This window comes from Colwellia demingiae (assembly GCF_007954275.1).
Classification (GTDB): domain Bacteria; phylum Pseudomonadota; class Gammaproteobacteria; order Enterobacterales; family Alteromonadaceae; genus Colwellia; species Colwellia demingiae.
This window is the reverse complement of sequence record NZ_VOLT01000012.1, coordinates 57,672-115,342: the sequence shown is the minus strand read 5'-3', so window position 1 is coordinate 115,342 and position 57,671 is coordinate 57,672. Positions and strand designations below refer to the sequence as shown.

The window sequence follows — 57,671 nt, the reverse complement described above, 5'->3', positions numbered from 1 at the left end:
TGATAACATAATGTAGCGCTTTACCATTACTTGCACTAACTTTAGTTATGCCATAACCACCATCAAAAACAGGTGATTCAACCAAACTGCGAAAACTATCGAAAGTGACTTTCTTCTCGCTTGGTGCCGTTCTTGTCATCTTATAAGCTGAGTCGCGTTTCATGCGATTTTGGTCTAGCTGTAGCCATAAGTAACGTAAAGTATCAGGAGAGTTGTTTTGATAATCCATGACTTGCGCGCCAGTTAAACGCTGAGTTTTGTCATCAAGAGCAATGGAAATGTCATAATCAACTTGTTGCTGCCAATACTTATGACCTGGCGTGCCAGAGGCGGCACGATAAATGTTTGGCGTAGGTAAAACCTCACCTAATTGACGAAATTTATCGTCGAAGTCAGTTTTACTTGCTTGGCTATCGACTGATAGTAAGCCAGAAAAAACCAGTACTAGGCCAATTAAGGCTGTAGAGGTTGAATATTTCATAATTTTCCAAGGTAGAGGAGGAATACGTTTTTTATAGAAGGTATACAATATTTAATACTGATCGTGGATTTATACCACAATCAGAAACACCTTGTTATTTGCAAGGTGAAAATTTGCGATAGAAAGCAGTATTAATGAGATTAACGGTAGGCTAGCTTAAGTGAAATTAAACGGTGTTACAGTTTTTGCAGCGACCGTGTGCTTCAACTATTTGGTGACTGATAGTGAAGCCATTAGCATCGGCCATTGTGCGTAATGCTAAATCAAAATTATTAGATTGTATTTCTTCAACATGACCACACTCATCGCAAATTAATAGCTGTACAGGGTGATCACACTCACCGAAATGGTGACACATAATAAAAGCATTAATAGATTCTATTTTGTGGACAAAACCCTGTTTAGATAAAAAGTCTAAAGCACGGTAAATAGTAGCGGGTTTAGCAGCAGCATCTAATTCTTTTAGTTCAGCTAATAAATCATAAGCGCCAACGGCTCCTTGACGGTTAGCTAATAATAAAAAAACTTGCTCTCTTACTTTAGTAAAACGAGCGCCTTTTTTTTTGCAAACGAATTGTGCTTGTTGTAATAAAGATTCTGCCGTCATGGTGCTATTCGGTTATGTTTTGTCTAAGAATGGATGAGTTTGCAGTGTATCATAGCTATATATCAGCGCGTAAGTATTTTTAGTTAAGTCAATGGCTCTAGCTGATCAGGAAACTTATATAGGTGAGTAAGATACGTCGATAGTCGTCGCCTTGCAAAGTCATGCTAGACCATTTTCAAACATGATTGATAACAGGTATGCATTTCTGCTTATAAGTAATTTAGTATTTATCCACCTCACATTAAAATGAGGTCTTCTTGTAAAAGACAGCGCTGTCTTTTACAATGATTAACTACAAATTCTGCTAGGAAATTAACATGACTCGTTATCTCGCGCTCGATGCTTTTAGAGGCATTACTATAGCTTTAATGATTTTAGTAAACACGCCAGGAACATGGTCACATGTATATGCCCCTTTATTACATGCAAAGTGGGATGGCGCAACGCCTACCGATTTAGTGTTCCCATTCTTCTTATTTATTATTGGCTCAGCCATGTTTTTCTCTTTCAAGAAAAGTAATTTCTCTGCTAGCCCTGAACAATTTAGGAAAATAATTAAACGTGGTTTTATCATGTTTTTTATTGGCTTTATGCTAAATGTTATTCCATTTACCGTTAATGCTGAAGATTGGCGAATTATGGGCATTTTACAACGTATAGGTATTGCTTACACTGTGGCCGCTTGTTTAGTACTAACGCTTAATAGAACAGGTGTTTTTATTGCGTCAGCAGTAATTTTAATAGCTTATTGGGCATTACTGCTTAGCGTGGGAGAGGGGGCTTTAACCATTGAGGGCAATGTTATTCGTCAGCTTGATTTAGCTGTATTTGGTGCTAATCACATGTATACCATGCGTGGTGTTGCTTTCGAGCCTGAGGGGCTTTTAAGTACTATTCCAGCAATAGTAAATATGCTACTGGGTTTTGAATTAACGCGTTATTTAACCAGTATTGAAGATAAAAGAAGTAGTGTTATCAAATTAACGCTTATTGGTGGCTTAGCCGTAGGGTTTGGTGCGCTATGGGGTTTAGTCTTACCTATTAATAAGTCGTTATGGACACCATCTTATGTCATTTACAGCACTGGTTTTGCTTGTCTATTACTTGCCGCCTTCATTTGGTTAATTGACATAATGAAACAAGTTAAATTGGCAGAGCCTTTACTGGTTTATGGTACTAATCCACTATTTGTCTATGTATTGTCATTTTTAGTAGTAACCATGTACTTAAACATTAATGTTGGAGATGTTTCCATGTACGCTTGGTTATATAAACAGCTTAGTGGCGTGTTTACACCGAAATTAGCCTCCTTTATTTTTGCTTTTTCACACGTAGCACTTTTCTGGTATGTTTCGCTAAAGCTATATCAACGAAAAATATTTATCAAAATATAAAAGTAATGTTTCAGGCCTTAACTTTAATGTTATGTTAAAATTAAGGCCTGAAAAACCTGCCAAAAAGTCCTTGTTTTTGCTATGCTTAGCTTATGGTTTTCAACCATGAACCATCATAAAATAAGGAATCTTTTTTACGAGTGAATAAAACTAAACTCAGCCAAGATGAAAACTTGTCCTTTAAGATTAGCCATCAGTTATTACCGCAAGATTATCAACGTATTGATCTGTATTTCTCACTGCCGGTTGAAATGGGTATTAACCCTAGTACTCTTAATGAGGAAGAGTTTTTCTATTCTAATATCAAAAACCATAGTGCTTACTATGCGGATCAATTGCATCTGCCATTAGTGAGAAGTCGCTTTGTCAGCCAAAAAAAAGGTGAGCAAAGTGATTATCGATTAAATCTTAATTTGTACTCCTATCAAGTTAAAAAAGCACTCGATGCTGATATCAAGCAAACATTAAAGTTAAAAGCGGCAGAAGAGTTTTATCCCGCAGCGGTTGAATTGGCAGAGCAAACTCTCTCACTGACTAAAAAACTAAGACGTTATACGCCTTCAGATAATAAACTAAATTCCTTTTTTGAAAATGCGGATAACTATTTAAGTTGGCATATAGAACAATCTTTCTTAAAGTTACTGTCAAGGGGCCCGAAAAGCTCAGAATTCACGGTTGAAAGAGAGCTACTCTTAAGTTTATGTCGAAGTGAAAATGAATATCGCATTGAAAATAAATATAACTCACAAGTTACCCTAGATGATGCTAACCGTATTACTAACAAAATGCGGTTATTACAAAGGTTAATAGAATACGGCGTGGTCTTTCAGCGAAAAACTCGATATTTAAATGTTAACTTAAAACGTTTTGTGCGTGGCGTTGTTACTGCTGTTATTATGGCTTTTGTTATGTTGTTAGTGCTTAATGCCCGTACTAACTTTACTGAAGTAACCGTTGCTTTAGTGGCTTTTTTGGGGCTTATTTACGGTTTACGAGAAACCTTTAAAGAAGACTTAACCAGTCTTATATGGCGTAAAATTCAAAAAGGTCGACCCAAATGGCAAAACTTATTTACTCATAGTGTGACTAAAAAGCGTATTTTGAGCCAAATTCTGTGGTTAGAGTACATAAGTAATAAAGACCTGCCTAAATCTGTTAATTCATTGTTTCAGCAACGTAGGCAACAAAATAAGCAAGCTGCACAATTATTGCATTTTCGCTGTGACAATAAGGTTATGGCCAAAGAATTCTTACCTGGCTACGATGAAATTCAGCAGCAAACATTTTTCAATTTAACACCTTTTGTCCGTTTTTTGAAAAAAGGGGCGGGTCGACTATACAGTTTAGAAGGGCAAAAAATTTCAAGCCAAGGTGTCGAGCAGCGTTATCAAATCAATCTTATTTTACGCCATTTCTGTAAAGGTGAAGAATCTTTACAGCGTTTTAAAATAACCTTGAATCGCTCAGAAATTGTCAATATTGAATCAATAAAGTAGCTGTACTTTTAGTTCAAAAGGTAAGTACAGCCTACTGTTCTCTATGTATGTAGACATCACGTCGTTATTGCTTGCTTTTACAGGTTGTTTTCCCTACAATACGCCTCCTTAATTCAGCCTGAACTTTTGTTCCTTGTCTCAACTGGTGTTGGCTGTGCCAGATTATGAGACTACAACCGTAAGGAGCTCGTAATGCGTCATTACGAAATCGTATTTATGGTTCACCCTGATCAGAGTGAACAAGTGTCTGGTATGATCCAGCGCTACACAGACTTGATCAATGCTGCTGAAGGCAAAATCCACCGTCTAGAAGACTGGGGCCGTCGTCAATTAGCATACCCAATCAACAAACTACATAAAGCACACTATGTTCTTATGAACATTGAAGCGCCACAAGTAGTTATTGATGAGCTTGAAACTGCTTTCCGTTATAACGATGTTGTTATTCGTAACATGATTATGCGTACTAAAGACGCGGTAACTGAAGCATCGCCAATGGCTGCTGCTAAAGAAGAGCGTCGTGACGATCGCCGCGAAGTTAAGAAAGATGTTGCTGCTGCGCCAGTTGAAGCTAAAGAAGACTCTGTTGAAGAGAAATCTGAAGAAGCTGCTAGCGAAGAATAAGTAATCTGTGATTGTCTCGCAAGAGAATTGCCTAGTGTTGATCGGTGAGGTGGTGAGAACCCCCAAACAGTCAACCAGCCCTGCAGGTATTAGTCATAGTCAGTTTTCAATAGACCATAAGTCTATACAAAATGAAGCTGGTATGAATCGACAAGCATTTGTCCGAATACAAGTAGTTGCTACAGGTGATTTATCACACTTAACTCGTGAATTAATTGCAGGGAATGTAATAAAAGTGACCGGTTTTATAAATCGCCACGAATCTAGAAACGGTAACCCGCTTTTAGCATTACATGCTCAGCAAATTGAAATGATTAATTAGGCTTTATTTACTAACAAAATAGTTAACTAAATAAAACCATATTGGAGAACTCCATGTCTCGTTTTTTTAGACGTCGTAAGTTTTGCCGCTTCACAGCGGAAGGCGCAACATCTATCGATTATAAAGATATTGCAACTTTAAAAAATTATATCACTGAAAGTGGTAAAATTGTTCCTAGCCGTATCACTGGTACTGCTGCTAAATATCAACGTCAATTAACTCGTGCGATTAAACGCGCTCGTTACTTGTCATTGTTACCATACACCGACTTACATAAGTAAGCTAATAGGGGTTTAAAATGGAAGTAATACTTCTTGATAAAATCGCCAAATTAGGCGGCCTTGGTGACAAGGTATCTGTTAAATCAGGTTATGCACGTAACTACTTATTACCACAAGGTAAAGCAGTATTTGCATCAGAAGCTAACGTTGAGCACTTTGAAGCTCGTCGTGCTGACATCGAAGCTAAATTAGCTGAAGTATTAGCAACAGCTGAAGCTCGTGCAGCTAAAATTGTTGAACTAGCTGAAGTTACTATCGCATCAAAATCTGGTGACGAAGGTAAATTATTTGGCTCTATTGGTACTCGTGATATCGCTGATGCGATCACTGAAGCTGGCGTTGAAGTAACGAAAGCTGAAGTACGTTTACCATTAGGTGCTATCCGCGAAACAGGTGAATTCGAAATCGCTATTCACTTACATCACGATGTTGATACTAGCATCAAAGTTGTAGTTATCGCTGAAGCATAATTTATAACTGAGCATTTACTTAGGTTAATGCTCAGATTATAAAACAAAATACCGCATTCTCATTGAGACTGCGGTATTTTTTTATCTGCGTATATTGCAAAATAGCGCGTATGGACAATGTTGTTATTGTTTGTTTTAATCAGTAATTTACCAAGCAGAGCCAGCTTGGATGTAAAACACCGTATCCTCAGGGCCTTTGGCAATATCTATACCCATATTAAAATCGTAACGCCTAGCAATTAGGTAGCGAAATCCCGCTCCTTTACTAACACGACTGTCGCTGTCTGAAAAATCAGAAAAACTATCGCTGGCTTTTCCTATACCGGCAAATGCACTCAGCTCCCAACGTAAATTGATTCTATATGCCACTTCAAGTTCTGATAAGGCAACTGATTGCCCTTGGTACCTAGCTGCTGGAATACCACGCATCGAAATATAGGGAGTCGCATAAGGAGGTAAAATTTGCTCAGAGTCGACATAATTAGCTTCAACTCTAATTGCCGTACGCCAATGATCAGTGATCTTGAAGTAATTTAGTGCAGTTAATTCAGTTAAGGTGTAATCAACATCCGAGCCTATAACATCATCGAACCAAAGGTAATTAAGCTCATACTTTAGCCCGTCAGTTGGTGAAAAGAAATTATCTCTTGAGTCGTATTCCAATGTTAGTCCTGCACCAGAAGTGACTATGTTAGTAGAAAGTGCCGGTCGTAAATCACTTGGGATTTTACTCATAATATTACCAGAGTTGACTATGCTAACCTGCGCATCAACGTATCGATGCATAGGACCAAAATAAAAAGCACTATCACCCAGCTTAAACTTTAGCGTTTGCATTATTGCAGTCGCTTGTGTATTGATTTTTAAGGGGCTAGGTAAGGCTAGATCACCAAAGCCGTAGAAGTTTAGGTTTATATCGCCATAACCACCGCCGCCCATATAGCGAATGCTGCCTTTATTGAAAAAACCAAGATGACCACCTCCAATAAAATAAGAGTCGTTACCTGTATAGGCACCAAAAGCGGCAGAAATGCTTGGCGGCATTAAGCTGTGTGATGCTTTATCATTACTTTCATCCTGCATTGTTTTTAATCGAGCGGCTTGTTCTTCTTCTGACTCATGAAAAAACAAACCCATCATGCCTAAGCCCCCATCTACAGCAGGGTCAGTAATGATGATAGGTACAGGTAAAAAACCATAAGCATTTTCTGAAAGATAACGTGAAGCATCAAGATTGCCATCGAGTTTATCGGTAAAAATTCCTGAAGCTGCAAAAGCACTGGATGATAACAAGGGGAGCAAAATAAGCGCGACGATTTTTTTTAAAAGGGTCATGAGCTACTCTTTGAAAGTATTAGCGAAAATCCTAACTTTGAAGTAGGGCTATACGCTTATTATTACAGCAATATTCTACTAGAAGCTAATGATTAGCAAGGGATGAATTATAAAGCATGCTGTAATACTTTATCTCTTAGCCATTGATGTGCAGTACTATTTACCGTGCGCTGATGCTGTAGTAGAAATAACTCCACCATATTACTCTCAGTCTGTTCAAACTGATAAACACTGACCAGCTCTTCTTTATATGTGGAAGAATGTATAAAGAAACTGGGTGCTATAAGTAAGGTGTCTGATGATTTTAATAACTCAACCAGAATACTCAATTGACTCGTTTTTAATTGTATATCACGTTTGAAGCCCTGCTTGAGTAGAATACTATCAATAGGATTGGTAAAAATAGCGCCAGAGTCTTCATTTACATTTAATTCAAGAAAACGGTAAGTTAGGCAGTCAGCTAGTTCAACTTTATGTTGTGCCGAGAGAGGATGAGTCTTTCTCGCGAAAATCGATAATGATAACTTTCCTAAAGAAGTCGCGATAAAGGCGGTATCGGTTGGTTTTTCAACATGAATAGCGAAATCTAGAAAACCTGATTCAAGTGATTTATTTGAGCTCATCTTTGCCGAGTATTCAGATAATTGCACCCCGGGTGCCTCATTATTTATAGCCTGTACTAAGGGTAAAAAAATAGCATGACTTGTCAGCGATGGTAGCGAGATAGAGAAATTTTTATCACAAGTCTGAGGTGAAAAATCATCATCATGCAGAATTGATTCAAGTTTTTGCAATAAGTCAGGCAATAAAGCCTCAATGCTATGCGCTTTTTCTGTTGGCACTATACCTGATGCTGTGCGATGAAAGAGAGGGTCATCGAAAAGATCTCTCAAGCGTTGTAAGGTTCTGCTCATGGCAGATTGTGATAAATAAAGACGCTCAGCAGCTCGACTGACATTTTTTTCTTTTAATAACACACTAAGTGATACTAATAAGTTAAGGTCAACTCGTGCTAACTTCTGCTCTAATAAAGCCATCTTTTACCTACTCATTACCCTGTGATGATTGGAGTATACATCACTATATAAATTATGCGTATTGCGCATATCTATCAAAGTAGTTAGTTATTCAACACATAACTTAATGGGCACACGTTTTTTGATTAGTAGTTTGTAGGTCGATTTAAAGAGTAAAATAAGCGACAGAGAATGAGCTTTAAGTGTTCTGTTTTTTGAGTATTAACTATATTTAAATCAATATTTAAATCAATATTTAATTCAACGTAATAGATGACAAAAAACAGTTCAGGGTATGAACTGATTAGTTGATTATCTTTAGTTTAAATAATATCACCTATAAGAGGTTTCGTAATAATTGTCTAAGGACTTTAAATACCTCCAAGTTGCTGTGTCGTTGATGTTGAACCACATCAACATTAGCCTGCCATCCCATTTCTTCAAACTCAAGTGGTAGCTTAACTAACTGACCACTTTCAACGGATTCATTAGCGATATGATTAGGCAGCAAGCACCATCCATTCCCTTGTAATGCCAGTTCAAGCAATAGAAAGTAATTATCTGCATACCAAACATTAGGGCTCAGCTTTAATTGGAAACTACTTGATTGTGTATTGCGAGAGCGAATAAGTAACTGACGATGCAGTCTTAAGCTATCGATATTTTTACATACTTGGTTTGCCAATGGATGAGATTTAGCAACGTATAAGTCAAACTTGATTGAACCAATACATTCAAAGTCTAAATAACTAGGAATGGTTATTTCACTAAAAACAATCCCCGTTAAAGCTTTTACATTTTTTAACATATCGATTATATCGGGACTTGAGGCACTTAAGAATTCTAGGGTGATATTTGGAAATTCATCTTGTAGTTTGCTAATAATGCCTGCAATAAGTTTAAACGAGATCCCTTCGTCTAACGCTATTGTTATTTCTTTTGGGGTGTTATCTGTTAATGATAAAGCCGAGTTTTTTAAACGCTGATGCTGATCAATCACTGCCTGTGCATGTGGTAATAACTTCTCACCTGCTTCTGTAAGTGTCGGATATCGTCCTGAACGGTCAAACAATGTGGTATTACAATCTATCTCTAAATTAATAACATGTTGACTCACCACAGATTGAACTTTATTTAAACGACGGGCGGCAGCAGAAAAAGAACCTGTTTCTACTGTTGTGATAAAGGCTTGTAGTTGTTCAACACTAAACATATCGTTTTAACCGATGGTATGTAGTTATTTTGTATCTTTATTTTAGATTAAAATAGTCAAATCGTCACTAAATAGAGAAATGAAAAATGAATACAATTGAGCGAATTTATCAGGCCATTCTATTTGAGGTTCTTGCACTAATGATAGTTGTACCAACGACAGTTTTAATTGCCGGTTACGAAACGGATAAAATGGCAATTGCAGGTATCGCTCTATCTATTTTCGCTATGTTTTGGAATTATATCTACAATATCGTTTTCGATAAATTAGCAGGCTATAACCGTGTAGAGCGAGGTTTAACGATACGTATTATTCATGCAATAGCATTTGAGTTTGGGATGATTTTAATTACCTTACCGGTATTAGCATGGTATTTAAATATTACTTGGCTTGAAGCAACCTTTTTAGAGGCTGGCTTTTTAGTTTTTATTTTAATTTATACTTTTATATTTAATTGGCTATACGATAGATACCAACCTTATAAAAGGTGGATTAGTCATGAACAATATAGTTAATGTTTAGTTCGCCAATGCTTTGCTCGCTAATTATGTGAACGGGCAATACCCATTGACACTATTTTAAGTACTATTAAAACCGTGTCAATGAAGAGTCATATAATGCTATGTATTTTTGTTGGCAGCTAATTACTGGTGCCGTTGATCAATTCTTTACTCAACTGTGCTGTTAATAGATCAAAGTTGGTAATAGCGGGGAAATCAGTAATGACATTCGCTGATTTTTTACTATCAGGGTTAGCAACAGCAAGTAAATGTTTAATACCGAATTGTTGGGCAGACTGAAGTATTTCTATACTGTCATCAATAAAGAGTGTTGAGTCACAATCAAAGCCATGTTTTTCTTGCAGACGTTGCCACAATAATTGTGACTCTTTGGTAACACCAAAGTCATGAGTTGAGTAAAGCACATCAAAGTATTGGTCTAATTGAGTACGTTCAATTTTCAATGATAATGATTCGGGGTGCGCATTTGTCACTAACACCACATCTCTGCCACTTGCTTTTAGTGCTATTAAAAAATCTCTTGCGTCAGTACGTAATTGAATCAAATGTTGTATTTCTCGTTTGAGCTCCTTAATTGGCATTTGTGTTTGTTCAGCCCAGTAGTCGAGGCAATACCATTTAATCGTACCAACAACAGATAAATAATCAGCTTTGAGCTTTGCTTTGGCATCATCAAGTGAAATCGACATTTTTTCACTGTAACGCGCAGGCAGATGTTCTAACCAAAAGTGGTTATCATAATGTAAATCTAAAATAGTACCGTCCATATCAATTAAAACAGTAGAAATTTCTGACCAATTAATGCTCGCCATTTTAGCCAATCCTCAAAAAAACATTCAGTGTAATAAATAATACCATTTTGCTATTCCAAAAGTATGGATTATCGTGTCATTATAGTGATATCTAAGGAAAAGCAATTAACCAATGTGGCTAGAATTATGGCAGATGAAAACCAATTACCTATCATTACTCATCGCCAACAAGTGGCTAAAAGTGCACTATTTGGCATTGAACAAATCGACCTGACTTTCAGTAATGGCGAACAAAGGCAATATGAGCGCATGATGGGCTCAGGGCGTGGTGCTGTGATGATAGTGCCAATGATTGATGATGAGACATTATTATTGGTACGTGAATATTGTGCAGGTACGCACAGTTATTTATTAGGTTTCCCCAAAGGGCTGATTGATGAAGGTGAGCTTGCAGAACAGGCTGCCAACCGAGAACTTCAAGAAGAAATTGGTTATGGTAGTGATAAAATGCATCAGATAACTGAAATGATGATGGCCCCCGCTTTTTTTAATGCAAAAATGACCATATTCTTAGCTAAGAACCTTTACAGTGCTGAACTTGAAGGGGATGAACCCGAACCATTACAGGTGGTGTCTTGGCCAATTAAAGACTATAAAGAACTATTACAGCAAACAGATTTTACTGAAGCACGCAGTATTGCAGCATTAATGTTAGTACGTGATCTTCTTGACGTTTAACTTTTAGTCAATTGAAAAGTGACCTAGTACTAAAGCACGAAGACAGAGGTATAACGATGAGCCAAGATAAATTACTGAACATTGCTTTAGAAAGCGCAAAGAAAGCTGGCGTAGAAGTAATGAAATATTATCGTCAGGGAAACTATACTGCAGAAACCAAAGCTGATGAAAGCCCAGTAACCAGTGCTGATTTAGCAGCAAATGACATCTTAATGGACCAGCTCAAAACACTCACACCAGATATCCCTATTATTTCTGAAGAAGTGGGTACTGTGCAGTTAAATGAGCGAAAAGATTGGTCTCGTTACTGGTTGCTCGATCCTATTGATGGAACGGGTGAATTCATCATAGGTAGCGGCGATTTTGCAGTAAATATCGCGCTCGTTGAAAATGGTTGGCCAACACTGGGTGTTATTCACGCGCCGGATCACTGCCTAACCTATTATGGTCAAAAAAACCTTGGTGCTTTCAAAGATAATAACCAAGCCAGTCATGCCATTCGTGTGGCAGAATATCAAGAAAACCGTCGTATTAAAGTCGCCATTAGTCGTCGTCATCAACTTGAACTCATGGGACAATATTTAAATAGTGAATATGATTATGACTATGTTGCTTTAGGTAGTTGTTCATTAAAAAACTGCCTTATTGCTGAAGGGGGAGCCGATTGTTATTTACGTGTAGGAGTCACTGGCGAATGGGATACGGGGGCTAGTCAATGTATTTTAGAACAAGCCGGCGGTGATATTATCGATAGTGAATTTAATCCTTTAAGTTACAATAAACGAGAAAGCTTACTTAATCCTGATTTTGTCAGTTTAGGCGCGAGAGACTTTCCATGGCAAAAAATAATTAAAGCACATAGAAAAGTTTATGAATAACAAGCAACTAAATTTAATTATTAAGTGCCTATTCTCGGAGTAATATCGTCTTTTATTACTGATATTATGAAGAGGTTCGTTTTGCTTACGATTTGTGCTAAATTAGCGCTATTCATCGAAGTGTGCTTACTGGCAACTTCCCGTACTATCGTGATCAGGTAATTTTGTTTTAGCTATGTTATCAAGCGTATTAAAAAAACATATATCTCACCATCAAGCAGGACGTCGTCCTTGCTTCTTTAAAAGTATCGATCAAATCTAAATTTTTGGTAGATGGCCCATGCTGTCAACCAAAATATCATTTTGCTATTTTCCCGACCGTTTTGCTATCTGCTATTATTTCAGCTATTAATTTTACCTGTATCAATACTTTTATCTGTAAAGTTAATTGTCTGAGTTATAACCACTAATATTTAATTAATACCCTTAAATTAATATCAATAAAATATAACCACTCAATAAGTAAGAGGAAAAACCATGGCAGCGCAAGTAACCGCACTTTTTAATGAGATCTGGGAACAATATCTCAGCGTGACTCCGTCAGCAAAAAAAATTCACCAATTACTAGGTAATGGTAATGATGTAATTAACGATCATGTTGCTTACCGTACCTTTAACCATCCTAAAATTAATTTAGCACAATTAGCTAAAGGGCTGTTGGCTTTGGGTTACACCGAATGTGGCCAATATGACTTTTCTTCCAAAAAATTGGATGCTAAACATTTTGAACATACAGATAGCACTATGCCTAAGGTGTTTATTAGTGAATTACGTGTTGAAGAATTCTCTAGTGAAGTACAAGACATTATTGCGGGTTTAATCGCACAGTTACCAGAAGATGTTAGTGACCGAGCTGACTTTCTTTACGCTGGTCGTTTGTGGGAAATTAGTTCAAAAGATTATGATACTCTGCTAAATGTTAGTGAGTATGCTGCATGGTTAGCCGCATGGGGTTACCGTGCAAATCACTTTACCGTGAGCATTAATCACTTAGCTAACTACGAAGATATAGAAGTAGTAAATGCTACCCTTAAAGATGCTGGCTATGTACTCAATGCGAATGGCGGTGAAATAAAAGGTGATGAAGCGGTGAAATTAGAGCAATCATCGACACTTGCGGATAAAGCACCGGTAGATTTTTCTGATAAAACAATGGAAATTCCAAGTTGTTTCTATGAATTTGCTAAACGCTATCCTCTAGCGAGTGGTGAACTTTATACTGGTTTTGTTGCAGCATCCGCAGATAAAATTTTCGACAGTACAAATGCTAAAGGCTAGATCGCGCTATTATTCCCTAAGCTTTTAATAGTAGTGTGAAAAGGTATTAAATTATTAAGCCAGTGCTAAGTCTCTGGCTTTTTTAATGGGTATGTTTTGCTCTGCATACTTTTAGAGAGACGTTATATTCGGATAGCTTTATGGGGAAATCATCAGTCCTATTTAATAACAGGCATCAATTACATTTCTTCTTCCATTCCTGCCTTAAATTGCTCGCTAGGTAATATGTTGATACTTTCGTGCAGCTCAGAATAAACTAATACCGCACTACCTTGTTCAAGTTGCTTTTTCACTTGAGATATTTTAGCTTCTTTACTCACATCTTCAGCGCCATATTCAGTACCTTCACGTAAGATGAATCCTTCAATAATAGCAGTTAATGTTTCATGTGATAGTTGATCTAGGGGAATAATCATAAGGGGGACTTCAGGCTTTTAGATAATGAATAGTTATTGTACCGCTGAATCACTTTATCCCAAACGGATTAATTTACTGCATAATAAAATGCGTCAATCGAGAGCTCAAAGCAATGATGTAAACAGAATGAATTTCTATTTTAGGGGTGGTGTTATCAGCTTGTTTACGACATTCGAAGGGCATTTACCTAATAACAAAGTAAAAGGCTTAAATTAGCTGTTGAAAGACTTGTCGTCAACATAATGATATTTTAACAGACTTAATTAAAACATTGTTACTTACTAGTATAACTAGTTGAGCTCTAATTAGCCTGTATAAGGAGAATCAATGAAGTTGATACAATACTTAGTGCTTTTTACTATCGTCTTGAATATGCTTAATAAAGTAATAAACATAAAAGGCACAAATACCGAGCATAATGGCTATACCGCCAAAAGAGAACATCACTACAGGGTCATTGGTTAACATTGATAATAAATTCATATTGAGCTCCATAATTTTCTAAGTCATTGTTGATATACCTAGTGTAATTAAGTCGCTCAATGATTAAGCTGATTTAGATCAATAGAAGCGCTGCTTTTCTGCCATTTTTGCTTTCATTTCCTGCTGATCCCTTATTTTCTGATAGATATCATTAGCTTTATCAATGCCATTTTCAATTTTAAGTTTAGATAAATCTCTTTCATCCATTAAACGACTTTTTTCAGCATTAGGGTAGCCGTTCCATGATGCGATGGTATTCCAGACATAGGACAGTTCAGTACTTTTTTCTACGCCTTTACCTTCACTATAAAGTAACGCTAAATTATACTGCGCTAGGGCATAATTTTGATTAGCAGCATTTTTATACCAACGCGATGCTTTGAAATCATCTTGTTTAATTCCTGTGCCATTTGCATACATTACTGCTAAATTAAACTGCGCACTGGGTAAGTCTTTGTTGGCCGCTTTCTGAGTAAGTTCAAATGCTTTTTTAAGACTTTGTTTTACTAACTTACCGTCTGAGTAAATTAAGGCCAGTTCAAATTGTGCGTCTGGGTAGTTTTGTGCTGCAGAAAGTTCAAATAACTCCAGTGCTTTCATACTATCTTTAGGAACAGAGTAACCGTGAAGATAAACCAAGGCCATTTGATATTGGGCTGGAGCATAACCTTCATTAACCAATGGACGAAACTGCTCGATAGCTGCTTTAAATTCCCCTCGGTTTAATTCATACATTCCCTGCTCAATGTCATTACCCTGGCTCAATACTGAGAAACTGCTTAGCAGTGTGAAGGTAAGCAGTAATATTTTAGTACGCATAATATTTCCTCTTCTAGCGGTAACTATCGATTGTATACTCGCTCCACTTGAAAATGCTCGTTTCAGGAAATCTGAGTGAATCATAATCAAGGCACATTTTTTTGTTAAGGGTCACTCCCTTAAAAATAAATGTAACGACGAGTATGGTTTGCTCAGCTTCCCTCGAAGGACTGTTTTATAAACTCTTTATGCTACGTTATTGATTTCGAGAATAGAATAATATTCCCTTCAATCAATGCCTTGCTTAAAGGCGTTTATAATTCCAGCTGAATCCTGCATCTTCAAGTAGAACGGATATAGATTAAGTGTAGATGAAAAAATCAATCGGTGACTGACATCATCTCTTCAATCTGCTCTGCTAGTTCAAGCCAAAGCATTTCATTTTCTTCAATATCGCTTTTCAAATTACCTTGTTTTTTCAGTAAGTCTGTTAGTTCAGCTTTACGCTCTGATTGATAAATCTCGCTATCACTTAATAAAGCTTCAACCTTGGTTAGCTCTTCTTGCCACTGATGAACTTTTTTCTCTAATTTATCAGCTTCTTTACGTATAGGGGCTGATTTTTTTCTTAGCTCCGCTTGCTGCTGACGAAGTTGTTTTTTGTCTAAACCTTTATCACCGCTTTGTTGATCGGTTTTGATTGATTTTATTGCTTGTTTTTTATCATCATTTAACCACTGCTGGTAATCATCGATATCGCCACTAAAATCACTCACTCGGCCGTTTGCAACAAGATAAAATTCATCAACACATGATTCTAATAAGAACCTATCATGAGCAATCAAAATAATCGCGCCGCCAAAGTCTTGTAATGCCATCACTAATGCTTGGCGCATTTCTAAATCTAAATGGTTGGTTGGTTCATCAAGTAGTAATAACTGTGGCTTTTCTAAAACAATCAAAGCCAGTACTAAACGTGCTTTTTCACCACCCGACATAGTCGAAACTTGTGATAACGCTTGGTCGCCACTAAAGCCGAACTTTCCTAAAAAGGTACGGGCTTGTGGTTCACCTAAAGCAGGTTTAGCACGCAAAATATGATCAACAGGGCTTGACGGTGCATGCAATTGCTCTAATTGATGCTGAGAAAAATAACCCACGGTTAAATCTTGTGCGCAGTAACGTTTACCACCAAGTAGGGCAAGTTCACCAGCAAGGGATTTAATTAGGGTTGATTTACCTGCGCCATTTCTACCTAATAAACCAATGCGACTACCAGGTATTAACGTTAAACCAACGTGATCTAGAATAATCGCCTGCTCACCATGATCAGATTTAGGATAACCACACTGACTTTCATCAAGTGATAAAAGTGGATAAGGCAAACTTTCAGGCTCTGCAAAGCTGAAAGTAAATTGGCTATCCACATGCGCAGGTGCTAAATCAGGTAACTTTTCTAAACGTTTTAATCGACTTTGCGCTTGTTTTGCTTTACTTGCTTTCGCGCGAAAACGATCAACAAAAGCGGTTAGATGCGCAGCTTCTTTTTGCTGCTTTTGATATTGTGCGTCTTGTTGCGCTAAATGTTCGCGGCGTTGGCGTTCAAAAGCAGTATAGTTGCCGCTGTATAATTTAGCCCGCTGATGTTCAATATGAAGTATTTGACCAATAACCGTATCCAGAAAATCACGGTCATGTGAAATGAGGACTAAGGTGCCAGTAAAGCGCTTTAACCATCGTTGTAGCCAGATAACTGCATCTAAATCTAAATGGTTGGTCGGTTCATCGAGTAATAACAAGTCAGCTCGAGATATTAGCGCCTGGGCTAAGTTTAATCGCATGCGCCAACCACCAGAAAAATCTTTCACTGGATTATCAAGTTGTGATTGTAAAAAACCTAAACCATGCAACAACTCACCAGCGCGAGCAGGTAAACTGTATCCGCTGATGGTATCTATTTTATTGATAATGGTGGCTTCAAGGTTACCGTTATCATCAATACGTGCCTGCTCAAGCTGTTGCTCTAACTGGCGAAACTCTTTATCGCCATCCATCACGTAATCAAGGGCAGTTTGTTCTAACGAAGGGGTTTCTTGTCTTACGGTGGCAATATCCCAGCTTGTCGGTAAAGCTAAATCGCCAGAGTCAGGTGATAAATCACCTAATAGAGCGGCGAAAAGAGACGATTTTCCACAGCCATTACTGCCTACTAAGCCAACCTTGTGGTTAGGGTGTATGGTAAAGCTAGATGATTTTATTAGGTTTTTAGCCCCTCTATCTAAACTTAAGTCTGTGGCGATAATCAATGGTATTTCCTCGGAAAAATGGCATAGTGAGGCAGAGATAACACCCACTAAAAAAATGCTGATGCATTGTCGCTTTTCCTATGACCACTATTCAAGGTAAAATAGCGCTAATTCTGGATTAAATGTCGAGCCTGTTGAACTTACATGTTGAAAAAACTATCAACAAAGAACAGCAGAGCCTAATAATAAGTAGTAGATAACTATGAGCAAAGCCCTAAAAAAGAGATTTATCGCCGGCGCTGTCTGTCCTAAATGTAAAGCAATGGACACCATGGCATTGACCAAAGAAAACGGTGTTGAAAAAGTGACTTGTGTGAGTTGTGGTGAACAAATGGTGCAAACGGAAGAACAAGTTGAGAAGGTTGTTCGTGAAAACGAGCAAGTGATTGGTGTATTTAAACCTTGATAACATGAGTTTTTTTGCGGTATTGCGCTAAGGCGTTGTGATTAAACAATAGTTAGCGCATCAAAAGTACTCATTGATAGCCATCAACTCTGTGCTCTTTACTTCTAATGAAAGGTTTCTAATTAAACCAGCCCTTTGAGGAAGGCTGAGTAAATCATACTCAGCGTTACATTTCTTTTTAAGGGAATATCCCTTAATAAAAAAATGTGCCTTAATTATTAATTGCTCTGACTTCTTGAAACGAGCATATTCAAGTGGAGCGGGTATAGGTTTAGTAATGCGGTGGTGGTGGCTCAATTTCTTCATTGTCACACGATAAGCTACCGGCATCTTTTAAACGGTTAGCGACTAATTGAATTTGATGTTTCAGCTCTGAAATTTCATGCTGATGGGCAGCTAACTCTTCGCTTAACTGATCAATGACATCATCTTGAAAGACATTACGTGATTCTAAAGAGTCAACACGCTCTTCTAATTGCTGAATGTAGTTGGCGTTTGTGCTGTGCGCACTTAAAGTTATTTCGTGATTGGCCATGATTCAACATATCCTGATGAGCTTATCGTTAATAGATCGTTATTATCGCCAAATGCGACACTATACACAACCGCTCCTGTAGGTCTTTTTGCCTCTTTTGGCGTAACAAACCAATGTGACAGGCGTTTACCTGTGGCAATATCCCAAACACTGACCTTTTTGGTGGCTGCTCCGGTGATTAGTGTTTTACCGTCAGGAGAAAAACGTACAGTGCTAAATACTTCGTGGCGTTTTGTTCCTTGCAGGCTACTAACACGTTTACCGGTTTTTAAATCCCAAATATAGGCACCTTTCATACTGTCAGCAGAAAAGGCATAACGCCCTTTAGCATCTAATGCTACTTTTGATACCCGTGAACTATGGTTAAATTGATAAACCACTTGCCCTGATTGTGTATCCCAAACATATGCGGTGAAATCATTACCACCAGATATAGCCACACGACCATTGGGCAGCATATCTACCGAATTTATTTTCTCTTTATGGCCTAAAAACTCTAACCGTCTTCCGGTATCAACGGCAACATGAACCACGGTACCGTTACTTTTTCCAATAAGTAAGTAATCACCACCATTACTGATATCTATATCTCTGATATGAGATTCTCGCACTTGCCAATAACCTTCCGATTTACCCGATTTTAAATTCCACAGGGCAAAGTTTTTTCTATTTGCAGTCAGTACATGGCTAGCGTTGTCGCTAATATCAATGGAGAGGACTAAATTGTCACTGGTATTTTGTTCTTGTGCCCAGTTATAAATACGCTCATTTTTAGTTAAATCCCACACACTCAAACCATGATGAATAGATGAGACTACCGAGAACTTGGCATCACTAGAAATCTGGCCAGCATAGGCACCTTCAACAGACTGTTGCCAGCGTTGCAATGGTTCTTGCGTTAGAGGCTTACAAGCCGTGAGTGTAGTCAATAAGATGACTGGAAAAATCCAATTACAATTTAACAATATATTAATACTTTTTTATTTGCGCATTTATCGTTAGTATAAGTTCTTTTTTGAAATTGTTTAGTGTTATCTTTACTTAAATAGGAAGTTTAATTTAAAGTTAAATTTTACAAGTTAACATCGCGGTTTTAAGTTTTTAATTGGGGGAATTCTCCAATTGTATTGTATAAATGGAGATATGAATGAAATTGTTTAAGCCTACCCTAGTCGCCCTTGCGTTATTTGCCGTTGTTGGTTGTAACGAAAAAGCAGTTGAAGAAGTAAAAGCACCGGTATTAGATACTGAAGTGCAAAAACAAGCCTACGGCTTAGGTGCCTCAATTGGTATGTACATGCAACGTAACTTAGAAGAGCATAACAAACTAGGTTTAGCGTTAGATAAAGAGCTTATCATACGCGGATTTGTAGACAGTATTGATGGTAAATCTGTTATCGAAAAAGAAGAAATTCAAGCATTATTGACAAACCTTGATACTAGCATGAAAGAAAAACAGCAAGCAGCTGCAATCTCTGCTTCTGAATCTAGCCTAGCTGATGGTGCTAAATTTCTTGCAGACAATGCTAAAAAAGAAGGCGTTCAAGTCACTGAATCAGGTATTCAATACGTAGTATTAACTGCTGGCGAAGGTGATAAGCCTGTAGCAACTGATACGGTTAAAGTACATTACAAAGGTACTTTCTTAAACGGTGAAACGTTTGATAGTTCATACGATCGCGGCGAACCAGCAGTATTCCCACTTAACCGTGTAATTAAGGGGTGGACTGAAGGCGTACAATTAATGCCTTTAGGCGCTAAATACAAATTCACTATTCCTTCAGATTTAGCGTATGGTCCAAACGGTAATCCACCACGTATTCCGGGTAACTCAGTACTAGAATTTGAAATCGAATTATTAGAAATTCAAAAAGCAGAAGAAGCTCCAAAGGCTGATGAACACGCTGCTCACTAGTTAATGATTTCTAGGTAAGCCTTTCAGCTTAGTTATCGTGAATGCTAGATAAAATTATAAAGCCACCAGTAATTATTTACCGGTGGCTTTTTTATTGAGGCGTTGTTTAAACTGACGTTGACCTACGTTAGGTCGATAGAAGATTAGTATTTTTAACGGATGTTAATTACTCAGTCTTAATTCTTCACGATAAATAGTAGCCATAACTATTGGCTTTATTAGTAAGCTTTCAAGTAAAATGTCTCGATGAAAAAACTTCTTATTATTGGCTATGTATGGCCTGAGCCTAACTCTTCAGCGGCAGGTAGCCGTATGATGCAGTTAATCCACTTTTTCCAATCGCAAAACTATCACATTACCTTTGCCAGCCCAGCACAACAAACTGAGCACATGGTTGATTTACGCGCTTTAAATATTGACGTTGAAAATATTAGCCTCAACTGCACTAGTTTTGATTACTTTATTAAAAACCTACAACCAACTACGGTGATGTACGATCGCTTTATGATGGAAGAGCAGTTTGGTTGGCGTGTTAGTGAACAATGTCCACAAGCGCTAAGACTATTAGATACCGAAGATTTATTTTGTCTGCGTAATGCTCGTCATCAAGCCTATAAATTAAAACGTGATATCACGGATGAAGATTTACTCACCAGTGATATGGCTAAGCGTGAAGTTGCCTCCATATTTCGTTCTGATATCAGCTTAATGATTTCAAGTATTGAAGTGGAATTACTACAACGCTTATTTAAAGTCGATGCCAGCTCAATTCACTATTGTCCCTTTATGTTAAACCAAGCACGGTTAACACAAGAAAACCCGAGTTATCAACAGCGAGAAGATTTCATGGCGATAGGAAATTTCCGCCATGCGCCCAACTGGGACGCAGTATTGTGGCTAAAACAGCAAGTATGGCCACTTATTCGTAAACAATTACCAAGCGCTAAGCTCAATATTTATGGCGCGTATCCACCACCCAAAGCCACCGACTTACATGATGAAAAATCTGGCTTCTTGGTGAAAGGCTGGGTTGATGATGCAGTATTTGCCATGAAAAGTGCAAAAGTGTGTTTAGCACCACTGCGCTTTGGCGCAGGTATTAAAGGCAAGTTAGCCGAAGCTATGTATTGTTCGACCCCGTCAGTGACCACAGATATTGGCGCAGAAAGCATGCAAACTAATTTACCTTGGGCTGGCGCAATAGCCAATGATCCACAAGCCATAGCTGATGCCGCGGTTAAACTGTATCAAGATGAACAAACTTGGCAAGTTGCCAGCGACTTAGGGCAACAAAATGCCACGTTAATGTATCAGCAAGATAATATCTTAACCGAGTTAGCTGATTGTTTATCAAAGCTAGAAGCTAACCTTAATCAGCGTAGACAGGCTAATTTTATTGGCAGTATGTTGAATCATCATCATCATAAAAGTACCCAATATATGTCACAATGGATCGATGTGAAGACACAACTGAAAGTAGCTGAATCCCAGCAGAGCGAAGAATAAGGTAGCGCTTGAATTTCAGGTTTTAAAGAATTTTCAAGTATTCGGGTAAGGCGCTGTGTTGTTTTACCAAAGCGAAATGAGCAAAGGAAAGCTGACAAACAATTTTATGACCGAACTTTACTAACGCAAAGTTCGGTTGGCTAAAGAGTATAATGCCGCCAACGTATAACGACCAGAGCCGTCTTTCAACATGGCGATATAAATACTAATCGACAAATATTTGCATTTCTTCACCAATTTGCTTGCGCATTTCCATCAGTTTTACTGCAGAAGCATGTTGTTTCTTGTCTGCTTCTGTTTCAGGTTTCCATTGCGGTACGCGTTCAGATTGACCATTTTGATCAACGGCGACCATGATAACAATGCAGTGGGTAGTTAAACGACGGTTTAATGATTTAGGGTCGCACGCGTTTACTTCAAGGGCGATATGTATTGATGAGTTACCGGTATAAATAACTTTGGCTTCTACTTCGACTAAACTACCGACATGAATAGGTGCAACAAAACGAATACCACCCGCATAGGCGGTAACACAATAACGACCACTCCAGCCAGCAGCACAAGCATAAGCGGCTAAATCTATCCATTTCATCACAGCGCCACCATGCACTTTACCGCCAAAATTTACATCTTGTGGTTCGGCTAAAAATCGTAAAGTAATGTCGCGTTGTGGTGCATTCATGAGTGTGCTCTTTATCGTTAATGTATTTAATTTTGGGGATCTTAAGAAGATTGCTCAAAATATATTGTTAGTTGTTAATTAGCAAATAATATCTGTCAGAAATTTTTACAAAATCAGTCTATACCTCAATATATAAATTTTAATTTACTGAAAAATAGCGCTATTTTAATATGGTTCGTTTATTGCTTACTTGTATATATATTTAATTTTATGATGGACTACTTAATGAACAAATTACAAAACATTTTAATTGCGTTACCATTATCAGTTGCTTTTACTAGCTCAGCTATTGCTGGTTTAATTTCTGAAGACTTTAATTCAGGCTCACCTGCGGGTGTGAGCTTTTACGGACCATCTTCTGTAGTTAACCAAGAAGCGCAATTAACTCCATCTAGCAATAGCTTACTAGGTGGAATGTCATTTACTGATCAGGATAATGGTCAATTGATTGAAGCTTGGGATGCAAATTTTGATTTCCGCATTGATCAAAATAACGGTGGTGGAGCGGATGGTATTTCATTAACGTTTAGCCGTTTAGGTGATGTTGGTCCGGCAAGTGAAGAAGGTTTATTTTCAGGTTTAGCTATTGGGTTTGATACTTGGAAGAATGGAGAAGTATCAGGTAACCATATTAGCTTACGTTATGATGGTGTCTCATTAGTAGAGCAGCATATCTCGACTACTATATTAGAAAATGGTGCTGTTCATAATACTTCAATTTCCATGATTGATGGTTTAGTTAGTGTTTCATTAGACGGTGCGTCAATTTTTACTCACGATGTTGCCAATTGGGCTGCTTATAGTGGTCAATTTAATTTTGGAGCTAGAACCGGTGGTGCCAGAAGTCGTCAAGTTGTTGATAACTTCATTGGTAGTACTGTTGCCGTACCAGAGCCTTCAATGGTTGCTGTTTTTGGTTTAGCGTTGTTTGGTTTAGCACGAAGAAAAATAGTTAAAAAGTAATTTTTTTTGAAGAGTTTCATACGTTAATGATCCTTGCTACTTAGTAAGGATTTTTTTTGTCCATCATTATCTTATTTGACTTTCGAACCCTTTCACTTCTGAATCCCCTTCAAATAGTTTTGGCAGACTAATCAACGAATCCATTAAATAACAAAGAAAATAATTACTTTACAGAATAGAATAAACTTATTAGAATGCGAACCATTATCATTTACAATGGTGGGTTATGGAAGTTTGGCAATCGCTACTATTAAAAGGTAACGATAGTTTTAACAAACTATCTTTACCTTTAGCTGAAGAATATTATCATCAAGCCATTGAGTGCCTAGAGCATGAATGGCATGCCGATATTGAAAATAGTAACTTACTCATGGCATGGATTAGCGTTTTTCATAATTTGGCAGTTCTGTATGAAGAGCAAGGTCAGCCAAAAATGGCCTTTCGGTATTTACAAATTCCCCATCAACGCATGACAGAATTATCACAGCAGTCTCAATACAGCGATGATCTTAAATTTGTTGCGTTACGTACATTAAAAATAACATTAATGCCCTTGCTGGCGTTTAGTAAAAAATACCCTGCGTGTGATGGATGTTTATCATCGCTTAAAAAAATGGAAGTTGCCGTCAATGCTAGCCAACCAGTAATGCATTAGGTTACTTACTCTTAGGATATCACGATGAAGAAAGTTGTTATTATTTTTACTGGATTGGGAGTATTACTAAGTAACCCATCATTTGCACATCCAGGACATGGACATAGTGATTCTGGCTCAGGCTTAGTGCACTTACTTTGGTTAGTGCCTGTTATTGTTGCTGCCGTTGTTGTGGTGTTTAAAGAAATCACTGCCCCAAAAAGGTGAGCAGCTAATTTAGAAGGAGAGAATGATGCTTTACGATATTATTGCCAAATTTGATAAAAAACTTCACTTTCCAGTCGTTATGGCACACTGCGATATTCCTTGCATAGTTTATGATCCTATCGGAGCACAAATTTCGGTACTGACTATCATTCGCATGGTGGATTTACTCAATGAATTAAAAGCTAAACCATCACTTACTTTAGATGAACAAGCAGAATTTTTAAGACTGGTAAATCAAAAAGAAAACCATGGTATAAAAGTGAAAGAAGAAATAAGCGTAATTTGGGGCGATTACATTAAAGCGCCGCAGTTAGCGCAATATCCAGAGTTACATGAATTAGTGCATAACATTATGTTGGCAAGTTCACAGGCAAAGCAGCATATCAGTAGAGAGGCTGCGCAAATATTACTGCAGCAAGTAAACCGCTTTGCTGAGATATTTTGGGCAACTAAGCAAATCGCTACATTTAGTGCAATTTGTCCCTATCCACCTGAAGAATCCCTGATATATCCGAACTTACAGGGTTAACCGTTTTTATACGAGAGTAAATTATGTTTGGTTTTCATTTTTGTAAAGTGACAGGAGTGAGCATGTCACCTCTTATTCCAGAGAACAGTTATATTTTTGTTGTGCCTTGGTTTAAAATATTTAACTTAAAAGAAGGTAATTTACTCAAGGTGTTTCACCCTCGCTATGGCTACATTGTTAAGTCATTGGCGCAAATAGATAGAAATGGCTTGTTTTGGTTAAAGGGGCATCATAAAAGTAGCATACCTATTGAGAAGTTAGGCCCGGTGGGGAAGTCACAAATACAAGGAAAGGTGTTGTGGGTATTTCCACCTAAATAGATAAAAGCTACTGTGAAGGGAGTTATAGCCAGCGATTTTACAATCGTGGCTATAAATCTACAAAACCATTATAGGAAGCTTAAGCCCTTCTTTAATGCTGAAGCAGCTCCTTCATAACCACTCTTGTCTAAATAGCTGCTAAAGCTATTGATTAGGCCGGGTACTTGCTCACTAGAAACGCCTAATTTTTCAAAGGCTGAATTTAAGTAATCTAAACTCTCTGCTTTTTTACCGGCTTCGCCTGCACTTGAAAATAAAGAACTCATTGAAGACTTAGTAACTTTTGGCGCTTTGTCTACATAGCTTTGTGCATCAGGTACCGCTTTGCTGATGAGAGAAAAGTTCTCTGGGGATAAATTATCTTGAGCTACTTTAAGAAGTGAGCCAAAGCTCGCTGCTACTGTACCTTCAGATAAATTTAATTGCTTCGCGGCATATCCGATCATAGCGTTTGTTTCTAATGGTACGCCTATATCTTTAGCGGCTGTTTTAAGCTGCTCAGATGAAGATTTAGTAATAGTGCCTAAGTCGATAGCAGTGGCTGAGAATGAGGTTAAGCCAGCTAAGCTAGTTAGGGCAACTGAGGCAGATAGGCATATAATTGATAATTTCACGATTAACTCCATGTTAAAATTTTGTAATAGATTACTTTAACATGCTTACTTAAATTTTTTACAGGAATTGTTTATTGAAAGTATATGGCGTTGTACAAATAAAAAGGCCCTTCTCGAAGAGAAAGGCCTGAAATGCTCGCATATTGGTCTTGTTACCAAGCTTCTTATTATTAATTTTTTGTAGCTACTATTTTTTATTATTTTTAGTTTGAGCTACTTTTGTTTTCTTTCTGTCTTTGTTTTTATTTTTTTGTTTTTATTATTGTTTTTCTTTAGCGCAGGCATTTTATACCAAAGCCTTTTTACCACCGCAACAACTTTAGTAGAGCATAAACTCGACGACATCCTTCGTAGAAGCCTTGTTCAGCAAGCATAAACGGCTAACCTATTGATTCAAAATTCATTGATGAAAATCAAGTGTAATTTAACGTGTTAAAAAAAAAGTTATATAAATTGAACTTTTATAATTCAATGGGCTTTTATTATTGATTCAGCGGTAGTTTATTTTTCAGGAGTGTTGATTTAGCGCATAGATCAAATGGCTGGTCGATGCTAAACTGCGCAGCATAAAAACCATTAACGAGATGCTTTTCAAGTAGCAGCCGTTAAATCACTAAATTAAATGAATCATGGTGACATTATTACGAATAAGTAATTTGTCTAAGTGACTACCAAGCATAAGATAAGAGGAACTATTGGTGACAGAATTAAAAAATGATACCTATTTACGTGCGCTATTAAAGCAACCAGTAGATTACACACCGGTATGGATGATGCGTCAAGCGGGTCGTTATTTACCAGAGTATCGTGAAGTACGTAAAAGTGCCGGCGACTTTATGTCGGTATGTAAAAATGCGGAACTGGCTTGTGAAGTAACTATTCAGCCATTACGTCGTTTCCCGTTAGATGCTGCCATTTTGTTTAGTGATATTTTAACTATTCCTGATGCCATGGGTTTAGGTTTATATTTTGAAACAGGTGAAGGACCAAAATTTGAACGTCCTATTACCTGTAAAGCGGATGTTGATAAAATTGCCGTACCTGATCCAGAAGATGAATTAGGTTATGTAATGAATGCTGTGCGTACTATTCGCAAAGAACTTAAAGGCGAAGTACCGCTTATTGGTTTTTCAGGTAGTCCTTGGACATTAGCAACCTACATGATTGAAGGTGGTAGTTCTAAAGCTTTCACTAAAATCAAAAAGATGATGTTTGCTGAGCCACAAACCTTACATTTGTTACTGGATAAGCTAGCTGATTCAGTAATTAGTTATTTAAATGCCCAAATTACTGCAGGCGCGCAATCTGTGATGGTATTCGATACTTGGGGCGGCGTATTATCTCCACGTGATTATAATGAGTTCTCATTACAATATATGGCGAAAATTGTTGATGGTTTAACGCGTCATAATGAAGGCCGTAAAGTACCAGTGACATTATTCACTAAAAATGCGGGTATGTGGTTAGAGTCTATCGCAGCAACAGGTTGTGATGCAGTTGGCCTAGATTGGACCATTGATATTGAAAATGCAAAAGCACGTATTGGCGATAAAGTTGCGCTACAAGGCAATATGGACCCATCCATGTTATATGCCCCATTGCCACGTATTGAACAAGAAGTTTCAAAAATACTAGCAGGTTTTGGTGAAGGCGGTACAGGTCACGTATTCAACTTAGGCCACGGTATTCATCCAGATGTGAATCCTGATCATGCAGGTCACTTCATTGAATCAGTACACCGTTTAAGTAAGCCTTATCATAAATAAGATGTTTTAATTATCGCTGGACTATAAGCCCAGCTTTATATTGAAGACAATAAAGCCGTTGTTAACTGCCTTACTTTTAGTAAGTTAAGTAAACAGCGGTTTTTTATTGAGCAATTTTAAGCAGTAACTTTAATCATTTTTTTGTAACCCTCTATTCGATTTTTCTCTTCTTAGTACCAATGACACTAACTAAGTGATTATTTTCAAATGCTCTAAATATCCAATAACGTCGTTACTTTCAATCGTAATTGCCAGCTATTGGTCAATCAAGTGCCTTGTTTGAAAATTTACTCTCATCGAACTCTATAACTTTTATTAATTTAATTGGTATAACTCAGTATTTTATAAATTAAGACTTAAAACATACTCTGTTACATTGCAATTTTCATCGCAATAAAAATAAAATAATCTTATTAATTATCAATGTCCTGAATGATTTTATTTTACTGTTAATGGCTTGTGGAGCGACAGTTAATTAAAATTAATTTTGAACTGTACTTGTGTTATGGTGTGCTGGTGATGTATAACACTACTATGTTTTTGGTATTATTCAAGGAATAGGGCATGACACCGCAATGGGATCCAGAAAAACCAATTTATCTACAACTTTATCAGCAAGTAGTCACTCGTATATTAGATGGCTATATCAAAGAAGGGGAAGCTTTACCTTCTGTTAGAAAAGTAGCTGCTGAATATCAGTTGAATCCAATGACTATTTCAAAGGCGTATCAGATGTTACAGGATGAAGACGTTGTGGAAAAACAACGTGGCAAAGGTTTGTTTGTTATGCCTGGAGCACAAGTTTTGATGCTAGACAGAGAGCGTGAAAGCTTCTTATCACACCAGTGGCCAGAAGTATTAAAGCAAATCACTCGACTTAAACTCTCGCCAGAACAACTATTAACCAGCAGCTTGGAGGGTTAATTATGAACTCATTAATTTCAGTAAATAATGTAAGTAAGTCATTCGGTAAAAAGCAGGTGCTTTCGTCGGTGAACTTCTCTGTTAGCGCAGGACAAATTGTTGGCTTGGTTGGGCCTAACGGTGCAGGTAAAACTACCTGTTTACAAGCTATATTGGGCTTGACCGACTATGAAGGTGATATCAGTGTGCTCGGACATCATCCAAGAAAAGATCGCGTTAATATGTTAAATGATGTCGCTTATATTGCCGATGTAGCTATATTGCCTAAATGGTTAAAAGTCTCACAAGCATTAAGCTATATGCAAGATGTCCACAAGAATTTTAATCTAGAAAAAGCGCATGAATTTTTAGCAAAAACCAATATTGCTTTAAGTGATAAAGTTAAAGCGTTATCTAAAGGTATGGTGGCGCAATTACATTTAGCATTGATTCTAGCCATTGATGCCAAGGTGTTGATTTTAGATGAACCAACCCTAGGTTTAGATATTCTAACCCGTCGCCAATTTTATACTCATTTATTAGAAGATTTTTACAACGAAGATAAATGTATTGTTGTTACCACTCATCAAATTGAAGAGATTGAGCATATCTTAACTGATGTTGCTTTTATTCAGCAGGGTCAAATTGTATTGGCACAAAGCACTGAGGAGATAAAAAAACGTTTTAATATAGTGGCGGTAGCCAATGAACAGTTACCACAAGCTGATGAGCTCAAGCCATTATTTAAAAATAGCATGATGGGATTAACGACCATGTTATTTGATAATCAAGATAAAGAAACATTACAAGGTTTAGGTCAAGTATCAGTACCTAGTTTAGCCGATGTTTTTGTTGGTGTGATGAATAAGGAGACTTGCTAATGAATACAACAATAATGAAAGCCTCAATTAAAAAAGAATTGTGGGAATTTAATGGCATGTTGACTTGGGTGCCAGTGACTTTAGCCGGTGTCTTTATATTTATTCCTTTACTTGGCGTGATATTAAATGGCGTTGATATGACAGAATTGCTGATAGGGCTAGAAAATTTAGCTCAACTTCAATCATCTGACCGTATAAGTGAAGTATTTTTTGTTTCTGCCATAGCGCTGTTTAGCCCTTTTATTGCCATAGGCTTTATTGTGCAAGTCTACTATTTTGTCACCTGTTTGTTTGATGAAAGACGTGACCAATCGGTGATGTTTTGGCGCTCGTTGCCAGTGTCGGATAAAATGACTATTGCGAGTAAAGTGTTAACAGGTGCGATTGTCATCCCTGTTATCTTTTTTATGGCAGCGACATTGCTTATGTTACTTATACTGGTGCTGGCGGTTATTGCTTGTGCAGTGTTATCTATTGGTTTTGATATCTCGTTATGGGGCATCCTAGCAGGCGCTGACATAATAAGTGGTGTAGGTTATATTTGGTTAACACTTGTACCTATCGCTATTTGGTTATTACCTTTGTACAGTTGGTTAATGTTGGCATCTATTTACGCGAATAAAGCACCCTTTTTATGGGCGGTATTACCAATAGTCGCGTTATTGGTCATTGAGGCTATTGTGGTTCACTATCTACATTTATCGCAGCCATTTTTCGGCCATTTCTTGATGGATTATTTCTCTATGACCTCTGAAAATCTTGCTGAAGTATCAGGAGAGCAAGATACGTCACGTTCAGCAACATTACTGATGTTAATTTCTCAAATTGATTATCGAACAGTATTGGTTTCTGCAGGATTATTATTCACCACTTATTGGTTTAGAGTGAATAAGCAAGAGTCATAACTATCAAATGACACATTGAATCAGATAGTTAAATAGCAAATGCCAATATACTCGTTACCTTGTATATTGGCATTTTTTATAAGTAACAAACTGTATTTCTACCAGTGTTTTTCGCTTGATATAAAGCTTTGTCTGCGCGAGAAAACAAAACATCAAATGCCTTGTCGCTGGCGATAAGACTTGAAACACCTATACTCACTGAAAGATTTATTTCTCCTTGCCAATCCCCGGTAATGTGTAACCTGCTTTGCTCTTCTTTAATACGCTCTGCAAATGTCATGGCTGATATCGCCGACGTTTCAGGTAATAGAATAGAAAACTCCTCACCCCCGATACGCGCTAAAATATCTGTTTGCCTTAAGCTAGATTTAAGTTGCTGAGCAATTTCTATTAATACTCGGTCGCCAGCAGGGTGCCCAAATTGGTCATTAATACTTTTAAAATGATCAATATCAATAGAGATAAGTGTCATAGACAATGAATAGCGTTTGGCGCGTTGATACTCTTTTTCTGCTTGCTCAATGAAAAAGCGTCGATTATATAAATTGGTTAATGGGTCAGTATTGGCAAGTTGTTTAAACTCTTCCTTAAGTTTGAACAATTCGGTCACGTCAGTTGAAAAACCAATTAATGCGGGTAACTTATCGGGTTGGTTAAAAGGGACTTTAGTACTGATGTAGTGACTGTCACCACCACTTTCACTATGAGTCGTTTCTTCGATGACTTGTTTTTGATTGGTTTCAAAAACCTGCTTATCTGATTGGTAAAAATGTTCGGCAATTTCTTTGGGTAAAATATCGGTATCTTTTTTACCAATGATGTTCTCGGCCTTATCGCCAAATAACTCGGCAACGCGATTATTTACGTATAAAAAGGTACGTTCACAGTCTTTGACATAAATATGTGCATCTATATTGTTAAGCATGGTCTCAAGTAAGTAACTTTGCTCATTGACTTGTTCTTGTAGTTTTTTTTCTACTGTGATGTCTGTCGAGATACCACAAATGCCGTTCACATTACCAAAGTGGTCAAAAAGCGGTTTTTTGACCACTTTAAATATACGGGTTTCATTTTTCGCTCTGATAAAGTTACTTTCTTCATTTTCAACACGGATCACTTGGTCCATCACCATACGATCGTTTTCTTTTAATTGTGTAGATAAGGCTAAATCAAAAAAATGAGTGTCATCAAAACCAATAACATCTGCTAAGTTTTTTTCAAATAAATCTAAAACAGCTTGGTTTGCATAGGTATATTTTCCCGATAAATCTTTGGTATATATAAAGGAATCAATACTGGCTAATATCTGATCCTTAATGGTGTCATCAGCGTTATTTGTGTTTTTTTCTTTACTCAAAGTACTCGCCTTAGATAGAGGTGCTAACGAATCACAACCCAAATAGCTATGGATTGCTAAGTTATATATTAGCACATATAGATAACTAGCAAATTATCTGACCTTGCTCTGGCGCTATTTTTAAGCTCAGATAAGCGCTATGCTTTATTTTTCAGTTTTGTACACCTGCATGCATATTACCTTTCTTTGATGAAGGCTTTACTTCTTATGCAATGTTTCAAAAAAGCTTCACCGATATGTATGCCTTACTCAGATTTTTTCAAATACAAAGTGGCAATAAAAAAGGTACTTATTAAGTACCTTTTTTTGGTGTGCTTATTTTAACGTTCACGCGTTATTCATCCTCAACTTCGTAAGCACTAAAGTCAGTAATTCCCTTTGCTTCAAGTAAGCGTCTGACACTCGCAGGTAACTTCTCATTATTATCTTTTGCTAAATCTTCATCATCAGGCAGGGGTTGCCCAGTAAATGCATGTAAAAACGCTTCACATAACAATTCACTATTTGTAGCATGGCGAAGGTTATTTACTTGGCGCCTGGTACGTTCATCAGTCAAAACTTTTAAGACGCGCAAAGGAATAGAAACGGTAATTTTCTTTACTTGCTCGCTCTTTTTACCGTGTTCGGCATAGGGATTTATATACTCTTCATTCCACTGAGCCATGGATATTCCTCTATCTTGTTATAACGTATTCTAAAATGTAATAGTATAGATTTTACCTGTTGCAATAAACCAGTCAAGTAGAAGTTTAGAAGTCTAAAATTACTTGACCCAATTAATGAAAGTGTTTAGAGTTATAGACGTCCAAACATCTAAACGCTGATGTTGCTATATATCGGCGTTATTACTGATAAAACATGCGAACTAAACACTGCGTTTGAGTATCGATAGCCATTAACATTCAAAGGCAGGATTTCAGTGGGAATTAAAATGATTTTAGGCAAGGCAAATGATTTAAGCATAGTCATTTCTATGGTTTGATTATTTAACGCCGTATAAAGTCATTGTAAGGCCATCGAAGAAGCGCTTGAGCAACATCATTTCATCGTTGCTGTGATTTATAAGGGAATAACCATTATTTCATCACAGCGCCTTGAATTGAAATTGCTCAAACACTCTGAAACATGCATCTTGATTGGTAACGGGTATAACTTAATTAATGGAGAGAACTAAATGTCGATTACTAAAAAAGGTAATATTACCACTTCGGCAGTAAGAGCCGGTATTAATACCGACCAGCAGCATGGCGCTGTGGTTGCTCCTATTTACTTATCCAGTACATATTCATTAAAGGGCTTTAATAATAAACGCCAATTTGATTATTCTCGTACGGGTAACCCAACGCGAGCCACTTTTGCTGGCGCGATTGCAGAGTTAGAGCAAGGCAGTGTTGGTATTGTTACAAGTACTGGCATGGCAGCAGTGCATTTAATTTGTCAGTTATTATCTACTGAAGATACCGTTGTTATTCCACATGATTGTTATGGTGGTAGTTTTAGATTATTTACCCATTTAGCTAAACGTGGTCAATTCAAGCTTATTGTTGTGGATCAAAATGATCAACAAGCGCTGGATAATGCATTAGCACAGAAGCCAAAATTGGTGTTACTTGAAAGCCCAAGCAACCCTTTATTACGTTTAGTTGATATTGAAGAAGTAACCAAAGCGTGTCACGCAGTAGGTGCATTAGTCGCAGTAGATAACACTTTCTTATCCCCAGCGTTGCAACAACCTCTAACGCTAGGCGCTGATATTGTTTTTCACTCAACAACTAAATATATTAATGGCCATAGTGATGTTGTCGGCGGTGTTGTTGTCGCTAAAACCGCAGAATTAGGTGAAACGTTAGCGTGGTGGGCGAATTGTATTGGTATTACCGGCAGTGCCTTTGATAGCTACCTCGCGTTACGTGGTCTAAAAACGTTACCAGTACGAATGAAACAACATCAAGAAAATGCACTACAAGTTGCCGCTTTTTTAAAAGAACACGATGCTATTGATGCTATATATTTCCCCGGTTTCCCTGAACACACAGGTCATCATATTGCCAAAAAACAGCAGTATGGCTATGGTGCAATGTTAAGTTTTGAAATTAAGGGTGGCGTTGATGCGGTTAAAAAATTATTTGAAAACCTCGAATTGTTCACTCTGGCACAATCATTAGGTGGTGTTGAGAGTCTGATCAGTCACCCATCAACGATGACACATGCAGGTATGACAATAGTGGATCAGCTAGAGGCAGGTATTACGCAGTCTTTAGTACGTATATCTGTTGGTATTGAAGATATTGATGACATATTAGCTGATTTAGCACATGGTTTAACGCAGAGCCAACTGTAATAACAAACAGATTTAGCAGGCAGAGAGATGAAACAAGAGAATACTATTTTAAATAAGGTCAACGAAAATAAAGCAGTGTCTAGCAGCGAAATTGCAGATAATGACTTTATTACTGAAGTAGCTGCAGAAAATAAATTGGCTAAGCATGCTATTCAAGTACATAAATTTGGTGGTAGTTCATTAGCAACGGCCAAATGTATTAAACGTGCGCTTGAAATTATCCGTGAAAATTGCCAGCTAAACGATATTGTTGTGGTTTCAGCTAATGGTAAAACAACTGACCGTTTATTTGCTCTCTATTCTCTGGTCGAACGAACAATTGTAGAACACACAATACAAAAAAGTGATGAATTAACGCAAGCTATTGATGAGTTAGCGAAAGAGCAAGCGCAACTTATTACTGAATTATTGAATGCTAATAATACCAAGCAATTATTACTTAGGTTGAATAAAGACATTGAGCAATTAACTACTTGGTTAACCGCTGATATTGCTCAGCATCATAATGATGTTTTAGCCTTAGGTGAAGTCTGGTCAGCAAGGTTGTTGTCAGCGTTACTTAATGAGCAAGTTTGCCCAAGTAATAGTATTGATTCTCGTGATTTTCTTGTTATCGATAATGAACACAGTTGCGTAGTTGATACTGCGCTAAGCGCTGCACAATTAAGACAAAGGCGTCAGTTTGGTAAGTTAGCGGTTATTACCGGTTATATTAGTAAAGATTCTCGAGGTAAAAGTTGTACTTTAGGCCGTAACGGTAGTGATTACTCCGCGACTATTATTGCTTCTTTGGTTGCCGCGGGTAATGTTACTTTATGGACAGATGTTGATGGTATTTATAGTGCCGACCCTCGTGTTGTTCCTAGTGCTAGAAAATTACACCGTTTACCCAATGGTGTCGCAAAAGAATTAGGCCGTTTAGGTAATCCTGTTTTACATGCAAAAACTTTATTGCCATTGATCAACCCATTAAGTGAGCATCATACCCATTTGCATGTTGCTAGTAGTTTTGATGCACAAGTGATCGGCACTGAAATTGGCAAGTTTGGTCAGATTGCCAAGCAAGAGTTATCAGTAACTTACCTTAATGATCTACTGTTAGCGCAATCGGTGAGTTTTATAGGAGAAGCTGCGGCTAAGGCGAAAGCTGAATTTTCCCCTATTTGTATAGATAACCAAAAGGGTTTTATGGTTATCACACAAGGACAACAAAAAGCCTTGAGTGATTGGTTGGCGAGTCATGATGTTGAAATTACCTTTAAGCCCGTTGCAATTATCGCAACCGTTGGTCATCGCGTAGCTGAACGTGGTGATATAAGAGCGCGCTTTAAACGCTCATTAAAAGCGGCTAAACCATTAAATTTGGTTGGTAGTGATAATAACCATAGTGTTATCGCTATTTTACCTGAACCTTGTTCAATTGAGCTCTTAAATACAGTGCACCATGAGATGACTAAAGATGCCCGTCATATTGGTTTAGTTGTTGCGGGTATGGGCAATATAGGCGAACGTTTTTTAGAATTATTACCAGCACAGCTTAATAAAGTATACGCGTTAGAGAATTTACATTTAGTTGGTTTGCTTTCATCGAAAAAAGCGTTAATTAACAATGATGGTATTGATGTAACTCAAGCCGCGTCATTGTTCGCCCAAGAAGCTCAAAGTTATGACCATGAACAGCTTATTTCTTGGTTGACTCAAAATCCATACGATGAATTAATTGTTGTAGATATCACGCCTAGTGAAGATTTTAGTTTACTGTATGAACAGATGTTTTCTTTAGGTGTACATGTGATTGGCGCCAATAAGTGGGCTGCTTCAAGCAGTACTGCTCATTATAATAATTTAGTAAATACCGCAGATAGTAATAACAGCTTATGTTTAGGGAACACGACTGTAGGTGCTGGTTTACCAATCAATTATGCTATTGATGACTTACGTCAAAGTGGAGATAGCATCAGCGAGTTATCAGGTATCTTTTCAGGTACGCTTTCTTGGTTATTTGAAACGTATGATGGCAGCTCAAATTTTTCAGAGCTTTTATTAAATGCTTTGGCACAAGGCATTACCGAGCCAGATCCTCGAGAAGATTTATCAGGTAGAGATGTCCAGCGTAAGCTGCTCATTTTAGCGCGTAAAGCGGGTTTTGAATTAGCCTTAGAAGATATTGACTGTCAAAACTTAGTGCCAGAAGCATTACAAGCATTATCAACTAATGATTTTTTAGCCAGAGCAAGTGAGCTGGATGAGTATTTTGCCACAGCGTTATCTGAAGCTAATAGTAAAGGTGCGTGCATTCGCTATGTTGCTCGTTTTCAGCATAATCAAGAAACGGGCGTTAGCGCAAAAGTTAGTTTAGAAGTATTGCCACAAAGTGATGCTTTTGCCAACCTAACGCCTTGTGACAACATTTTTCAAATTAGTAGTCATTGGTACCAAGACAACCCATTGATTATTCGTGGGCCGGGTGCAGGACGAGACGTAACGGCTGGTGGTTTACATTCAGATCTCGTTAAGATTTGTCAGCAACTTGCACACAAACAAAGCCAAGTGAAAATAAAGGGTATTAACTAGGATCTGTGAGTGTCACAGTGCAGACCTTTATTCAATTCATTAGGTATTTGTCCTCAAAAGTAACTGTTATTGTCTTGATTCATAATGTTAATCAAATCATTGTGAATCAAGCTAATAGTCCTTTCTCTAAGTATTGCTTTTAGTAATCATTCCTAGCATGATAGATATTATTTATTCACTCTAGCGGTGCAATGGCTAAAGATACCCCCCATCAAACACATTACACACGACAAATTCATCATTTGTTAGCCAAAGTCTACGGACGAAGTGTGGTTAAAGACTCTTTATTAGATCGTGCCATCGGATATTTTGAACAAGAAGAATTTACCCCTTCAGATGAAAAAAAATCCTCGGAAGAGTCTCATTTAAAGATAATGGAACGTACCGAACGTCATGCTAGTTTACTGTCAATTTCGCGAACAATCATTGAGCTTGCAGAAGGGGATAGTTATGCTGAAAATAACCGAAAATCAGCCCAATTCCTCGGTACTATTCAATTATTAAGTCCTACTGAAGGTAAGCGAGTTGCTACGAGTAATGAGCAGAGTAAAGCGATTTATAAAGCGTTATTATGCTTACGCTTACTTGATCGTTTAATTATTGATGGTCAGATGCGTGAACCATACATAAATAAATTTTTAACCGATATCTCTGCTGAGCAATTTATTGATTTTGCTAATCATGATGCTGAAAAATATCAACGCTTTGTCGAGCAAGTTAAAGTGCCACTTGTTATGGCTGCACTATTACAAGATATTGGTAATTATCACCCAAAAGCGCAAACTATACTGTGCGGCGCTAAGGGAGGATTAGACCCTTTTCGGACCTTAGAAATTAAGCAAAGAAAAGAACTACTGCAAATTAATTATCGTGAAACGATTAAATACTTAATTGAAGGTATTGGGGTTCCGACCTTTGTTGGTAATACTAAGGCAGAGCGAGATCAGTTTCTTATAGATGAAAAAGATAAGCTACTTTTTGTTAAACAGTTACTAAAAAGTAGTGTTAACCCAAAAAATACTATTGGTAATATACTCAAAGTTCCACAAATTTATACCTCTATAATCTTATCCACCAAAGCAAGTTACAACTATAAATTATTACCGAAAGTCTTTCAGGTATTAAATAAAAATGCTGAGCTTGGTGCTTGTGCGCAAAGCGTTGTTGATGCCTTATACAAAATCACCGGTATGTTTCCACAAGGTTTTGGTATTGTTTATATGCCGTTAGGGGAGTTTGGGGACCAAGGAGACTGTTATGAATATGCCATTGTAAATAGGCTTTATCCAAAGAATCTCGAGCAACCTAATTGTCGAATGACCACCCGACAATTAACCTTCATTGGTTATGGCCAAAATAGTGTCATTAAAAATGCTAGCAATTTATATTTTACACAAACGGCAAAGAAACTGGCAGCCTTGAGTAAAGAGCGCTTGAATGAAATATTAGAGTTATTAAGTTCAAACTCGCAAGAGAGACAACAGTTAGATTTATTACCTCGTTGTTGGCATGCTAATGAATTTTTCTCAATCAAGGCCAATCAAAATCTTTGGAATAACATCGAGTCATAGGGCTTCAACTTAACATGAGTTTACATAAGGATATGAAATAATGGCAAATGAAGTAAAAAGTAAGCGTATCGCGGCAATTGATTGGATGCGTGGCTTTGTTATGATCATCATGGTGCTTGATCATGTGTCAATGGCGTATAACAAAGAGCATCTATCGACTGACTCTGCAGCCAGTTATATAATAGGCTCACCACTGCCAGCATTAGAATTCTTTACCCGTTGGATAAGTCATATTTGTGCACCTGTTTTTGTCTTCCTTGCTGGCACCGCTTTAGCAATCAGTGTTGAACGTAAGCTATCTAGAGGGTTCGACAGTAAAGCGATTGATAAAGATATTTTGATTCGTGGTGCTTTTATTGCGCTATTAGATCCAACAATCACTTCATTCTTTTCTGGTAAGCTTATTTTTCAGGTGCTTTATGCCATAGGCGTTGCCATGATGTGTATGGCTTTCTTTCGACGCCTATCAAGTACGCAACTGCTTATTATTGCCATGGCTTGGATCTTAGGTGGTGAGTTAGTGACTGCGCAGTTTTGGTTTGCTGGAGGACAAGAGCAATCAATCATTGTCGCTTTGTTAATAGGTAAATATTCCTCAGCAGACTTAAGTATTTCTTACGCACTTGTGCCTTGGTTATCTGTGATGATTCTAGGCTGGGTTTTTGGTCGGTATATTCTAGATTATGGAGATGGGAAAGTTACCATTAGTCCTGCCAGTTTACTGTTCCGTTTAGGTTTTACCGCGTTAGGCGCTTTTATTGCTATCCGTTACTTTAATGATTACGGAAATATGTTTTTATTAAAAGAAGGTAATAGCTGGCAGCAGTGGTTACATGTAAGCAAGTACCCACCATCGGCGAGTTTTATTATGCTTGAGTTAGGACTTATGGCGGTAATTTTAGCGTTGATGATTAAAGTTGAACAGCGAATAGGTGTACGACCAAATGGCGTTTTGCTTGTTTTTGGGCAAACTTCAATGATGTTTTACTTAGTGCATAGAATCTTCTTAACGGGAACCGCTACCTACGGCGGTTTGAGTGATTTTACTAACCTTACAAATACCTACATTATTAGTGGCGTATTACTGTTACTCCTCTTTCCATTTTGTATATGGTATCGAGCCTTTAAAGTTAAACACCCTGATTCTATTTGGTTGAAATATTTATAAAAAACTAATAAAGCGCAGTTATAGAACTATCATGACTGCGCTTTATTGGAATGTACTTTACCGAGATGACTATAAACAGTAATGTTGTATCATTTTTGTGAGCAGCTTCTCAGTTTTATCAATTTCACTATGCGCTAAAAACTCATTAGGTTGGTGTGCTTGATCGATAGAGCCAGGGCCGAGTACTATGGTTTGACAACCGAGTTGCTGAATATACGGTGCTTCTGTGGCGTAATTAACGGCACAACAACTATGACCACTAATCTCTTGTGCAATATCAATCAGTGTACTAGGTTTCTTTTGCTCAAAGCTGGGTGAACTTGGATGCATTTCTGCAAAACTAATTCTACCGGGGTAAAGTTCTGCCAGTGGTTTTAGTGCCTCGCTCAACCAATTAATCAACTCATCATCACTCATGCCTGGCAGTGAACGTAAATCAATATCTAAATGGCAATGCCCGCAAATTCTATTGGCATTATCACCACCAGAGATAGCGCCTAAATTCAAAGTAGGTGCTGGAACATCAAATGCTTGATTTTGATAATTGAGCTGAAATTTTTCTTTTAGTTCTATTAACTGACCAATTACCTTATGCATAATCTCTATGGCATTCACACCTAGATTTGGTTTACTTGAATGGCCGGATTTTCCTTCGACACTAATACGGTGTGACATGTGACCTTTATGCATAACAACAGGCACTAAATTAGTTGGTTCACCAATAATGGCAACATCAGGTTTTATCGCTTGGCTTTTAGCAAAAAATCTTGCGCCAGCCATGGTTGTTTCTTCATCTGCAGTGGCAAGAATGTATAAAGGTTTTTTAAGTTGATCCGCGTTTAAGTTTTTACAAACTTGTAAAATAAAAGCAAAGAAACCTTTCATATCACAGGTACCTAAACCAAAAAATTTATCGTCTTGATTAACGACAGTATGAGGATTAGATTGCCAGCGATTTTCATCAAAGGGGACTGTGTCACTGTGGCCTGCCAGTAACAAACCACCTTCACCGCTACCTAATTTTGCTAGTAGATTAAACTTATTACTGGTATCAGGTACTACTTGAATTTCAATGTTGAAACCGAGTTGTTCAAACCAAGTTGCTAATAGTTGTATTACTTCTTTATTGCCTTGATCCCAGCTCGGTTGAGTGGAGCTGATCGAAGGGCAAGCGATTAACTGGCTTAAACTTTGACTGAAATTAGGCAGGTGTGTCATATAGAACCTATAAATTGAATATTTACTTAAATACTTATGCTGATTAGTTGCATAAATACCCATGTAGTGTTACTTTATATTACTAGTGTAAATAACATGCTTTCATAAGGCTACTTCAAAAATGACAAAGGCTATATTAGATTCGAATAACAGTGTACAAAAAGTGGCAATTATAGGCGCGAGTGGCTATGCCGGCGCAGAGCTTGTAGGCTTATTATGTAAACACAGCCAAGCACAAATTTGTCATTTAGTTGTCTCTGAAAATAGTAGTTCAGAAGGAAAGTTATTTAGTGAATTACACGGCCGATTCCAAGGGATTTGTGATTTACCATTAGAAGCATTTTCAGCCGCTTGGTTTGATGAATACGCGGCGAAATTGGATGTGGTATTTTTTGCCACTCCTCATGAATTTAGTGCCGATTGGGCGCAAGCGTTTGTCAAAGCAGGTGTTAAAGTGTTCGACCTTTCAGGTGGTTTTAGGTTAAAAGACGCTGAAGATTACCCAAAATATTATGGCTTTGAGCACGCTAATATCGAGGCATTATCTTCGGCTAAGTATGGCTTAGCTGAATGGCAACACGATGATATTGCCAATACAAATTTAGTCGCTGTCCCTGGTTGTTATCCCACGGCAAGTTTGCTTTGTTTAAAACCGCTTACCAGTAACAATTTAGTGTTAGAAAATTCATTGGTTGTGGTTAATGGTATAAGTGGAGTGAGTGGTGCAGGTAGAAATGCATCATTAGCGACTAACTTTAATGAAGTGAGTTTAAAAGCGTATAACGTATTACAGCATAGACATCAGCCAGAAATATCACAAGAAGCCGCTATAGATGTTATTTTCAATCCGCATTTAGCGCCTTACAAAAGAGGGCTTTTAGCAACAGTCACTTTACAACTTAAGGCCGGGATTACTAATGCGCAAGTAGAGCAAGCTTTCCAACAGGCATATAGTGATAAGCCTTTAGTAAGATTAGTTGCCAGTTGGCCAGAAATAGGCAATGTTGCTCATACACCATTTGCTGATGTGCACTGGCAGTTTGATGAAGAAAAGCAGGTTGTGGTGGCGAGTTGTGCCATAGATAACTTACTAAAAGGCGCCGCTTCACAAGCAGTGCAATGTTTTAATATTTCACTTGGCTTGGCCAGTGAATACTCATTAATCAGCACTTGTTAATAAATACCTATTAATAAATACTCATTAACCAAAACATAGAAAATTAGCGATAACACCGAGTTAAGGAATAGTAATGAATAGTCCAGTATTGAAGCCATTAGTCATTAAAATTGGCGGCGCCATTCTTGAAAAAGAATCAGCGCTTAATGCCTTACTAAGCGTAATTTCACAGCTGAAAAATAAACAAGTGGTTTTGGTTCATGGTGGTGGTTGTGTCGTTGATGAAATGTTGGCTCAAGCTGGATTTACTACCGAGAAGAAACACGGTTTACGTGTAACGCCAAAAGAGCAAATAGGCTTGATAAGTGGTGCTCTTGCTGGCACGGTTAATAAAGCTATTGTTGGCACAGCTAATAGTATGGATTTAGCTGCGGTAGGTTTATCGTTAAATGATGGTGATATGATCAGTTGTACGCTATCTACTCAAGACCTAGGTCAAGTGGGAGTTCCACAAACTAATAACAGTAAATTATTAGACTGTTTATTAAAAGCCAAATTTCTACCTGTAATTTCTTCAATTGGTGCGCTAGAAAATGGTGATTTAGTCAATGTTAATGCTGACGATGCTGCTGTTGCTATTTGTCAGTTACTCAATGCTGAACTCTTGTTACTAACTGATGTGAATGGCGTTAAAGATGCAGATGGTGAGTATTTATCGTCACTTAATGCTGAACAAGCGGAAAAGCTAATTGAGCAAGGTGTTATTGCTGGTGGTATGACAGCGAAAGTAAATGCTGCCTTGCACGCGGCACAACAATTACGACGAAGTATCGCGGTTGCCAGCTGGCAATCGCCAGAGCAAATTACCCTGTTACTTGATGGTCATGGTGTTGGTACACAAATCCAACCTAACTAATTACAGCCTTTATCATCAAAGCGTTTTAAAGGAATATTGAGAGAAAATACTTATGTCGACAAATATAGCATTACAACAATTAAATAATTTTTTGGCTGATGATCAGCTAAATAAAAGTGAATTATTAGCGTTAATCGAATTAGCGATTAACATTAAGCAAAACCCTGCGGATTATAGTCAAGTATTGGCTGGTAAGTCAGTAGCTATGATCTTTGAAAAACCGTCTTTAAGAACTCATGTTAGTTTTGACATGGGCATAAGTAAATTAGGCGGTCATGCACTATACTTGGGCCAGCAAAATGGCAAGTTAGGTGAACGTGAGCGCGTTAGTGATTATGCAAAAAACTTATCTTGTTTTGCTGATGCTATTGTTGCTCGGGTATTTAGTCATGATTCAATTCAAGGTTTAGCTGAACATGCTAGCGTACCGGTAATTAATGCTTTGTGCGACGTATATCATCCTTGTCAGGCGCTTGCTGACTTTGTTACTTTATCAGAGAGCTACCCTGATTTAAGCCAAGTAAAATTAGCGTATGTGGGAGATGGTAATAATGTTTCCAATTCATTAATGATTATGGCAGCAATTTTAGGTGTAGATTTCACTTTAATTAGCCCTGAAGGTCATGAAGCACAAGCTGACATTGTTGAAAAAACAAAACAACTTGCGCAAGAATCAGGGAGTCAGTTGACTCTTACTAATGATATTGACGCCATTGGTAAACAAGATGTAATTTATACCGACACTTGGATTTCTATGGGGGATGAAGATAGTAGTAAGAAGGCTGAAATATTAGCTAAATTTGCACCCTATCAAGTAAATCATGATCTGATGGAAAAAGCGCAAGCGACCATGGTGTTACACTGCCAACCAGCGCATTTGGAAGAAGAAATAACCACGGAGTTATTTGATAGTGAATTATCAAAAGTATTCCAACAAGCAGAAAATAGAATGTGGGCACAAAATGCCGTACTTGTTGCGTTATTCCAGAAGTAGATTAACAACAAGTAGAAAAAACACCGAATCAAAGTAAGAAATTAACTAAACAAATTTAAGATATTTAAGAGAGAAGAACATGGCTTTAGCAAAGAAAACAATTAAAAAAGTAGTATTGGCATATTCAGGTGGATTAGATACTTCAGCTATCATTCCATGGTTAAAAGAAAATTACGACGGTTGTGAAGTTATCGCATTTTGTGCTGATGTAGGCCAAGGTGATGAAGAACTTGAGGGCGTTAAAGAAAAAGCCATCGCATCTGGTGCCTCAGAATGTTACGTAGTAGATCTGAAAGAAGAATACGTAAAAGAATATATCTACCCAATTCTGAAAACAGGTTCAGTTTACGAAGGTCAATATTTGTTAGGTACGTCAATGGCACGCCCTATCATTGCTAAAGCACACATAGAAGTTGCGCTTAAAGTTGGTGCTGATGCAGTCTGTCATGGTTGTACTGGTAAGGGCAACGACCAAGTACGTTTTGAATCTTGTTTTGCAGCCTTAGCACCTGAGCTTACTGTTATTGCACCATGGCGCGAATGGGACATGGTTTCTCGTGAAGACTTACTTGATTATTTGGCAGAGCGTAATATTCCTTGTGCTGCATCATTAACTAAAATCTATAGCCGTGATGCAAATGCTTGGCATATATCTCATGAAGGTGGGGAATTAGAAGACCCATGGTGTGAGCCATCTAAAGAAGTATGGACTATGACGGTTGATCCAATGGATGCGCCAGATGTGCCAGAAAAAATACAATTAAGCTTTAAAGAAGGTGAATTGGTTGCCATTGATGGGAAAGATTTTTCTCAACATGGTGCGGGTGCCTATGAAGCCTTAATGTACCTTAACGAAAAAGGTGCTGCACACGGTGTCGGCAGAATTGATATTGTAGAAAACCGTTTAGTCGGTATGAAATCTCGTGGTTGTTATGAAACACCAGGTGGTACTATTTTAATGGCCGCATACAAAGGCTTAGAAACACTTATTCTAGATAAAGAATCACTTAAATATCGTGAATCTGTAGGACTTGAATTCTCTCATGTTATCTATGACGGACGTTGGTTTACGCCACTTGCTAAAGCACAGCTAGCCTCTGCTGCATCGTTTGCTGAAAAGTTAACAGGTGATGTTGTTGTTAAATTATACAAAGGTATGGCACAAGTGATTCAACGTCGCTCACCAAACAGTTTGTATTCTGAAGCGTTTGCTACTTTTGGTGCTGATGATGTTTACGACCAAAAACATGCAGAAGGTTTTATTCGTTTATTCAGTTTATCAAGCAGAATTACTGCGCTTTCTCAAAAAGATGCTCTAAAAGATAAGGCGAAATAACAATGGCTTTATGGGGCGGAAGATTTAAAGAAAAGGCGAGTTTACAATTTAAGAAGTTTAATGATTCGTTGCCGGTAGATTACCGTATGGCCGTGCAAGATATCGTTGGCTCAATCGCTTGGGCGCAGGCTATTCATGAAGTAGGTGTAATAAACGATGGCGAATTAGTCCGTTTAACGGCAGCATTAGAAGAGTTAAAAGCGTCTGTAGAAGAAAATCCTAAGCAAATTTTGTTATCTGATGCGGAAGACATTCATAGCTGGGTAGAAATTCAATTAATTGAAAAAACCGGTGATTTAGGTAAGAAGCTTCATACGGGTCGCAGTCGTAACGACCAAGTAGCAACTGATTTAAAGCTTTGGTGTAAAGAAACGGGTGGCGAATTAGTCTTTGCCCTAGTGAATTTACAACAAGCAATGATGAATTTAGCTGAACGTGAAAAAGATACTGTATTACCAGGTTATACCCATTTACAAAGAGCACAACCGATTACTTTTGGTCATTGGTGTTTAGCCTATGTAGAAATGTTTAACCGTGATATTGGCCGTCTAAAAGATGCCCTTTACCGTTTAGATGTTTCGCCATTAGGCTCTGGTGCCTTAGCGGGCACAGCGTATCCTATTGATAGAAAAGCATTAGCTAACCGTTTAGGTTTTAGAACCGCAACAATGAATAGCCTTGATGCTGTTTCTGATAGAGATCACGTTATTGAGTTATTGGCTTCAGCCAGTATTTCAATGATGCATTTATCACGTTTTGCAGAAGATTTAATTTTCTACAACTCAGGTGAAGCTGGTTTTGTAGAAATGAGTGACTTAGTTAGTTCTGGTTCATCATTGATGCCGCAAAAGAAAAACCCGGATGCTTGTGAATTAATTCGTGGAAAAGCAGGGCGTGTTTTCGGCTCATTAACGGGCATGTTAACTACAATGAAAGCTTTGGCGCTTGCGTATAATAAAGATATGCAAGAAGACAAAGAAGGTTTATTCGACGCGCTTGATACTTGGCAAGAGTGTATGGAAATGGCGGTTTTAGTTGCAGATGGTTTGAAAGTAAACCGTTCACGTACACTAGCGGCCGCTCAACAAGGTTATGCCAATGCGACTGAGCTTGCTGATTATTTAGTGGGTAAAGATATTCCGTTCCGTGAAGCCCATCATATTGTTGGTGAAGTAGTATTAGCTGCTATCGATAAAGGTGTACCTTTAGAAGATTTAACCATAAGCCAACTGCAAGAGTTTAGTGATAAAATTGAGCAAGATGTTTATCAACATCTTTCAATTGAATCGACGCTTAATAAGCGTGAAGCGCTTGGTGGAACATCACGATCGCAAGTTAAAAAAGCACTGGCGACTACGCAGTCTGGCAATGAAGCGATTTTAAATGAGCAAGTGGTTGGTGCGCCAGGCAAACAAAGAATTGAAGGTGCACTTAAGCAAGTAAAACAACGCTTAAATGCACAACGCGCTGCAGCTATGTCTGTTCGTCGAGCCAGAATGTCTGATGTAGATAGTATTCATCAATTGACTAATTTCTGGGCTGATAAAGGTGAAATTTTACCACGGACTCGTGACAATATAATTCATGATATTCAGAATTTCGTCGTCGCTGAACTTGACGGTAATGTTGTTGGCACCGCATCGCTTTACATTTACCAAACAGGTCTAGCAGAGATACTCTCTGTCGTTGTGCAAGATGATGCTCAAAAGCAAGGCCAAGGTGAGGCGCTTGTTCAGTATTTGTTAGAATTTGCTAATCAAATGGAATTAGAACAAATCATCGTTTTAACTTATATTCCACAGTACTTTGAACAGCTTGGTTTTAACGTAATTGATAAGAACTCGCTTGCAGATAATATCATTGAAGACAGTGAACCAAGCCCGCATAAAGATCCTGCTGATGAAGTAGCGATGGAATATATTGTTGGTCAAAGTAAGTAGTCTTTACAGAAAATAGCGAAGTTATATTAAAGAATGGAAAACATGAATAATAGCGAGCAAAATTACGTTAAATGGTTTAGAAATGCGGCGCCCTATATTAATGCCCATCGTGGAAAAACGGTGGTACTTATGTTTGGTGGTGAAGCAGTTACGCATCCAAATTTTGCTAATATTATTCATGATATTTCATTATTACGTAGTTTAGGTGTGAAGTTAGTGGTGGTGCATGGCGCAAGGCCACAGATTGTAGATCGCATGCAGCAACGAGAGCTTGAGGAAAACGTTGTAAACAATATTCGAGTCACTGATGCGCAAACATTAGTGGCTGTAAAAGATGCTACCGGCTCTTTGCGTCTTCATATTGAAGCATTGCTCTCTACTGGTGTGGTTAATTCACCTATGCACGGCTCGCAAATTCGAGTCAGTACGGGAAATTTTGTCATTGCAAAACCTATGGGTGTTCGTAATGGTATTGATTATAAGTATACTGGTAGCGTAAGAAGAATAGATTCAGATGGCATTAATATGCAGCTGGATTATGGCTCAATTGTTTTACTTTCACCAATAGGTTACTCGCCAACAGGCGAAGTTTTTAACTTAGCTTTAGAAGATGTAGCCACACAAACAGCTATCTCACTCAAAGCAGATAAGCTGATTGCATTCACCGAAGATGAAGGGCTTATTGATAAGTCTGGAAAGTTAATTCGTAGCTGTAGTGTTCGCACGGTAAAAACTTTGCTTGATGAAAAAGACTGCCATGTTCGTCAGTTATTACTTCGCTCAATCATTCAAAGCGGCGAAAACGGTGTAGAGCGTTGTCATTGCGTTAGCTATCAAAGTGATACTGCATTGTTACAAGAGCTATTTACCCGTGATGGTGCAGGTACTTTGATTGCCAAAGATCATAAGGAATTGATTGCTACTGCGACTATTGATGATGTTGCTGGAATTTTAGAACTGATTCAACCGCTTGAGGAGGAGGGGGTTTTAGTGAAGCGCTCTCGCGAGTTACTCGAGATGGAAATAGAATATTTTACAGTGCTTAAAAAAGAAGAAGTAATCATCGCTTGCGCTGCTTTATATCCATACCCTGAAGCAAAAATGGCTGAAGTTGCTTGTGTTGTCATTGACCCTGATTACCGTAAAGGAAATCGAGGCGAAAGAATTATCAATGCATTAGAGTTGAGTGCAAAAAAGAAAGGCTTAACGTCGCTATTTTTATTGACCACAGTCAGCGGGCATTGGTTTCTAGAACAAGGCTTTATTGAGGCCTCACTTGAAAGGTTACCTGAAGGGAAGAAACAGATGTATAACTTTCAACGTAATTCGAAAGTCTTTATCAAAGATATATAAGTAATTTTTATAACATTGATTTTTAGTTGGATATCAAATCTGTATTAAGGCTATATTTAAAGCAGCTAATGTAAATCACTAGCTGCTTTTTTGTTCTTCTAATTTGAGAAATAACTAATGTTTCAAAGTTAAAGTCTGGTTAAAACAGTTCTTCTTCCTCTTCTTTTTGTTGACCACCAGATAATATTTCACTGCTATTGTCTTCAGTAACATATTCAGTCGGTACCTTCCCTAGACGGAAGTATTCAAATTGGCTGGTTTTATCGGTCTTGGTGGTTAATTTTCCTGTCGTCTTATCAATACGGACAGATACAATATCCACTGGGGGCTGAAAAGCTTCTTGCTCAGAATCAGCAAGAGCGATGCGCATAAAGTCAATCCATGCCGGTTGTGCTGACTTCGCACCAAATTCTTTACCCGTTGTTTGGTTTTTTCCTAAGTTATTATTATAAACTGATTGGCCTAAAATATGGCGAGGATCATCAAAACCTATCCATGAGGTGGTGACTATATTTCGGCTAAATCCAGAAAACCAAGCATCTTTTGCTTCGTTAGTCGTACCGGTTTTACCTGCGATATCACGGCGCTTAAGTGTTCTAGCTCGCCAACCAGTACCTTGCCAGCCATGTTTGGCAGACCAATCTGCACCCCAAATAGCACTATTAAGCGCTTGAGTAATTAAAAAAGCATTTTGAGGACTGATGATTCGAGCTGCTTGCTTGATCTGAACAGTTTGATCGTCCTCAGATTGCTTAGGAATCAGTGCATCTTCAATTATTATATCGTGATCTGGAATATTATTACTTAATACATCCAGCTGTTGGTCAGTATCATCTAATTCATCAGTTTGAATACATGGATCACAAGCTAGCACGGGGGTAGATTGATAAATAATTTCGCCCTCACTGTTCTCAATACGATCAATTAGATAAGGTTCAACTAAAAATCCACCATTAGCGAAGGCAGAGAAGCCTGTAGCTACCTCTAACGGTGTTAATGAGGCAGAGCCCAGTGCTAACGTCTCATTACGTGGCAAATCGGCAGCACTAAAGCCAAAGGCGGTTAAGTGTTTGATGGTATTGGTAACGCCAATACTTTTTAATAATCGTACAGCAATTACATTTTTTGATTGTGCTAATGCTAATCTAACTCTCAATAGACCCACATATTTTTCTGGAGAGTTCCTAGGACGCCATACAACTCCTGAGCTTTTATCCCACTGATTTATCGGGGCATCATTCACTAATGAAGCTAGGGTGAATCCATGTTCGAGCGCTGCAGAATAAATAAAGGGTTTGATATTTGACCCCACTTGACGCTTAGCTTGAGTAACACGATTAAATTGACTCTGTTTGAAACTAAAGCCGCCAACGGCCGCTTTAATTGCACCATCATTTGGAGATAAAGACACTATGGCAGCACTAGCGGTTGGAAGCTGTCCTAGGCGATAATTATTATCAGTCATTTTACTAACTAAGATAACATCACCGAATTTAAGGATATCTTTTGCAGTTTTGGGTGGTCTACCTTGTTTTTGGTCGTTAATATAAGGACGTGCCCAAGCTAACCCTTGCCACTTAATTGTTGCAGTCACTTCATTACGCAATTGAATACTGACCGACTTTTCTTCAACGGCAAGCACTATCGCTGGTTCAAGCATTTGATAATAAGTAGCGTCTGATAAGGCCTTAGTTAGCTCTTCTTGTAATAATGGGACTACCTGTATTTCAGAAGTTTTGTCCCGAGATATTGGTGGAGGTCTAAGTGAAGATAGAGGTCCACGATATCCATGACGTTGGTCATAATTCAATAAATTATTTACCAGAGCTTGTTCTGCAGCGGTTTGTAGTTTTGAGGTTACAGTAGTAAATACTTTGTAGCCTTCTGTATATGCTTTATCTTTTCCGTAACGCTTAAGTACTTCATTATGAGCCATTTCAGCAACGTAGGGAGCATTTAATTCAATTTCAGCACCATGTCTTTTTCCAGTGATAGGTGCATTTTTAGCTGTTTGATATTGTAAGTCAGAGATGTAACCACTAACTAACATACGTTGTAGAACTACAGCACGGCGAGCTTTCGCTCGTTTGGGTGAGCGAATAGGGTTTAACGTTGAGGGAGCCTTAGGAAGCCCAGCGAGTACGGCAATTTGGGCAAGATTAAGCTCGTGAATTTCTTTACCGTAATAAACTTGAGCTGCGGCACCAAAGCCAAATGACCTATGACCCAATTCAATTTTATTAATGTATAGCATTAATATTTCATCTTTACTCAGTAAATTTTCAATGTGAAATGATAAAAATATTTCACGAATTTTACGTGTGTAAGTTACCTCACGAGTTAGGAAAAAATTACGTGCTACTTGCATAGTAATCGTACTAGCGCCGCCTTTATCTTGACCCATTAGTTTACCAAGCACAGCACGACCCATGCCGATTGGATCAACACCAAAATGCAAATAAAATCGATCGTCTTCTGTTGCTAATAAGGCATCAATCAGTTGTTGAGGAACTTGCTCTAATGTTAATGGGGTACGTTTCTTTTCACCAAACTGTGAAATTAACAAACCATCTTGACTATAAACTTGCAATGGCGTTTGCCAATGCAAGTCTTTTAATGAGTCAACACTAGGTAATTCTGAACGCATTGAAAGATATAAACTATAAACAGCAATTGAGACTAAAATTAACAGTATCAAGCTGACTTTTAATAAATTTTTGATTGACAACACAGCAAAAGACCAATTGGTGGATAAAAATGTAAGATAGTACTAGTATATCGTGTAAAAGCATGTAATAAATGTATTTATACGTATTATGCGTCTAAAATAATTACAAAAATAAAAATTGCAGGTCTTTATGCTAGACAAACTATGGAAAAAGAAAAATTCTATGATGGTTGGGATCGATATTGGTTCTCATTCAGCAAAGGCAGTACTCTTAGGTCAGGGAGATGAAGGTTTTGTAATTGAAGATTTTGCTATTGAGCCAATGCCTCGAGGTTCAGTTGTTGATCGTGAGATACAAGATATTGAAGCCGTTGGTGCTGTTATCGCTAAACTTAGAAAAAAGATTTCTGCGAAAGCGACCGATGCAGCCGCTGCAGTATCAGGGCAAACAGTTATCACTAAATTGATTTATATGGACGTTGCTTTGACAGAGGATGAACTCGCAAGCCAAATTGAAATTGAAGCTGATAGCCTCATTCCATTTCCGCTTGATGAAGTTAGTTTAGACTTTGAAACCCTTGATGTTAATGAATCGGATCCTAGCAAAGTAAATGTATTGCTTAGCGCTGCTCGAACGGAGTCTATTGAAGCGCGCGTTGCAGCATTAGATGCTGGAGATTTTCATGCCAAAGTCATTGATGTTGAATCTTATGCGGTTGGCCGAGCTTATGATTTATGTTTAACGCAGCTTCCCGATGACGCGAAAGATAAAGTCGTAGCGATTGTCGACATTGGCTCAACAGTTACACTTTTCTCAGCAACTGATGCAGGTAAACACATTTATAGTCGAGATCAAATGTTTGGCGGGGAACAATACACTCGTTCTATTGTATCTTATTACAATAAATCCTTTGAGCAAGCTGAAGAATCAAAAACCTCTAACGACTTACCCCCAAACTATACTTTTGAAGTATTAGCACCTTTTCATACTGTATTAATGCAGCAAATACGTCGTGCTATTCAGATGTTTTTAACTACTAGTGGACAAAAGAAAGTTGACTACTTATTAATTTCTGGCGGCACAGCGGCGTTAGAAGGCATTGAAAGCTTGCTTACAGAAGAATTAGGAATACATACCGTTATTGCTAACCCATTCAATGATATGTCATATGGTGAATCTATTGAGCAAGATGAACTTGCTAATGTTGCACCTCAATTAATGGTGGCAACAGGTTTAGCCTTAAGGAGTTTTACCCCATGGCACATATAAACCTACTCCCTTGGCGCGCAGCAGCACTGAAGGCCCAACAAAAAGAATACTTTACCATTTTAGCTGCGGTTGGCTTACTTACTTTAGCTTTGGTTTTAGCTATTAATTTTTATTATCAAGCTCATATTGATGGTCAAAATAGTAAAAATCAATATTTGAAAAATGAAATAGCGCAACTTGATATTCAAATAAATGAGATAAAAACCTTAAACGCGAAAAAATTGGCGTTACAAAAACGAATTAATGTTGTTGAACAATTACAACGTAGTCGAAATGTAGGTACACAAGTACTTGATGAAATAGCAAAAATCATCCCTAATGGTATTTATATAATTGAGCTAGAAAAACAAGGTAATACTTTACAGCTGACTGGAAAGAGTGAATCGAACAACCATTTAGCTAATATGATTCGTGCGGTTGAATTATCTGATTTATTTGTTGATGCAACCCCAGAGTCTATTACTGCTGATGATGGCTCTCCTAAACTACTTAGTAGTTTTAAAATGAAAGTGAAAATTAAAGGCTTAGATGATGCTAATAAAGGGAGCAAATAATGAAGTTTGATGCATCCCAATTCGACAATCTAGAACTTGAAAATATAGGTCAATGGCCAGCAGCCGCAAAATTGATTTTAGCTGTTTTTCTAGCGATCGTGATCGGGTTTTTAGGTTATATGGGCTTAATTAGTGATCAAATGAAACAACTTGATCGTGTCTTCTATGAAGAAACAACATTAAAAGAGTCTTACCGTGCTAAATACCATGTTGCAGCTAATTTAGATTTATTTCGAGCTCAAATGGTTGAGGCCGAAGATACTTTTGCTAATCAATTACGTAGTTTACCAAATAGTCATGAGATTCCAGGCTTATTGGATGATATTACTTTTGTTGGTACCACGAGTGGTCTTGATTTTGTAAAATTAGAGTGGCAACCAGAAATCAGTAAAGAAATTTATATTGAATTACCGATTGATATTGAAGTAATAGGACCATATCACTCATTTGGTCAGTTTGTGAGTAAAATTGCAGGCTTACCTAGAATTGTGACCTTACATGACTTTAAGATAAGCATTTCACAAAGTGATAGTGAAATCTTGAATTTAAAGTTACAAGCTAAAACATACCGTTATCAAGAGGAGGCAGCCAAATGACAAATTTTCAACAAATATCGACAAAAATAATTCTCAGTCTCACGGCGCTGACTTTGGTATCGGGGTGTTTTGACGATACTTCAGAAATTAAAACTCACATGGCGCAAGTTAAGGCAACAACGACCAATTACATTGATCCTATGCCAGAGGTTAATCCTTTTAATCACATTGCTTATTCTGCCGATGACTTGCGTAGCCCATTTGTGTTACCTAGGCCTGAAGCTATTCAGCAAAAAATGCAGCAAATGGCAGGATGCTTAAGTCCCGATACTAATCGTCGTAAGCAACCGTTAGAAAAGTATGCCTTAAGTGATTTAACTATGCGCGGTACTTTGGGTGATGCAACTATGTTATGGGCTTTATTAGAAGCATCAGATTTAAGTCTGCATCGAGTTGCTCTAGGGAATTATCTTGGTTTATATAATGGTCGAATTACACAGGTGAGTGCAAAAACAGTGAAAATAATTGAATTAGCTCCAGATGGTGCAGGGTGTTGGCTAGAGCGTGAAGCTACATTAAATATCGTACAATCTGAAGAGTCAAATAAGTAAAGGAATTAATAATGCTATTTAATCGAATGAAAAATTATAAAGGCTTTACTGCTATAAAAGAACTCTGGCTTTTAAACCTATTTTTATTGTCTATATTTACGCTATCGTTTTCAGTAAGTGCTGCTAACAATGATGTTTCTATAAATAATAATGAATTGATTGGTATCTCATATAACACCATTCAAAATGATCAAATTGTAGTTGTTTTTAGTTTTACAGAAAATATCACTTCACTACCTGTAGTTAAAACATCGATGACTCCTGCTTTTGTAGAAGTGACTTTTGATGCAAACAGTTTTGGTAAAGAACTAAAAGATACTTTAATTAACTATGCTGGTGTAAAAGGAATCAATTTAGATGCTAAAACGGGTAAAGTTGTAGCATTAATTAGTCTAGAAAAACTGGCTGTTTTTGATGTCTCATTGAATAATGAAAAAGAATTTTCTATTACTTTTAACTATGGTCAATCAGCTGACGTTGTTGAAACATTAAGCCCAGCAGGCGATGATTTTATTAATTATATAGAGTCAATCGATTTTAGATTAAATGGTGATAATGAAGGGCAAATATTAGTTTACCTAAAAGACAGCATGCTAGCTGCTGATGTAAATGATAAATTAGGTAAATTAAATGTCGAATTTCATAACACTGAAATTATTGACGATTTACTTTATAAGTTAGATGTTACTGACTTTGGGACACTCGTTACGAGTATTGAAACTTTTAAAGAAGGGCGAAACGCTCGCTTGGTTATTGAAGTTGAGAGTGGCTTTATTTTTACTCAAAAACAAGAAGAAAATTTATTCATATTAACGGTAAAGAAAAAGCCTGAAAAAGCCCCTACCTACTTAGGAGACACTGATGACTTTAATGGTCGTAGTATTTCATTAAGCTTTCAAGATATTCCTGTTCGTACTGTTTTACAAATAATTGCAGATTATAATGAATTTAATTTAATTATCAGCGATACCGTTACAGGTAATATTACGCTTCGTTTGGATGGCGTACCTTGGGATCAGGCACTAAGTATTATCTTAAAAGTGAAGGGTCTAGATAAGCGTATGCAAGGTAATATTTTAATGGTCGCACCGAGTGATGAACTTGCTGCTCGAGAAGCACAAAGCTTGCAAGCAAAGCAACAAGTTGAAGAGTTGGCCACTTTATACTCTGAATATCTACAGATTAATTATGCAAAAGCAAGTGAATTTTCAGAACTTATTAAAAATGAAGATACTAGCATTTTATCTGCTCGCGGCAGTGTGTCAGTAGATGAACGTACGAATACACTATTAATACGCGATACAGCTAAGAGTATTGAAGATATTAAGCGAATGATTACTATTCTTGATGTACCAGTTCGACAAGTGGTTATTGAAGCTCGCATGGTAACTGTTAAAGACAATATGAATGAGGAGTTAGGTATTCGTTGGGGTGTTACTAACACGGACGGTGAATTTTCAACTTCAGGTAGTATCGAGGGTGCTAGTAGTGCCAACGGTACAAGAGGAGTAACTACTCCAGGAGTGGGGCAAGTTCCTTCTGTGGGTGATGGACTAAATGTGAACCTTCCTGTTGCTAATGCCGCAGGAACAATTGCTTTTCAGGTTGCTCGTTTAGCCAATGGTACCATTCTAGACTTAGAACTCTCTGCACTTGAAAAAGAAAATAAAGGTGAAGTTATTGCTAGTCCACGTATAACTACAGCTAACCAAAAGGAAGCTTACATAGAACAAGGTGTTGAGATTCCATATCAAGAAGCGGCCTCAAGCGGTGCAACAGCAACTCAATTCAAAAAAGCAGTATTGAGTTTAACGGTAACACCACACATTACCCCGGATGATAAAATCATCTTAGATTTAGTAGTGACACAAGATACTATATCGGATATTAGCAGTGGTCTTGCACCGGCGATTGATACTCAGCGAATTGGAACTCAGGTTTTAGTTAATAACGGAGAAACTATCGTACTAGGTGGTATTTATCAGCAGGCAATTATCAGCACAGTCTCTAAAATTCCAATCTTAGGTGATATTCCTTACCTTGGTTGGTTGTTTAGAAATTCAAGTCAGCTAAATGAGAAAAAAGAATTGTTGATCTTCGTTACACCACGAATTGTAACTGAACACTTTTAGTCTTTATTCATAGGAAATCCATTAAATGCCGTGATTTTTCGTCATTTAATGGATTTTTTATTTTAATAAGAGAGTTTTTAACTAAGATAGTACTATTGTTGCTTGCAATTTATGCTTAAGACTTGCGATAATTACGCCCTTGAAATTTCCGAGGGAGACCTCTTTTGCGTCAAAAGTTCAATTTCACAGTATTTAGACTTTTGACTGTTCTGTTAACCCAACGAGTATTAAGTAAATCTAATGGCAGAAAAACGTAACATATTCCTTATAGGCCCTATGGGTGCTGGTAAAAGCACTATCGGTAGAGAAATAGCAGACCGATTACATCTTGAGTTTTTTGACTCTGACCAAGAAATAGAGCGCCGCACAGGAGCAGACATTGCTTGGGTTTTTGATCTTGAAGGTGAAGAAGGTTTCCGCAAAAGAGAAGAAACTGTCATTGAAGACCTGAGTGAGAAACACGGTATTGTTTTAGCTACGGGTGGTGGTTCAGTTATTAGCACTAATGTGCGTAATCACTTATCTGCTCGCGGTATTGTTGTATATCTTGAAACAACAATTGATAAACAAGTAGCTCGTACCCAAAGAGACCGTCGTCGTCCACTTTTACAAACATCAGAAGAGCCGCGCACAGTTTTAGAAAATTTAGCTGTTGAACGTAATCCGCTTTATGAAGATATTGCTGATATTATCGTGCAAACCGATGATCAAAGCGCCAAAGTTGTCGCTCATAAGATTATCGAGCGTCTCGACTTTTAAATTAATCAGCGTTGGAGTCTAGTAGTACCCTAATATGGCAATTCTTAATCTTGATCTAGGCGAACGCAGTTATCCTATCTATATTGATTCAGGTCTGATAAATAAAACAGATCTGCTCTCATCTCATATTCGTGCGAAACGTGTGTGTATTGTAACAAACGATATTGTTGCACCTTTATATCTGGACTCATTAAAAACGAAGTTAACCGACTTTGATGTAGATGAAGTCATACTCCCTGATGGAGAAGCTGAGAAAAACTTAGCTAATTTTGAGGTTATTATTTCCCACCTGCTTACTTACGAGCATGGCAGAGATACAACCTTAATTGCATTAGGTGGTGGAGTTATCGGTGATATAACAGGTTTTGCTGCAGCATGTTATCAGCGTGGAATTGATTTTATACAAATACCGACAACCTTGCTTTCACAAGTTGATTCGTCAGTTGGTGGAAAAACAGCGGTAAATCACCCGTTAGGTAAAAATATGGTGGGCGCATTTTACCAGCCTAAAGCTGTATTTATTGATATTAATAGCCTTACTACTTTACCTGTTCGCGAGTTTAATGCGGGAATGGCCGAAGTTATCAAGTATGGTGTGTTAGGTGATAAAGCATTTTTTTTATGGCTTGAAGATAATATTACAGCCATTAAAGCGGGTGAAAAACAAGTTTTAGCACAGATGATAGAAAAGTGCTGTCAATGTAAAGCCGATATAGTCGCTAGCGATGAGAAAGAATCAGGTGTTAGAGCACTGCTTAATCTAGGTCATACTTTTGGTCATGCTATTGAAGCCGAGCAAGGTTATGGCAAATGGTTACATGGTGAAGGCGTAGCTACTGGCATGGTACTTGCTGCTAAGTTAGCAGTAGCAATGAATTTGCTTGAAGTGTCAGAATTTCGACGCATAGAAGAGTTAATTGCAGCGTTTGATTTACCCATAACAGCTCCTAAAAATATGGGCTTCGCTGAGTTTATTCGTCATATGCGTCGAGATAAAAAAAATATCGCCGGTAAGCTTAGATTTATAATACCAACAGCTATTGGTCAATCTGAAATTCGTGACGATGTCACTCAAGATACGCTTCAAGAAATTCTATA

57 protein-coding genes (2 of these 57 cut by a window edge) are annotated in these 57,671 nt (G+C 37.7%); 39 read left to right on the top strand and 18 right to left on the bottom strand.

The window, feature by feature from the left end; all coding sequences use genetic code 11:
- Together ESZ36_RS19320 and ESZ36_RS19315 are read right to left on the bottom strand one after the other, a co-directional pair.
- Positions 1-481 carry the 5' end (the start) of a M1 family metallopeptidase gene (locus ESZ36_RS19320; protein ID WP_146790904.1) on the bottom strand. 1,898 nt of this gene lie to the left of the window's left edge, so the window shows 481 of its 2,379 coding nt (coding positions 1-481); it begins with the start codon at positions 479-481; its stop codon lies off the left edge, out of view.
- A 166-nt stretch (positions 482-647) separates the two neighbouring features.
- On the bottom strand, positions 648-1,088 hold the full coding sequence (locus ESZ36_RS19315; RefSeq protein WP_146790902.1) for a transcriptional repressor: 441 nt from the start codon (positions 1,086-1,088) through the stop codon (positions 648-650).
- Between the two features lie 317 nt (positions 1,089-1,405).
- Between ESZ36_RS19315 and ESZ36_RS19310 the strand changes: the two genes are divergently transcribed.
- From ESZ36_RS19310 to rplI, 6 genes are all read left to right on the top strand, one after another.
- Entirely contained in the window at positions 1,406-2,482 is a 1,077-nt protein-coding gene (locus ESZ36_RS19310; RefSeq protein ID WP_146790900.1) for an acyltransferase family protein, read from the top strand.
- Positions 2,483-2,622: 140 nt separating this feature from the next.
- Positions 2,623-3,978: a hypothetical protein gene (locus tag ESZ36_RS19305; RefSeq protein ID WP_146790898.1), complete on the top strand. Its 1,356-nt coding sequence runs from the start codon at positions 2,623-2,625 to the stop codon at positions 3,976-3,978.
- 192 nt (positions 3,979-4,170) lie between these two features.
- Complete coding sequence (gene rpsF, locus ESZ36_RS19300) at positions 4,171-4,602, top strand: 30S ribosomal protein S6 (protein ID WP_011041276.1); 432 nt, start codon at positions 4,171-4,173, stop codon at positions 4,600-4,602.
- A 7-nt stretch (positions 4,603-4,609) separates the two neighbouring features.
- Positions 4,610-4,924 carry a primosomal replication protein N gene (gene priB, locus ESZ36_RS19295; RefSeq protein WP_146790896.1) on the top strand — a complete coding sequence of 105 codons (315 nt, stop codon included), beginning with the start codon at positions 4,610-4,612 and terminating at the stop codon, positions 4,922-4,924.
- A gap of 53 nt (positions 4,925-4,977) precedes the next feature.
- The gene (rpsR, locus tag ESZ36_RS19290) at positions 4,978-5,205 is read left to right on the top strand and encodes a 30S ribosomal protein S18 (RefSeq protein ID WP_011041278.1); all 228 of its coding nucleotides are present in this window, start codon (positions 4,978-4,980) and stop codon (positions 5,203-5,205) included.
- A 17-nt stretch (positions 5,206-5,222) separates the two neighbouring features.
- On the top strand, positions 5,223-5,675 hold the full coding sequence (gene rplI / locus ESZ36_RS19285; protein ID WP_146790894.1) for a 50S ribosomal protein L9: 453 nt from the start codon (positions 5,223-5,225) through the stop codon (positions 5,673-5,675).
- 147 nt (positions 5,676-5,822) lie between these two features.
- Here the strand turns inward: rplI and ESZ36_RS19280 are convergent, their stop codons facing one another.
- The 3 genes from ESZ36_RS19280 to ESZ36_RS19270 form a co-directional block, all read right to left on the bottom strand.
- On the bottom strand, positions 5,823-7,010 hold the full coding sequence (locus ESZ36_RS19280; RefSeq protein ID WP_146790892.1) for a BamA/TamA family outer membrane protein: 1,188 nt from the start codon (positions 7,008-7,010) through the stop codon (positions 5,823-5,825).
- A 107-nt stretch (positions 7,011-7,117) separates the two neighbouring features.
- Complete coding sequence (locus tag ESZ36_RS19275; protein WP_146790890.1) at positions 7,118-8,047, bottom strand: LysR family transcriptional regulator; 930 nt, start codon at positions 8,045-8,047, stop codon at positions 7,118-7,120.
- A gap of 316 nt (positions 8,048-8,363) precedes the next feature.
- Positions 8,364-9,239 carry a LysR family transcriptional regulator gene (locus ESZ36_RS19270; RefSeq protein ID WP_146790887.1) on the bottom strand — a complete coding sequence of 292 codons (876 nt, stop codon included), beginning with the start codon at positions 9,237-9,239 and terminating at the stop codon, positions 8,364-8,366.
- 86 nt (positions 9,240-9,325) lie between these two features.
- On the opposite strand from ESZ36_RS19270, the gene ESZ36_RS19265 reads away from it, so the two are divergent.
- Complete coding sequence (locus tag ESZ36_RS19265) at positions 9,326-9,754, top strand: PACE efflux transporter (protein WP_146790886.1); 429 nt, start codon at positions 9,326-9,328, stop codon at positions 9,752-9,754.
- A gap of 125 nt (positions 9,755-9,879) precedes the next feature.
- Here the strand turns inward: ESZ36_RS19265 and yrfG are convergent, their stop codons facing one another.
- Positions 9,880-10,572 (bottom strand): GMP/IMP nucleotidase, encoded by a 693-nt coding sequence (yrfG, locus tag ESZ36_RS19260; protein ID WP_146790884.1) that lies wholly within the window; start codon positions 10,570-10,572, stop codon positions 9,880-9,882.
- 126 nt (positions 10,573-10,698) lie between these two features.
- Between yrfG and nudE the strand changes: the two genes are divergently transcribed.
- The 3 genes from nudE (at position 10,699) to ESZ36_RS19245 (ending at position 13,406) form a co-directional block, all read left to right on the top strand.
- Complete coding sequence (nudE, locus tag ESZ36_RS19255) at positions 10,699-11,250, top strand: ADP compounds hydrolase NudE (RefSeq protein WP_146790882.1); 552 nt, start codon at positions 10,699-10,701, stop codon at positions 11,248-11,250.
- Between the two features lie 56 nt (positions 11,251-11,306).
- A complete protein-coding gene (gene cysQ, locus ESZ36_RS19250; RefSeq protein ID WP_146790880.1) occupies positions 11,307-12,128 on the top strand; it encodes a 3'(2'),5'-bisphosphate nucleotidase CysQ in 822 nt (273 codons plus the stop codon).
- Between the two features lie 477 nt (positions 12,129-12,605).
- A complete protein-coding gene (locus tag ESZ36_RS19245) occupies positions 12,606-13,406 on the top strand; it encodes a DUF1338 domain-containing protein (protein ID WP_146790878.1) in 801 nt (266 codons plus the stop codon).
- Positions 13,407-13,585: 179 nt separating this feature from the next.
- Here ESZ36_RS19245 and ESZ36_RS19240 read toward each other — a convergent pair whose 3' ends face one another.
- The 4 genes from ESZ36_RS19240 to ESZ36_RS19220 all read right to left on the bottom strand — a co-directional run bounded on the left by ESZ36_RS19240 (position 13,586) and on the right by ESZ36_RS19220 (position 17,371).
- The gene (locus tag ESZ36_RS19240) at positions 13,586-13,822 is read right to left on the bottom strand and encodes a YheU family protein (protein ID WP_146790876.1); all 237 of its coding nucleotides are present in this window, start codon (positions 13,820-13,822) and stop codon (positions 13,586-13,588) included.
- Positions 13,823-14,168: 346 nt separating this feature from the next.
- Positions 14,169-14,306 carry a DUF3149 domain-containing protein gene (locus ESZ36_RS19235; RefSeq protein WP_146790873.1) on the bottom strand — a complete coding sequence of 46 codons (138 nt, stop codon included), beginning with the start codon at positions 14,304-14,306 and terminating at the stop codon, positions 14,169-14,171.
- Positions 14,307-14,384: 78 nt separating this feature from the next.
- Positions 14,385-15,125 carry a tetratricopeptide repeat protein gene (locus ESZ36_RS19230; RefSeq protein WP_146790871.1) on the bottom strand — a complete coding sequence of 247 codons (741 nt, stop codon included), beginning with the start codon at positions 15,123-15,125 and terminating at the stop codon, positions 14,385-14,387.
- A gap of 320 nt (positions 15,126-15,445) precedes the next feature.
- A complete protein-coding gene (locus ESZ36_RS19220; protein WP_146790869.1) occupies positions 15,446-17,371 on the bottom strand; it encodes an ATP-binding cassette domain-containing protein in 1,926 nt (641 codons plus the stop codon).
- Positions 17,372-17,573: 202 nt separating this feature from the next.
- Here ESZ36_RS19220 and ESZ36_RS19215 point away from each other — a divergent pair, with 202 nt between their 5' ends.
- Positions 17,574-17,777: a YheV family putative zinc ribbon protein gene (locus ESZ36_RS19215; RefSeq protein WP_011041295.1), complete on the top strand. Its 204-nt coding sequence runs from the start codon at positions 17,574-17,576 to the stop codon at positions 17,775-17,777.
- Positions 17,778-18,048: 271 nt separating this feature from the next.
- Here the strand turns inward: ESZ36_RS19215 and ESZ36_RS19205 are convergent, their stop codons facing one another.
- Together ESZ36_RS19205 and ESZ36_RS19200 are read right to left on the bottom strand one after the other, a co-directional pair.
- Positions 18,049-18,312, bottom strand: coding sequence for a SlyX family protein (locus ESZ36_RS19205; RefSeq protein ID WP_146790867.1), 264 nt, complete (start codon positions 18,310-18,312; stop codon positions 18,049-18,051).
- Positions 18,294-19,241 (bottom strand): WD40 repeat domain-containing protein, encoded by a 948-nt coding sequence (locus tag ESZ36_RS19200; RefSeq protein WP_246129176.1) that lies wholly within the window; start codon positions 19,239-19,241, stop codon positions 18,294-18,296. Before ESZ36_RS19200 ends, ESZ36_RS19205 begins: the two co-directional genes overlap by 19 nt.
- Before the next feature lie 218 nt (positions 19,242-19,459).
- Here ESZ36_RS19200 and ESZ36_RS19195 point away from each other — a divergent pair, with 218 nt between their 5' ends.
- Complete coding sequence (locus ESZ36_RS19195) at positions 19,460-20,227, top strand: FKBP-type peptidyl-prolyl cis-trans isomerase (RefSeq protein WP_146790863.1); 768 nt, start codon at positions 19,460-19,462, stop codon at positions 20,225-20,227.
- A gap of 246 nt (positions 20,228-20,473) precedes the next feature.
- The gene (locus ESZ36_RS19190; RefSeq protein WP_146790861.1) at positions 20,474-21,733 is read left to right on the top strand and encodes a glycosyltransferase; all 1,260 of its coding nucleotides are present in this window, start codon (positions 20,474-20,476) and stop codon (positions 21,731-21,733) included.
- A 205-nt stretch (positions 21,734-21,938) separates the two neighbouring features.
- Here the strand turns inward: ESZ36_RS19190 and ESZ36_RS19185 are convergent, their stop codons facing one another.
- Positions 21,939-22,415: an acyl-CoA thioesterase gene (locus ESZ36_RS19185; RefSeq protein WP_146790859.1), complete on the bottom strand. Its 477-nt coding sequence runs from the start codon at positions 22,413-22,415 to the stop codon at positions 21,939-21,941.
- Between the two features lie 225 nt (positions 22,416-22,640).
- On the opposite strand from ESZ36_RS19185, the gene ESZ36_RS19180 reads away from it, so the two are divergent.
- From ESZ36_RS19180 to sodX, 5 genes are all read left to right on the top strand, one after another.
- Complete coding sequence (locus tag ESZ36_RS19180; protein WP_170235894.1) at positions 22,641-23,378, top strand: PEP-CTERM sorting domain-containing protein; 738 nt, start codon at positions 22,641-22,643, stop codon at positions 23,376-23,378.
- Positions 23,379-23,604: 226 nt separating this feature from the next.
- Positions 23,605-24,033 carry a hypothetical protein gene (locus ESZ36_RS19175; RefSeq protein ID WP_146790855.1) on the top strand — a complete coding sequence of 143 codons (429 nt, stop codon included), beginning with the start codon at positions 23,605-23,607 and terminating at the stop codon, positions 24,031-24,033.
- A 24-nt stretch (positions 24,034-24,057) separates the two neighbouring features.
- Positions 24,058-24,240 carry a hypothetical protein gene (locus ESZ36_RS19170; RefSeq protein WP_146790853.1) on the top strand — a complete coding sequence of 61 codons (183 nt, stop codon included), beginning with the start codon at positions 24,058-24,060 and terminating at the stop codon, positions 24,238-24,240.
- A 25-nt stretch (positions 24,241-24,265) separates the two neighbouring features.
- Positions 24,266-24,769 (top strand): superoxide dismutase, Ni, encoded by a 504-nt coding sequence (gene sodN, locus ESZ36_RS19165; protein ID WP_146790983.1) that lies wholly within the window; start codon positions 24,266-24,268, stop codon positions 24,767-24,769.
- Between the two features lie 23 nt (positions 24,770-24,792).
- Positions 24,793-25,089 (top strand): nickel-type superoxide dismutase maturation protease, encoded by a 297-nt coding sequence (gene sodX / locus ESZ36_RS19160; protein ID WP_146790851.1) that lies wholly within the window; start codon positions 24,793-24,795, stop codon positions 25,087-25,089.
- A gap of 68 nt (positions 25,090-25,157) precedes the next feature.
- Here the strand turns inward: sodX and ESZ36_RS19155 are convergent, their stop codons facing one another.
- Positions 25,158-25,703, bottom strand: coding sequence for a DUF2780 domain-containing protein (locus tag ESZ36_RS19155; protein WP_146790849.1), 546 nt, complete (start codon positions 25,701-25,703; stop codon positions 25,158-25,160).
- A gap of 698 nt (positions 25,704-26,401) precedes the next feature.
- On the opposite strand from ESZ36_RS19155, the gene hemE reads away from it, so the two are divergent.
- From hemE to ESZ36_RS19135, 4 genes are all read left to right on the top strand, one after another.
- Positions 26,402-27,469, top strand: a complete 1,068-nt coding sequence (gene hemE / locus ESZ36_RS19150) for a uroporphyrinogen decarboxylase (RefSeq protein ID WP_146790847.1) — start codon at positions 26,402-26,404, stop codon at positions 27,467-27,469.
- A gap of 564 nt (positions 27,470-28,033) precedes the next feature.
- Entirely contained in the window at positions 28,034-28,393 is a 360-nt protein-coding gene (locus ESZ36_RS19145) for a GntR family transcriptional regulator (protein WP_146790845.1), read from the top strand.
- Between the two features lie 2 nt (positions 28,394-28,395).
- Complete coding sequence (locus ESZ36_RS19140; RefSeq protein ID WP_146790843.1) at positions 28,396-29,253, top strand: ABC transporter ATP-binding protein; 858 nt, start codon at positions 28,396-28,398, stop codon at positions 29,251-29,253.
- Positions 29,253-30,158, top strand: a complete 906-nt coding sequence (locus tag ESZ36_RS19135; RefSeq protein ID WP_146790841.1) for an ABC transporter permease — start codon at positions 29,253-29,255, stop codon at positions 30,156-30,158. The genes ESZ36_RS19140 and ESZ36_RS19135 overlap by 1 nt, the downstream gene beginning before the upstream one ends.
- A 76-nt stretch (positions 30,159-30,234) precedes the next feature.
- Here the strand turns inward: ESZ36_RS19135 and ESZ36_RS19130 are convergent, their stop codons facing one another.
- Positions 30,235-31,515, bottom strand: a complete 1,281-nt coding sequence (locus ESZ36_RS19130) for a sensor domain-containing diguanylate cyclase (RefSeq protein ID WP_246129174.1) — start codon at positions 31,513-31,515, stop codon at positions 30,235-30,237.
- Positions 31,516-31,849: 334 nt separating this feature from the next.
- A complete protein-coding gene (gene metJ / locus ESZ36_RS19125; RefSeq protein WP_011041315.1) occupies positions 31,850-32,179 on the bottom strand; it encodes a met regulon transcriptional regulator MetJ in 330 nt (109 codons plus the stop codon).
- A gap of 510 nt (positions 32,180-32,689) precedes the next feature.
- Here metJ and metB point away from each other — a divergent pair.
- From metB to ESZ36_RS19105, 4 genes are all read left to right on the top strand, one after another.
- Positions 32,690-33,856: a cystathionine gamma-synthase gene (gene metB / locus ESZ36_RS19120; protein ID WP_146790837.1), complete on the top strand. Its 1,167-nt coding sequence runs from the start codon at positions 32,690-32,692 to the stop codon at positions 33,854-33,856.
- A 27-nt stretch (positions 33,857-33,883) separates the two neighbouring features.
- Positions 33,884-36,430, top strand: a complete 2,547-nt coding sequence (locus ESZ36_RS19115; RefSeq protein ID WP_146790835.1) for a bifunctional aspartate kinase/homoserine dehydrogenase II — start codon at positions 33,884-33,886, stop codon at positions 36,428-36,430.
- Positions 36,431-36,621: 191 nt separating this feature from the next.
- The gene (locus tag ESZ36_RS19110; RefSeq protein ID WP_146790833.1) at positions 36,622-38,001 is read left to right on the top strand and encodes a hypothetical protein; all 1,380 of its coding nucleotides are present in this window, start codon (positions 36,622-36,624) and stop codon (positions 37,999-38,001) included.
- Positions 38,002-38,041: 40 nt separating this feature from the next.
- Positions 38,042-39,169: an acetyltransferase domain-containing protein gene (locus ESZ36_RS19105; RefSeq protein ID WP_146790831.1), complete on the top strand. Its 1,128-nt coding sequence runs from the start codon at positions 38,042-38,044 to the stop codon at positions 39,167-39,169.
- Positions 39,170-39,238: 69 nt separating this feature from the next.
- Here the strand turns inward: ESZ36_RS19105 and argE are convergent, their stop codons facing one another.
- Complete coding sequence (gene argE, locus ESZ36_RS19100) at positions 39,239-40,387, bottom strand: acetylornithine deacetylase (protein WP_146790829.1); 1,149 nt, start codon at positions 40,385-40,387, stop codon at positions 39,239-39,241.
- A gap of 121 nt (positions 40,388-40,508) precedes the next feature.
- On the opposite strand from argE, the gene argC reads away from it, so the two are divergent.
- From argC to argA, 6 genes are all read left to right on the top strand, one after another.
- Entirely contained in the window at positions 40,509-41,564 is a 1,056-nt protein-coding gene (gene argC / locus ESZ36_RS19095) for an N-acetyl-gamma-glutamyl-phosphate reductase (protein ID WP_146790827.1), read from the top strand.
- A gap of 73 nt (positions 41,565-41,637) precedes the next feature.
- Positions 41,638-42,420, top strand: coding sequence for an acetylglutamate kinase (gene argB / locus ESZ36_RS19090; RefSeq protein ID WP_146790825.1), 783 nt, complete (start codon positions 41,638-41,640; stop codon positions 42,418-42,420).
- Between the two features lie 52 nt (positions 42,421-42,472).
- Positions 42,473-43,414 carry an ornithine carbamoyltransferase gene (locus tag ESZ36_RS19085; RefSeq protein WP_146790823.1) on the top strand — a complete coding sequence of 314 codons (942 nt, stop codon included), beginning with the start codon at positions 42,473-42,475 and terminating at the stop codon, positions 43,412-43,414.
- A 79-nt stretch (positions 43,415-43,493) separates the two neighbouring features.
- Positions 43,494-44,750 carry an argininosuccinate synthase gene (locus ESZ36_RS19080; RefSeq protein ID WP_146790821.1) on the top strand — a complete coding sequence of 419 codons (1,257 nt, stop codon included), beginning with the start codon at positions 43,494-43,496 and terminating at the stop codon, positions 44,748-44,750.
- 2 nt (positions 44,751-44,752) lie between these two features.
- Positions 44,753-46,690 (top strand): argininosuccinate lyase, encoded by a 1,938-nt coding sequence (argH, locus tag ESZ36_RS19075; protein ID WP_146790819.1) that lies wholly within the window; start codon positions 44,753-44,755, stop codon positions 46,688-46,690.
- Positions 46,691-46,732: 42 nt separating this feature from the next.
- On the top strand, positions 46,733-48,043 hold the full coding sequence (argA, locus tag ESZ36_RS19070; protein WP_146790817.1) for an amino-acid N-acetyltransferase: 1,311 nt from the start codon (positions 46,733-46,735) through the stop codon (positions 48,041-48,043).
- 139 nt (positions 48,044-48,182) lie between these two features.
- On the opposite strand, the gene ESZ36_RS19065 is transcribed toward argA, so the two are convergent.
- Complete coding sequence (locus ESZ36_RS19065) at positions 48,183-50,774, bottom strand: penicillin-binding protein 1A (RefSeq protein ID WP_146790815.1); 2,592 nt, start codon at positions 50,772-50,774, stop codon at positions 48,183-48,185.
- 127 nt (positions 50,775-50,901) lie between these two features.
- Between ESZ36_RS19065 and ESZ36_RS19060 the strand changes: the two genes are divergently transcribed.
- From ESZ36_RS19060 to aroB, 7 genes are all read left to right on the top strand, one after another.
- Positions 50,902-51,981, top strand: a complete 1,080-nt coding sequence (locus ESZ36_RS19060; protein WP_146790813.1) for a pilus assembly protein PilM — start codon at positions 50,902-50,904, stop codon at positions 51,979-51,981.
- Positions 51,969-52,535 (top strand): PilN domain-containing protein, encoded by a 567-nt coding sequence (locus ESZ36_RS19055; protein ID WP_146790811.1) that lies wholly within the window; start codon positions 51,969-51,971, stop codon positions 52,533-52,535. Before ESZ36_RS19060 ends, ESZ36_RS19055 begins: the two co-directional genes overlap by 13 nt.
- Positions 52,535-53,131 (top strand): type IV pilus inner membrane component PilO, encoded by a 597-nt coding sequence (locus tag ESZ36_RS19050; RefSeq protein ID WP_146790809.1) that lies wholly within the window; start codon positions 52,535-52,537, stop codon positions 53,129-53,131. The genes ESZ36_RS19055 and ESZ36_RS19050 overlap by 1 nt, the downstream gene beginning before the upstream one ends.
- On the top strand, positions 53,128-53,682 hold the full coding sequence (locus tag ESZ36_RS19045) for a pilus assembly protein PilP (RefSeq protein ID WP_146790807.1): 555 nt from the start codon (positions 53,128-53,130) through the stop codon (positions 53,680-53,682). The genes ESZ36_RS19050 and ESZ36_RS19045 overlap by 4 nt, the downstream gene beginning before the upstream one ends.
- 11 nt (positions 53,683-53,693) lie before the next feature.
- Positions 53,694-55,814: a type IV pilus secretin PilQ gene (locus tag ESZ36_RS19040; protein WP_146790805.1), complete on the top strand. Its 2,121-nt coding sequence runs from the start codon at positions 53,694-53,696 to the stop codon at positions 55,812-55,814.
- A gap of 240 nt (positions 55,815-56,054) precedes the next feature.
- Complete coding sequence (gene aroK, locus ESZ36_RS19035) at positions 56,055-56,573, top strand: shikimate kinase AroK (RefSeq protein WP_011041333.1); 519 nt, start codon at positions 56,055-56,057, stop codon at positions 56,571-56,573.
- Positions 56,574-56,607: 34 nt separating this feature from the next.
- Positions 56,608-57,671, top strand: the 5' portion of a protein-coding gene (gene aroB / locus ESZ36_RS19030; RefSeq protein WP_146790803.1) for a 3-dehydroquinate synthase. Its footprint extends 1 nt past the window's final position; the window shows 1,064 of its 1,065 coding nt (coding positions 1-1,064); it begins with the start codon at positions 56,608-56,610; only part of the stop codon is in view: it crosses the right edge, with 2 bases visible at positions 57,670-57,671.

Bases quoted from the DNA above. Each gene is read 5' to 3' on its own strand.
- rplI (WP_146790894.1), top strand. From the start codon at position 5,223: ATGGAAGTAATACTTCTTGATAAAATCGCCAAATTAGGCGGCCTTGGT.
- ESZ36_RS19280 (WP_146790892.1), bottom strand. From the start codon at position 7,010: ATGACCCTTTTAAAAAAAATCGTCGCGCTTATTTTGCTCCCCTTGTTA.
- nudE (WP_146790882.1), top strand. From the start codon at position 10,699: ATGGCAGATGAAAACCAATTACCTATCATTACTCATCGCCAACAAGTG.
- ESZ36_RS19040 (WP_146790805.1), top strand. From the start codon at position 53,694: ATGCTATTTAATCGAATGAAAAATTATAAAGGCTTTACTGCTATAAAA.
- ESZ36_RS19080 (WP_146790821.1), top strand. From the start codon at position 43,494: ATGGCTTTAGCAAAGAAAACAATTAAAAAAGTAGTATTGGCATATTCA.
- ESZ36_RS19085 (WP_146790823.1), top strand. From the start codon at position 42,473: ATGTCGACAAATATAGCATTACAACAATTAAATAATTTTTTGGCTGAT.
- cysQ (WP_146790880.1), top strand. From the start codon at position 11,307: ATGAGCCAAGATAAATTACTGAACATTGCTTTAGAAAGCGCAAAGAAA.
- ESZ36_RS19045 (WP_146790807.1), top strand. From the start codon at position 53,128: ATGACAAATTTTCAACAAATATCGACAAAAATAATTCTCAGTCTCACG.
- ESZ36_RS19115 (WP_146790835.1), top strand. From the start codon at position 33,884: ATGAAACAAGAGAATACTATTTTAAATAAGGTCAACGAAAATAAAGCA.
- ESZ36_RS19240 (WP_146790876.1), bottom strand. From the start codon at position 13,822: ATGATTATTCCCCTAGATCAACTATCACATGAAACATTAACTGCTATT.
- ESZ36_RS19270 (WP_146790887.1), bottom strand. From the start codon at position 9,239: ATGTTTAGTGTTGAACAACTACAAGCCTTTATCACAACAGTAGAAACA.
- ESZ36_RS19180 (WP_170235894.1), top strand. From the start codon at position 22,641: ATGAACAAATTACAAAACATTTTAATTGCGTTACCATTATCAGTTGCT.
- ESZ36_RS19230 (WP_146790871.1), bottom strand. From the start codon at position 15,125: ATGCGTACTAAAATATTACTGCTTACCTTCACACTGCTAAGCAGTTTC.
- rpsR (WP_011041278.1), top strand. From the start codon at position 4,978: ATGTCTCGTTTTTTTAGACGTCGTAAGTTTTGCCGCTTCACAGCGGAA.
- ESZ36_RS19235 (WP_146790873.1), bottom strand. From the start codon at position 14,306: ATGAATTTATTATCAATGTTAACCAATGACCCTGTAGTGATGTTCTCT.
- ESZ36_RS19110 (WP_146790833.1), top strand. From the start codon at position 36,622: ATGGCTAAAGATACCCCCCATCAAACACATTACACACGACAAATTCAT.
- ESZ36_RS19135 (WP_146790841.1), top strand. From the start codon at position 29,253: ATGAATACAACAATAATGAAAGCCTCAATTAAAAAAGAATTGTGGGAA.
- argH (WP_146790819.1), top strand. From the start codon at position 44,753: ATGGCTTTATGGGGCGGAAGATTTAAAGAAAAGGCGAGTTTACAATTT.
- ESZ36_RS19215 (WP_011041295.1), top strand. From the start codon at position 17,574: ATGAGCAAAGCCCTAAAAAAGAGATTTATCGCCGGCGCTGTCTGTCCT.
- argB (WP_146790825.1), top strand. From the start codon at position 41,638: ATGAATAGTCCAGTATTGAAGCCATTAGTCATTAAAATTGGCGGCGCC.
- sodN (WP_146790983.1), top strand. From the start codon at position 24,266: ATGCTTTACGATATTATTGCCAAATTTGATAAAAAACTTCACTTTCCA.
- ESZ36_RS19195 (WP_146790863.1), top strand. From the start codon at position 19,460: ATGAAATTGTTTAAGCCTACCCTAGTCGCCCTTGCGTTATTTGCCGTT.
- sodX (WP_146790851.1), top strand. From the start codon at position 24,793: ATGTTTGGTTTTCATTTTTGTAAAGTGACAGGAGTGAGCATGTCACCT.
- ESZ36_RS19170 (WP_146790853.1), top strand. From the start codon at position 24,058: ATGAAGAAAGTTGTTATTATTTTTACTGGATTGGGAGTATTACTAAGT.
- ESZ36_RS19265 (WP_146790886.1), top strand. From the start codon at position 9,326: ATGAATACAATTGAGCGAATTTATCAGGCCATTCTATTTGAGGTTCTT.
- ESZ36_RS19145 (WP_146790845.1), top strand. From the start codon at position 28,034: ATGACACCGCAATGGGATCCAGAAAAACCAATTTATCTACAACTTTAT.
- argA (WP_146790817.1), top strand. From the start codon at position 46,733: ATGAATAATAGCGAGCAAAATTACGTTAAATGGTTTAGAAATGCGGCG.
- ESZ36_RS19315 (WP_146790902.1), bottom strand. From the start codon at position 1,088: ATGACGGCAGAATCTTTATTACAACAAGCACAATTCGTTTGCAAAAAA.
- aroK (WP_011041333.1), top strand. From the start codon at position 56,055: ATGGCAGAAAAACGTAACATATTCCTTATAGGCCCTATGGGTGCTGGT.
- ESZ36_RS19060 (WP_146790813.1), top strand. From the start codon at position 50,902: ATGCTAGACAAACTATGGAAAAAGAAAAATTCTATGATGGTTGGGATC.
- ESZ36_RS19105 (WP_146790831.1), top strand. From the start codon at position 38,042: ATGGCAAATGAAGTAAAAAGTAAGCGTATCGCGGCAATTGATTGGATG.
- ESZ36_RS19175 (WP_146790855.1), top strand. From the start codon at position 23,605: ATGGAAGTTTGGCAATCGCTACTATTAAAAGGTAACGATAGTTTTAAC.
- argE (WP_146790829.1), bottom strand. From the start codon at position 40,387: ATGACACACCTGCCTAATTTCAGTCAAAGTTTAAGCCAGTTAATCGCT.
- ESZ36_RS19055 (WP_146790811.1), top strand. From the start codon at position 51,969: ATGGCACATATAAACCTACTCCCTTGGCGCGCAGCAGCACTGAAGGCC.
- ESZ36_RS19275 (WP_146790890.1), bottom strand. From the start codon at position 8,047: ATGGCTTTATTAGAGCAGAAGTTAGCACGAGTTGACCTTAACTTATTA.
- metB (WP_146790837.1), top strand. From the start codon at position 32,690: ATGTCGATTACTAAAAAAGGTAATATTACCACTTCGGCAGTAAGAGCC.
- ESZ36_RS19050 (WP_146790809.1), top strand. From the start codon at position 52,535: ATGAAGTTTGATGCATCCCAATTCGACAATCTAGAACTTGAAAATATA.
- rpsF (WP_011041276.1), top strand. From the start codon at position 4,171: ATGCGTCATTACGAAATCGTATTTATGGTTCACCCTGATCAGAGTGAA.
- metJ (WP_011041315.1), bottom strand. From the start codon at position 32,179: ATGGCTCAGTGGAATGAAGAGTATATAAATCCCTATGCCGAACACGGT.
- ESZ36_RS19140 (WP_146790843.1), top strand. From the start codon at position 28,396: ATGAACTCATTAATTTCAGTAAATAATGTAAGTAAGTCATTCGGTAAA.
- ESZ36_RS19310 (WP_146790900.1), top strand. From the start codon at position 1,406: ATGACTCGTTATCTCGCGCTCGATGCTTTTAGAGGCATTACTATAGCT.
- ESZ36_RS19190 (WP_146790861.1), top strand. From the start codon at position 20,474: ATGAAAAAACTTCTTATTATTGGCTATGTATGGCCTGAGCCTAACTCT.
- argC (WP_146790827.1), top strand. From the start codon at position 40,509: ATGACAAAGGCTATATTAGATTCGAATAACAGTGTACAAAAAGTGGCA.
- ESZ36_RS19205 (WP_146790867.1), bottom strand. From the start codon at position 18,312: ATGGCCAATCACGAAATAACTTTAAGTGCGCACAGCACAAACGCCAAC.
- ESZ36_RS19245 (WP_146790878.1), top strand. From the start codon at position 12,606: ATGGCAGCGCAAGTAACCGCACTTTTTAATGAGATCTGGGAACAATAT.
- yrfG (WP_146790884.1), bottom strand. From the start codon at position 10,572: ATGGCGAGCATTAATTGGTCAGAAATTTCTACTGTTTTAATTGATATG.
- ESZ36_RS19185 (WP_146790859.1), bottom strand. From the start codon at position 22,415: ATGAATGCACCACAACGCGACATTACTTTACGATTTTTAGCCGAACCA.